The sequence below is a fragment of the Citrobacter sp. wls757 genome, assembly GCF_005280935.1.
Taxonomy (GTDB): Bacteria; Pseudomonadota; Gammaproteobacteria; order Enterobacterales; family Enterobacteriaceae; genus Citrobacter; species Citrobacter portucalensis.
Window position 1 is genome coordinate 314,008 of the sequence record NZ_SZWU01000015.1, and the last position, 57,560, is coordinate 371,567.

Genomic DNA, 57,560 nt, shown 5'->3' on the forward strand with positions numbered 1-57,560 from the left:
CGTTATACCTCCAGTGCCTTCACGCGTTTGCGGTACTCACCCGGCGTGCAGCCAAATTCCCGTAAAAAGACTTTATGGAATGACGATTCGCTGGCGTAGCCTACCGACTCGGCCACCACAACCAATGGCTGCGACCCGCGAGACAGCATCTGGGCAGCGAATTGCAGGCGTAAAGTGGTTAATACTGCGAGCGGCGTGGAGTTTGAGACTTCACGAAATAGCTGCGCGAAGCTGGCCCGCGACATATGCGCACGTTTCGCCAGTTCTTCGACGGTCCAGGCAAACGCCGGTGACTCCAGCATCATGAAGACGACAGCCCCTAGTTTGGGATGAAGCAGTAGATTTAACACGTTTTGAACGGGGGTCGCCTTGGTTAACCATTCGCGAACGGCTAAGGCGAACAGTGTGGCGCATTGTTGACTGCAGACTACACTGGAACCTGGCAGAGTACTCAAGGATTCCTGTTGCATCAACGCAATCATGGCCTTGAGCCAATAGCTGACAGGGCTATTTTCATCAGGTGCCAGAACCAATACTTCCGGTAACGCAGTTAAAAAATAGCGTGAGGAAGCGTGCAATCGAAGGCTGCCACAAACAATGTGTGTTTGTTCATCGCCAGACTGGCAGAGCCGATGTGCGGAGTTTTGCGGCAGGATCACGATAGTACCGGGCCGCAGAGTAAAAGATGTCCCATCGGGCATGTCCAGTTGGGCTGCCCCTTGTGTGACCGTATGCCAGCGGATAATGGACAATTCACCTGCTGCGTGAGGCAGTTGCCAGTCCCTGCTCAGTAGGCAGTTTTGGTCAATTGAGCCTTGTGGGTCGTTAAGCATCAGTAATCGGCTAAGGGCATCCATGGAGACTCCTGAACATTTTTTGTTGTCGTTTATTGAAACGATATTATCTCTTTATTTCATTATTATATTAATACCTTCAAAGTGTTAGTGTAATAATTCATTCTCGAAATGTTAGTCATCTTTAAGGCTAATTTAGACGATCTGACAGTTATCTGCGAGTTGTGGATACATTGTTTCGGCAGAGTTAGAGCTATATTTCAGTTCATCAAACGAACAGTGACTTGGCGGAGAGACAGCATGAATCAGTATCAGGCGATTATTATTGGATTTGGCAAAGCGGGTAAAACGCTGGCGGCAACTCTGGCCAAAACGGGTTGGCGGGTAGCGATTATTGAACAGTCAAACACCATGTATGGCGGGACATGCATCAACATCGGCTGTATCCCAACCAAAACCCTGGTACATGATGCTGAGCTTCAGCATGACTTTGCCGAAGCAATGCAACGCAAGGCCTCTGTTGTCAGTTTTCTGCGCGATAAAAATTTCCATAATCTTGCCGATCTGGAAAACGTGGATGTGATTGAAGGTCGTGCTGAATTCGTTGATAACCATACTGTGCGAGTCGTGCAGTCAACAGGCGAGATTGAGCTGAGCGGCGAGAAAATCTTTATTAATACTGGCGCCCAGTCAACGATTCCAAACGTTGAGGGATTAACCACGACACCTGGCGTATTTGACAGCACCGGGCTGTTGAATTTGACGCAACGTCCAGAGCGTCTGGGCATTTTGGGCGGTGGGTATATCGGCGTTGAATTCGCATCGATGTTTGCCAACTTTGGTAGCAAAGTCACTATTTATGAAGCAGCTCCGCAGTTTTTGCCTCGTGAGGACCGGGATATTGCTGACGCTATCGCCAACATTTTACGCGACAAAGGCGTCGAGCTGATCCTCAATGCCAACGTGCAGTCGGTCTCCTCTCATGATGGTGCAGTACAGCTGCACATGCCGGAGGGTGCCCAGACGGTGGATGCGCTGTTGGTAGCATCAGGTCGCAAACCGGCGACAGAAAACCTGCAATTGCAGAAAGCGGGTGTGGATGTAAACGATCGTGGTGCTATTGTTGTGAATAAATATTTGCGTACATCGGCAGATAACATTTGGGCAATGGGCGATGTCACTGGTGGATTACAATTTACCTATATCTCACTGGATGACTTCCGTATTGTGCGTGACAACCTGCTGGGCGAGGGGTTACGTAACACGGGCGATCGCCAAAACGTACCGTATTCCGTCTTTATGACGCCGCCGCTTTCCCGCGTCGGAATGACTGAAGAACAGGCTCGCGCCAGCGGTGCGGCGGTGCAAGTCGTGACGTTGCCGGTAGCGGCTATCCCGCGTGCACGTGTGATGAATGATACGCGTGGTGTTCTTAAAGCGGTGGTGGATAGCGAAACGAAACAAATATTAGGCGTGTCGCTGCTGTGCGTGGATTCTCATGAAATGATTAATATCATCAAGACGGTTATGGATGCGGGGTTACCTTATACCACATTGCGTGACCAGATATTTACCCATCCAAGTATGAGCGAATCATTAAACGATCTCTTTTCTCTCATAAAATGATAATAGCGTAGTCTGCATATTTGCCCCACCCGTGTGGGGCTTTTTTTTATTTATTTTTTATATTCCTGATACTAATTGACAGTTATTCTGGCGTTGCGGATGAAATAAAATAAAGTGACATGTTTTATTATATTCCCACTGAAATAACTCGTTAATGGAAATAGAAATGAACATGTTTAAGTCTACGTTACTAATGACTGCGTTACTGACTGCTCCGGTGACATTTTCCGCGTTAGCGCAAACAGAGGTTGCCCACGTTAGCGTATCAGCCGTGTCTGGCTCTCCTTCCGTGGTGGAAGATGCTATTGCGAAACTGGCGCAGGAAAAGAATGCGACTTCCTGGAAAATTACCTCAATGCGCATTGATAGCAGTACTCACGCAACGGCAATTTTGTACAAGTAAGGAGAGCCGGGATGGAAAAGTATCTTCGTATATTGGGCAAAGGCGATAGAGTTGGATTAACCTTGATTCGCCTGAGTATCGCGATTGTTTTTATCTGGATTGGTTTATTAAAATTTGTACCTTACGAAGCCGACAGCATTACGCCGTTTGTCGCCAATAGTCCGGTAATGTCATTTTTTTATGAGCATCCAGAAGAATACAAACAACATTTAACCCACGAAGGTGAATTCAAACCACAGGCTCGTGAATGGCAGACAGCGAATAACACGTATACGTTCTCAAATGGCCTGGGCGTAGTCGAAGTTCTTATCGCTTTGCTGGTGCTGGCTAATCCTGTTAGCCGTTGGTTGGGATTAATTGGCGGCGTTCTGGCATTTGCCACACCAATTGTTACCTTATCATTTTTAATAACCACTCCAGAAGCATGGGTAATGCCGCTGGGTGATTTACACCACGGATTTCCGTACTTGTCAGGCGCCGGGCGGTTGGTGTTAAAAGATACGTTAATGTTGGCGGGAGCAGTGATGATTATCGCAGATTCATCCCGATCAATAATTAAGCAGCGGTATTGAATTTTTAACGTTGTGCCCTCTGTAAGATAGCAAGCCACTATAGTTCGATTCGGTACTTACCGGGCCAGCAGGATGCTGGCTTTTTTTCTGACTTAAGGTAAATTTATTAAGCATATATAAATTGCAATTATTCAATTTAGAAGCATAACGAGTCAGGGCTATATTTTAGTTAATGATAGAGTGCAGTAAACATCTTCTCTTATCCCCCGCGATAGCACGCCAACCCGCATGTTGCGTAGCCCCTCCATCATGATTGCTTTATTTTTTTCTGTACAATTCTTGCTATTTGTTATCTCAAAACCTCATTTTAAAAATTTTGTTATTCGCTTTTGTTATAGCCAGTACGCAAGTTCGCGTGGTTTTAGGCCTGGCTTGAGCTAGAATTAATCCTGATTAAATGTTTTTACGTATCAATAACTGACTAAAGATAGTTAAAAACTTAATTTTTAACCAACTGTTTGACATGGAATCCACTATGGTAATTAAGCACCAGGGGTGGATGCTGATCTCGCGTTTTGTGAGTAACCAAAGGCGGGACATATCTTAAATATGGAAATAAGGGTTTTAGAATGAGCTTTGGCTTAGCAAAGGAAGACAAGTTTGAAATCATCGCTATCCTTCGTGAAGAGCTTCATAAGAAAACGAAACTGGAAATCCTGTGTGGAGACAGTAGCGTTATCACGCAGTTAGAGAAGATTGATTTCGAACGGTTTGTCATCTCCGGACACGGAGACATTGTTCCTGAAAAGGTCCAATACTTTATCCTGCACAGTGAAAGCGGGATTGTAAAGTTTACTGCCAGGTTCGAACAAACCTCGTCAGCAGGTGCGGAAGCAGGATTATCCTACTTCATCCCGGATATGATTTTCTTTGCCCAGCAGAGACAAAATCAGCGTTTTTCATTCCTGAAGGGTTATGACTTTTTCTGTTTTGGTCGTTACAAAAATGGAGAAAACTACTCTCTCAAGATTAAAAATATCTCGCAGGGTGGTTGTGCGTTAATCGTTAAAGATGTAAACGCCCGTTTTCTTTATAAAGATGCGGTGATTAAAAATGCATCTCTGGATTTCGATACCTTTGGCAGTTTACAACTGGACTTAAAAGTGATCGATGTCGTCCCGATCAATGAATTTGATGAGGATAACCAGTTGTATTCCTGTCATCAGATCTCATGTGAGTTCGACTTTAAAAATCGTCGTGAAGAGACTGAAGTCGAGAAAATCATTATTAAATTTTTAATGAGTAACAAGATTAGAAGCTTATAAGGAACGGTGAACAGGATGTTGATGTGTGGCAGTGATAATTTTGTGGGCAATGGTATGTTTGCCTACCTGACCAGCAAACATGTACCGATACAAACATTCCAGTTTGAGGATATGTTGCATCAGTCATCATTATGCCAGCATCAAACCATGGTTTTTAATATCATTGATAATGAACAAGCGTGTTCAGACATTGTTCAGTTTTTGAATAAAAACCGATTCAAATTTTATAATAACGTCGTGGTGATTGTTGCTGATAGTTTGGTGGCGAAATTATGCGTAGAGTTATTATATGTCGAAAAAACAATAGTTTTGACTGAAAAATCTTCACTGCGCGATTTTGGTCAATTGGCGAAATTATCAGTCGGGAAATGGAACCCCCGACTGTATCGTTCGCAGAAGAGATTAACCGAAAGAGAACAGCAGATCCTGAACTTACTGGTAAGTGGTTATACAGCCAAAGAAATTTCTGAGTTAGTTAGCCTGAACTATAAAACGATTCAGGCACATAAGATGAGAGTCGTCGCCAAGCTTGGCCTGACCAATACCTCTGATTTAAATAAGTTAATTGTCAGATTTACCCATCGTATGTCTTTTTTACCCTAACCTGACCATTCTTTTCTGATGTAATACACCTAATAGTAGATACAATTTGGGAGTGATTTTGACTGGTTTTTAATTTTATGATTTGTAGAGGGAGAGGGGAATGTTTAATTCCAATGAGGTGCTAACTGCGCTTGAAAAGGCTTTGAATACCAGTCAACTTTATATGGTTTATCAGCCTATTTTCAATTTGCATGCCCAGCGTATAAGCGGATTTGAAGCATTAATGCGTTGGAATAGTCCTCAGATGGGTATGATCTCTCCCGATGTTTTTATTACCTTACTGGAAGATAGCGGCAATATTATTTCCATTGAAGATATGGTTACTCACTCTCCGTGGGATGTTGCAACTTCCTGGCCTGACCCCATTGTATTATCCGTCAATATTTCCGCGCTTGAATTCTGCGATCCTCTGCTACCCCAACGCGTCAGACAAAATCTTGCCACTTCCGGATTGCCGGTCCATCGATGCCAAATAGAGGTCACGGAAACGTCACCGCTGTGCGACAGTCAGATTGCGGCTAAAAATATGACGGAATTAAAGGCGATAGGGGTCAAGCTTGCACTTGATGATTTTGGAACCGGCCATGCTAATCTTAATTACCTGTTGAAATATCCTTTTGACACTTTAAAAATTGATAAGGAATTTGTCACCGGTATTGAGCCCGACACCCGATCAACGAAGATTGTTGAGGGTATTATTTCACTGGCGCATAATTTTGGTATTGAAGTTCTTGCCGAAGGGGTGGAAACCCAGTCCCAGTTGGAGCGGTTGATGCAGATTGGTTGTGACAAAATTCAAGGCTTTTTCATTTCTCCCCCAGTGCTGGCAGAAGAGATCCCTTCACTCTTAGCACAATATAATCGTTAATCCCTCCTTTTCACGTTTCCCAACCCCTTGGTTGTTCCGCGTTGCTGTTAAGTCTGTAGGCCTGATAAGCGTAGCGCATCAGGCGACTTTGAACGGCAAAAAAAAGCCCCCTGCAGAAAAGGGGGCTGGTGAGTTTATGTCAGCTTAGAACGATTTCTTAAAGCCGATAGAGGCATTGACCGGCGCTTCTACCTGCGACTTACTGCCGCCGTTGCTGAATTGCGTACCCAGCTCACCGTAGACCTGCAGGTTTCTGTCGATGGACCATGACAGGCCGGCTGCAACTTCAGTGCTGGAGTACTGCTGTGAAGATTCCAGCGTGGTGGTGGCTACCGCATTGGTAAAGTGCGTTTTGTCTTTTGAACCCAGACCCTGCCAGACGTTTACCCTGCCATACGGCTGGAATTTGCCATGGTTGGTGTCATAGTCAGCGACCAGACGCACGCCCAGACGCGCGGTAAAGGAATCCGCAGTATCCATTTTCACTTTCGTTGGGGTCACACCATCCAGCGTGCTGTTATCAAAGTCGCTGTACTGGTAGATCAACTGAGCCTGAGGTTCCAGACTCCATGCGCTGGCACCTAAACGGAACGATTTACCTACCTCTGTCGACGCCGTCAGCGTGTTGCCTCTGACCGTATACGAGCCGTTGTTACCGGTCGCCTCCAGGCGGGATTTATGGTTACCGTACTGCAGGACGTTATCAACATACATACCGTCACCCGAGAACCAGGTAGCATAGCCGCCGACGTAAAATGCGTTGTCGTCGATGTTACCGCCTTTGCCATCGCTGCCTGTCTTCGTGCCTTTCACGTTGCTGTCGATATCAAGGATGCTGGTATACATCCCGGCTTTCCAGCTTTCGTTAGCATACATATCAACGCCGACCTGAATGCCCATGGTATGGGAGCTGGTTTGCGTACCGGCCGCGTCATCCAGTTTGGTTTTACCGGAGTAGCCAATCATTCTTGCCCAGGCGCGATTGTCTTCATCAATGCCCGGTTTAACCTCGTCACCCATACGTTGGTGCATGTTACCCAACAGGCTAAGATCACCCTGACGTACGACGCTGGCGAGGCCAGAATACAGCATGGTTTCTGGACGGTATTCACTTCTCAGATACCAGTTTTCACCCTGGCCCTGAGCATTACCCGCATGCAGTTGGTACTCAAACGCACCTGCAGCCATACGATCGGCGGCAAGATGGAAGGCATCCCGCGACGTTTGTGCGGTGGTGGTTGCGCCATTGAGCGCTGTCACCACTTCGATACCATCCCCAATGGTCGGCGCGCCGAGACCAGAACCATCGACATCCAGCAGCGTGCTACCGCTGGCTTTACCGCCATCGATAATCAGACGGTCGGCAATGCCTGAGCCGCTACCATTCTGGATAGCCGCCATGTTGATAGTCCCTTTTTCGCCGGTGTAATCCCCTTTGACGGTTAAGGTTGTGCCAGTCTGCTGACCGATGAGCGAGACATCGCCACCGTTGCTCAGGCCCGCTACCGTTTGGTTGTAACCCTGAGTGTTCAACGTGGTGTCTGCGACCACATAGTGGTGCGATGCGCTACTCAGGGTGTTGGCATTACCCGCTTGCAACACGCCGTTGGCGATCAACGTCGCGCCGCTGTAGCTGTTTTCGCCTTGCAGCTCGGTAATGCCGCTACCGGTCTGATGCAACTGGCCTTTACCACTGATATTGCCGGTCAGCGCCAGGGTATCGCCACGATTGACGTTGAGTACGCCGTTATCAACGACATCCCCCTGAATGCTGCCGATATCACCGCCGTTACCCAGCTGTAAAACGCCTTGTTCGATGGTGGTGCCACCGGTGTAGGTGTTATCCAGCGTCAGGGTGAGGGAGCCTTTACCGGTTTTGGTCAGTTGACCGTTACCTTCGACTTCAGTCAGCAGAGAAACGTCATGCCCGTTGGTGTCGAATGTCCCGCCGCCGGATTCCAGCGTCACCTGACGGGCAGTATCAAACGCTTCGCCATACTTCAGCGTACCGCCATTAAAGGTAATTCCCGTATCTGCCGCACCCAGGTTGGTATCGCCCGCTACCTGCAGCGTCCCGGAGGTGATGGTCGTTCCACCGCTGTAGGTGTTGTCGCCTGTGAGGATGAGGGTACCGAGATCGCCTTTATTCAGGCCGCCGGTACCGCGGATAACGCTGTCGATAGTCGCGGTGTAGTTGGCGCCGTCTACTGTGCCATCGCCAACGCGAATCAGGGTGTTGGCCGTATTGGTGGTAATGGCTTCGCCGCCCACGCGATAACCATCGGTGGCGAACTGCGCGCCGCTGATGATGACGTCGCCTTTGCTGTTATCGACGGTCACGTTGCCTGCTTCACCCTGGAAGACGGCAAACGCGGCATCGGTAAACGGTGCGTTCAGCGCGCCTTCCGGCGTTGATTCATCGGTAGTCCAGTTGTCGTTACCCTTGCTGGATTGCCAGATACCGTCGCCGCCGTTGATGACGCCGTTGTTTTTCAGCTCGCCATTTTCACCACCGGTGCCGTCCCAGAAGCGCAGCGTTAGTCCTGCGTGGTTGACCAGGTTGACCTGATTTTTCACCGATGTCTGCACGTACAGGCTGTCAGCCGCTTCCGGCGCGTTAGCAATATCCATCACATTGTTGGTCAATGTGCCGGTGTAGTTGATGACGCGATAGACGCCGACATCAAAGCTGCCGCCCGGTGAGGTTTCAATGTTGAGCTTACCGTCGAGCGTCAGATCGCCATTTACATCAATCAAGTCGTTGAAAGCACCGCCCGGGGTGTAAGCCTGACCAAACTGATAATCCAGCTGTGCGTTATCACTGAGCGTCAGCGAACCGGTAGTCAGTTTACCCACGCTGTTGATAGCTGCACCCGCGGTAATATGCGCGTCGTCCAGCACATCAACCGCGCCGCCAATAATTCCGTTTCCGCCGAGCGTTGCCCCGGATTTTACCGTCACCTGGCCGGTAGCCGCAGACTGATTACCGTTGACCAGCAGTACGCCTTCATTGACGTCCGTGGTGCCGGTGTATGTGTTGTCGCCGGTCAGCGTTAACGTGCCGTCACCGATTTTCACCAGGCTGCCGTCGTTGCCGCTGATAATGCCGCTGATGGTGTCATCAAGATGCAGATTACCCAGCGACAGCTCTTTATTACCCAGTTCGACATTACCTGCGCCGGACAACGAGCCGATAGATGTTGCGCTGTCGACTGCGCTGATATCGACCTTACCGCCCGCCAGGTTTTTAACGACGGTATTTTCTGCCATCGCCAGGTCAGCAAAGGTCATCAGTCCGCTGTTGTTCACGGTGGCATTGCCGCCGCTGGCGTCTTCTTCCAGCGCCAGAGTACTGTCTTTTGACACGTTAACCGTCGCGTTGCCCGCGGTGGCGTTGTTGGTTAACACCGCTTTCGCCGTGCCCGTCAGGTTCAGCATTGCGCTCGCTGCGGTGACGTTATCTGCCAGCGTTAACAGGCTGTCGGCGATGTTCATAGTCAGGGATTTCAGGCTGGTATCTGTCCCGCTGACATTGAGCGTCGCGCCCTTATTGACATTCACGGTGCTGCTTTCGTTACTGCCAAAGGCTCCGGTTTTGCTGACGTTGACCGTCACATTGTTGGCGTTTCCGGTACCGGCAATTTCTGTGTCGCCTTTGTAGCTGTTTGCGCGGTCGAGCGACAAGGTGCTGCCCGCATCGCTAGAGCTGCTGGTGACTTTCAGTTTACCGTCGCCAGTAATCTCACCGGTTGGCGTGAAGTGGTGCGAATTGAGATCGAACACCGCTGCGTTCTCATTCGCTCCCAGCTCGATGGTGCGATTGCTGGTCAGGTCCGCGCCCAGTTGCAGCGTTGAACCGTTATTGATTGCCAGGTCAGTTCCGCTCTGGCCGAGATTGCTGTCGGAGGAGATCTGCAACGTGCCGCCATCAATGCGCGTGCCGCCGCGATACTCGTTATCGCCGCTGAGGATCAGACGGCCAAGGTCGGTTTTCACCAGCGTCAGCTTGTCAGCAGTACTGGCTTCGCGGATAACAGACTCAATGGTCGCGGTATAGTTTTGCCCCGCGCCACCGGCGCCAACGCGCAGCAGCAGTTCGCCTGTTCCCGGCGTCTGGCCTGCGTGGGTCGCGTTTTCAGTGGTGGCATACGCGTTAAGCGCATCGCCTTTAACGACATAGCCATCGGCATCAAACTGTGCCCCGGAGAAGTTAACTTCTCCCGCGGCGTTGTCCACGGTAACTGTACCGCCTTTGGTGGTGAAGACGGCGAAGGACTTCTGTGCCCAAGGGGCGTTACCTTCACCGGTTGCGGTGGTCCAGTTGTTATCACCCTGGCTGCCGATTGCCATCCATTTGCCATCGCCACCGTCAATTTTGCTGTCGCCTTCAATACCCGACGCGCCGTGGCTCTGATTGACGGTTGCGCCGTCCCAGAACTGCAGGGTAACGCCGTTGGCGTTCACCAGGTTGACCTGTTTGTCGATGGAGGTCTGGACAAAAATATTGCTCTTATCCTGACTGTCCGGTATTGCGCCTAATTCCAGCGTCTGGTTATCCAGCGTGCCGCCGTAGTTATAGATACGGTACACGCCCGGTCCGAAGTTACCGCCCTGTGAAGTGGTGACATCCAGAGTCCCGTCCAGTTGCAGATCGCCCGCGACGTTAATCAGATCGTTTAGCGCGCCGCCTGGCGTATAGGCCTGACCCAGTTCGAAAGCGGAAGTCGTTTTGCTACCAAGCTGCAGATTACCTTTAATGGATAACGTACCCGCACCACCGTCACCGGCGCTGAGGGTCGTGGCATCGTTCATCAGCACGTTGCCGCCGATAGTGCCATTACCGCCAAGTGTGGACGTGCCGCTAACGGTGGTGGCACCGCGCGCCGCGCTTTGATCGCCATTCACCAGCAGCGTGCCGTTGGTAACGGTGGTGTCGCCGGTATAGGTGTTATTGCCGTTCAGACGGGTAATGCCGCCACCGATTTGCTGCAGCGCGCCAATACCGGAGATCACGCCGTTGAGCCAAACTTTATCAGCTCGATTAACGATGAGTACGCCGTCATCGAGAATATTCGACACGGCGCTGACTTCGCCTGTATTTCCGCCGTCACCCAACTGCAGCGTACCGGTTTGAGCGATAGTGGTAGAGCCGGTGTAGGTATTGTTAGCGGTGAAGATCGTGGTACCGCCCGCCGCACGTTCGAACTTCCCGTCACCGCTGATGATACCGCGATAAATTTGCGCCGCTGAAGCATCACCCAGGGTATCGAAGATAACCCGGCTGCCTGTGCCCTGGGTCGTAACATTGTAATCGCCAATGCTTGCGGCAGTACTGGTCGGCTCGACGTGGTCGCCGGTGCTCAGGGTTGCGCCATTGTTTACGGCAATGGTTTTGCTTGCCAGCGTCAGGTTTTCTACGACCCGGACATCTGCGTTTGAGCCGCTGATGGTCAGCGAATCCCAGCCGGTGCCGATGTTGGTGCCAGTGGTCAGGTTGTCGCTAGCCAGCGTACCAATCTTCGCACCTTTTGTATCGGTGAAGGTGAGGGCGTTGCCGCTACCTGCTTCAGTAGTGATGTGGCGTGTTTTATCCAGCGTCACATTGCCGATGTTGGCTTTATTGTTACCGCCAGTACCGGCGAAATTCACTTCACCCGCATAGGAGCCACTACGCCAGTTAAAGATGTCCGCACCTTCGCCGGTATTGATTACGCCGCTGGTTACACCGCCGCTGATATCAATGGTGTCATTGCCTTTGCCGGACTGAATGGCCACGGCCGTGTCGTTGATGGCCTGCAGGGTTCCCGTGTTGGTAATGGTTTTACTGCTGTCGCCGCTGGCGTCAATAACCGGTGAGGTGGTGCTGGCAGAGATAATCTTGCCGCTGTTGGTCAAGGCGCTGACGTTTTTCGCGATGATCGCCGAACCGCCTGCGTCGTTATGCACGTTAATGTCGGCATTGGTGGTGACATTACCGTTGGTATTAGCGCGGATACCGCTGCCTTCGCTGTTCAGCACCTCAATGGTGTAGCCTTTGCCGATGGTCAGATCGCCCGATACCGAGCTGCCATCGCGTTTTTCAAAGGCAAAGCCGGTACCTTTCCCGTTGACGTTGAGGATATTTCCAGCGCTGTCTTTATCGGTCATGGTCAACGCCACGCTGGTGCGGATGCCTGCGCCATCGTTGGAGTTTATGGTGACGTTTCGTAACAGGATATTGTTATTGTTAGCATCGTTTTGAATGCCAGCACCGTCACCCTTTGCACTGATCTCCACATTTTGCGCGGACAGAGCGCCAGCGCCTTCGGCCAGACGAATACCGTCAGCGGTGCCATCGGTAGTAATACTGTCGCCAGAAATACCGTTAATTAGCAGGCTGGCTCCTTGGGTGAGCAGAACCCCGGCAGTACCATTATCAACCTGAACTTTGCCCAGTGTATTGATTTGTGCGCTGGCACCTGAAGCTCTAACACCGATGCCGTTGCTGACATGCAGAGCGCTGGAAGAGTTATTGGTTAAGCTCCCGCCTTGTTGAACATCAACACCGATGCTGTCGACGCTGGCCAGATCAATAATCGAGTTGGTATCCAGGATCAGGTTGCCCTGATTCCTCGCCACATAGGCGATAACCTCATTGCCGCTAGCTTCAGAGGTAATCTTCGCGTTCGAGGTGAGGGTGGTGCTAGTCGGATTACCCTGCGTGTCACCATTCAACTGGTGAGCCTGACCATCCACAACCCCGGCAACGGTTCTTTCGCCGGTTAAATTGATGGTGGTTTTATCACTGATGGTCCCTTTCGCGCCGCCTTCGATTACCAGTGCCGCTGAGTCGCTGCCCTTAACGGCAAACGTAGCTTCACCGGTATCTACGCTACTGCCAGCGCCGGTGGCGAGAACGCCCACGGAATTCTTACCGCTGAGGGTAAGATCAAGGTTGGAGCCAGCCTGACCATTCGGCGGCGTGGTATTCCCGGCCAGCAATGCGCCATTGGCGATACGGAAAATGGTGGTGCGATCCTGACCATTGTCATTCATCACCGCCTGACCAATGTTGGCGGTAGCGCCTTTACCAAACAGGTAATAACCAATCTGATCGGTGCTGTTAAATATCGGGCTACTCAGACTGTCAACGTTAGCGATGGCGTTATCACGTACATGCACACCGATGTTACCGGCTTTATCCAGCGTAATGTTGGAGTAGACGTTGACCACAGCCTGGCCGTTAGCGCCGCCTTCTGCCCAGATAGCGTAGTTACGGTTACCGACACCGCCTTCACCGTCCACCACGATAGAGCCTGAAGCGCTGGTGGTGACTTCGGCATTTTTGTTATTGGCGCTAACGTGGATCCCCACGTTGTTGGTGCCATTTACGTTAATCTTGCCGTCGTTGCGGATTTCCTGATTATTTTCCGCGCCGCTGTCGCGTACGGAGATGCCGTAGTTTTTACTGCTGCCCCCGTCAGAACCTCCATTGATCACGATATTGCCGGTATTGAGAACGTTGCCTGTGGCATTCCCGACCAGAATTCCCGCGGCGTTGCGTATCCCGGTTCCCAGCGTGATCAGACCGTTGTTAATCACCTCTTTGGCACTTTTGGTCATGATCCCGGCGCTCAGACTAGAGCCGCCAGCCATCGTGACATCTTTAGACGGATCGCTTGCGTCGCGACCAAGATAAATTGAGGCATCCTGAGCGTTAGTGAAAGTGGCATTCCCGGCGACTTCTACGCCATAAGCCGTGCCTTTGGCAAAGGATGCACCGTTTTTGCGCCCGTCCACGACGTTGATATCGCCGTTGTTGACGCCTTGCGATTCGTCAGACAGTTGCATGCCAATAGCCAGCGTCAGCGAAGAATCTGGCTCATCCTTACTCCAGGGATCGGCTGCCGACGCGGTACCAAAGTTATCGGTGGTGATCGCCTGGTTAATGGTGCCGTTGTTTGCTATCTGGCTGGCGCCTTGCCCCTGCATGCCAAATGCGCCATAGCTGTTGACGTTTTGATTGCCGTCTTTGTCGATAAACAGCCCGGAGTTGATGATCCCGTTGTTGGTTGCCGTTGCGTCTTTTGCCAGCATGCCAATCGCCAGACTCTGCCCGGTAGACGTGCGTAATGCGTTCAGCTCGCCAAGGTTAGTGATAACCCCGCCATTAAGGGATTTCATGACACCGTTAATACTGCCGTCAACGGCAATAATCGCATCTTTGTTCAGGGTGCCGGAGGTGCCTGCACCGTTGGCGTAAATAGCATGCAGCTCACCGCGGCCAGCGGTCGCGTTATTGCTATGCGACAAGCCGTCGGTCCAGACGTCGTAATCCCAGGTAAGCACGTCTGAAGACTTGCTGGAGTTGATCAAGCCATCAATCAGCTCCGCGTATTTTGTCTGCGCGGCGGTGACGGTTGTGATATCACCGTTTTCAACATCCAGCCACAACTGCAGTTGACTGACCTTTTGCCCTTCAGGGTTTTCTGCTGCGTCGCTGCTTTTACCCAACAGCCAGTCGTTAAAATCGGCCAGCTCCTGCGTGCTGGTAATGTTAAATGTGCGCGTACCCGTTTCGACTACTTTACCGTCTGCATCATAGCCGTAGGACATGAGTGTTACATCATCGCCAAACACGGAGGTTTGTGCTGAACCGGCGAACGTTTTTTCAGGGATAACTGGGGCGGCGTTAAATTTTATATAGTTATCGGATTGCCAGTTAACCTGGCTACCTGCGTCCTGAGCCTCCAGCAAGGAGGAGTCTTTAGCCAGCAACTCGATAGTATTGGCTTTGTCACGGACATTGAGCGTGTCGTTGCCAATATCCAGATTGGCTATGGAGCCATTTGTCGCCAGCGCGATGCCAAATTGTTTATAGATTTTAGACAACGTTGGATCGTAGGTGTTTAATACCGAATCGCCGATCTGTGATTCGGTAAGAAAGCTACTTAACTCCTGGGTATCAAAGACTTTAATTGATGCTGGCTCACCAGGAAATGCCGGGTCGTTAATAGAGAATTCTGTGCTCTGTGAAGGCGTCGACGACCGGTTGTACGTCAGGTATTCCGCCAGCTCTTCAGCATTAGTAATCGTTTTTACGCTCTGGTCAGGGCTGGTGGCCTTAAGAGTGATTTTGTTTGTTTGCAGCAGCTCTCTGATGGTCGTTGATTCAACAACGCCACTTTGACCCGGACTGATCGTTGGGATCGCACCGCTGATATTGAGCGCCTGACCAGCAGTGATATCTTTATATAAGAATCCGTAGTCGTGGATACCCGCATAATCCCCAACGGAAATACCTGCCTGGTAGTCGGTGAAAATATTGTGATCACCGATATCGATAATCGGATCAGCGGAAACCTGCATTGAAGCAGCGCTTAATGCACCCGCTGCTAATACCGCAACAGTTTTGCGCGAGCTGCTTTTTTTCTTTCCTTTGGTTAATTCAGAAACGACCACCCAGATACCGAGCGCCGCGTTCCAAATAATGCTGTAAACTTTGTTCATATATAACCCTCGTCTACATTCCTGTTATGCATGTGTTAATACATTGAGTTGTTGGCTATGGTTGGCACGCGGATGTGCTACCCGGTAATAGATTTTTGGGAATAGGGTTTCCTTCCGTGCGATGCGGAATTAAAAAGCGAGTCGAAAGAAAACTTTTTTAAATAATAACCGTGATAATTGTCCTTAAATAAGTCAGTTACGGCTGGCTATAGTGAGAAATGGTGTACTTGAGCCGGGTGTTATTTTTGCCGAGTTTTCTGGCAATATTGCTTTTGTACGCCCCGATGGTTTTTTCACTTTTTTGTGATGCCCCGGCGATTTGTGTCAGTGACCATCCTCGTGCAAGCATCATCATTACGTTGAATTCGTTTGCTGTGATCTTGTTGTGTAATGCTTTGATATTTTGTTGGTTATTGTTTTTTGTGATACGTGTAACGGCATGGTGTAGCCGATCAAGACTGGCATCTTGATCAAGAAACAGCATGTTCTTCCCACAAACGGTTTGAAAAAGAGTAAAAGTAGCTTCATCTGCCAAAACAATAATTTTGGTGACAGGTCGTAAAGCCATGTTGCGGATAATCCTGGCATATTTTAAAAAATCTGATTTGTCAGGATTAATGATGATGCAATCCGTTTCATAAGGAAGCATTTTGACAGCAGAGAGCGTCTGGGAGGAGTAATACGCGATATCAATATATAATGATGAGCCACGTAGGATTTCTCGCATGCCTAGCCAAGGGTAAATTGAGTCACCCAAAAAAATAGCCTTTGACATAACGATCTCCTTGAAATTTTGGTGCAAGCAGCCGCCTCTTTTTGTAGGTTAAAAAAGAGTTTCTTGCGACGCGTGAAATGTTAATTAAATCTCGTATTACGTTCTGTGCTGTGAACGTATCCTTATTAATTCCAGATTAAACAGATATTCTCTGTATTTATTAGAATCATTAACTATTCTTAAAGTAGATATTACACTTTGTTAAAATTTAAGATAAATCGTTTATTTCAGCTCTGCGTAAATGATTGATAGATTTCGCTTATGAATCGCATGAATAATGATTGAGTGGTTTCTATAAAGACAGGGTATTCCTATCTGTTTTGGAGGGGATTTATATGAAAAACATTATATTTCAGATGGATACCCGTTTTTCTTAATGGGCTTACTGGTTGGTAGGAGAATTCTTAATCAAGACCAGGACAAAGAGAAGGGGCGTCGAGGGGAAGAGAGAAATATCGCTAAATTTGCAGTTATCGACCTGAAACTCGAGTATCCAGGTTGATAATTCTTAGAGTTGTGATGTTTTTAGGGAATTATCCTATTTTTAGCTTTTTGTGCTTAATTTTAAAAACTCACTTGAAGAGGTTATTTTTTCTGATTGCTATTGCTGATAGGGCTTAGCCTGCCAACAGTTCCTGTTCAACCTGATGTACCTGCTGTTCCAGCGTATTGCGGATTTCCGTAAGCGCCCGTTGTTGATCGGAGAAGTAGGCTTCTTTATCAGTCACGGAGGTGGCAAGCCGCCAGGCGTTTTCGGCTTCCAGTTCGGTAATCTCTTTGAGCAGCGCGTTAATTTGTTCTCTGAGCTGCTGTATTTTGCTGCGTAAATGCTGCAAATCGTTCAATCGGTCACTGGCCATCATCGGTTCGAGGCCGCTTTGCAATTGAGTCAGTAGCGCCCGGACGGTGGCAAGATCGGCATTTTGGCGCGCCTGGTTAAGCTGCACCATCATCTGATGCGCTTTCTCTTTCAGATCATCGGCTACCACGTCCGGGTGGCAAAGACGGCTTGCCTGACGCCACAGGCGTTTTAACTCATTACGTTCATCAGAGGAAAGCCGCTGGTCACGGCTAAAACGATGCTGTGCATCCTGCTGCTGCTCCTGATATTCATCATATTCATGGCTGGCCTCTTCCTGTGCCTGACGGGTTGCGCTGTCATCCTGGCGAGAAAAGTCGTTTTCCAGCTCACGAATCTCAGCCAGCAGGGCGGTAATCAGTTCAGTTTGCTGCTGAATACGTTGGCGTGTTTCCACCGATTCGCGCGAATCTGAATTCTGGTTCATCCAGTGCTGCTTGAGCCTGGCCAGTTGATCAACAGCCTGGGAAATATAGTGCTGACAGGATTGATAGTCTTTTTCCCGGCGTTTTCGCTCCGCTTCCTGTTTGCGCTGGGCACTGGCGGCGAGCTGTTTACGCAGTTCGAGAATGCGGCTCATCAGCGGTCCAAGACGAAGGTGATACAGATCGTTGAAATCATCGAGGATTTGAATGCGCGTGTTACGCTTATCGATCAGGTCACGCAACTGTGTTTCGAGTGCTTTGAGTTCCAGCTTACTGGCGGCAATGGCGGGATCCTGCCACGTAGAGACTGCCCGTTGAGATTGCAGCCAGGCCGAGATTTCACGCAGGGCATCACCAAAGCGTCGTTCTTCGATCGCCTGCACAATGGTGCCTGGTACGACTGACAAAGGCTCATTTTTAAGATGCGCCACCTGCTGGAAAATAATCTCCTCATCTTCCAGTTCAATAGCGCTTTTGACGATTTCCAGTCGTTTGATGATCTTATTCATGACAGTCGTTGCCTGGCCTGGCTAAAAAACGAGTGGCTGAAGTACAACAGGTTCACCCGTTTGAAAATGTTAGAAAAACAGTAAAGCGCATTCTGTGGCCTGCGATGCCTTTTCGTCCAGAATAATTCACTGTAATTATGAAAAACCGGAAGTCGCGCGCACCTGTCTGCATCTTCAAACCTCTGTTTCATGTTTTTTACTCTCGGGTAATTATTCTTGATTCAGTAAAGATAATGCGTATAGTTCTCATTCTCTTTTGTTATTAACTCCCTGTATTACTTCTGGTAAGGATCCCGACAATGAAAAAAACAACATCCGCGCTGGCATTGCTGATTACTGCGGCGTTAAGCGGTTGTGCGGCGCATACCACGCCAGCCAGCAACGCCAGCGTTACGGAAAAAACAGCGCAACCTGCCGTCAGTGATGTGCAACAACGCGCGCTGGCGGATGGGTTATATGAAATGGCGCTTAGCCCGGCAGGGGATGCGTTGTACGTTGCCAGCGCCGAAGGATTTAAAGATGTGCAGGGCGGCGTGGTTTACAAGCTGGATCCAAAAACGCTTAAAACGCTCGGCTTGAGTCATACCGATATGAAAAACTTTGGTATGGCTATCTCGCCGGACGGTAAAACAGTGTATGTCACCAACTCACTGGATGGTGGCCTGAGCGCGCTGAATACCGCTGACGGCAAAGTGAAAAATCGCGTACTGTTCCCGGAACGTAACCCAGAAGGTTTCCCGTATGGTGCGCGCCAGGTGCTGCTGCATAACGGTTTGCTCTATATTGGTGCCGTGGCGGATCCGGCGGTGATTTGGGTGGTTGACGCTGAAACCCTGAAGCTAAAAACCCGCATTAAAAATACGGGTAAATGGATGACCGGACTGCATTATTCAGAAGTGACGCAGCGAATTTATGCAGCTAACGGCGGCGGTGAAATTCTTGTTATCAACCCGCGTAATCAGCGCGTAGAAAAACGCTGGCAACCGCTGGGAGAACAACCTGCGCTGTTGCTGAATATGACGGAGGACGCACAAACGGGTCGCCTGTTTGTCACCGACAACTCGAAAGCGAAGACTACCCTGGTGCTGGATATCCATACTGGTAAGCTGCTGAAAAAATTGGATGTGGGTGATTCGCTGGCGGTGAAATTTAACGCAAAACGCAACGAAATCTATATTACCCAGCGTGATTCAGGGAAATTGCTCAGCCTGAATGCGACCGATTACAGCGTGAAGAAAAGCTGGGATTTACCACCAAACCCTAACAGCTTGCTGCTCTCGGCGGATGGGCAAACCCTGTTTGTCACCGTGAAACAGAAATTTAATAAAGACCACTCTACGTCTGCGCCAGATAACGTGGTACGTATTGACCTGAATAAACAATAACAACTCGCCTTCTTTCTATTGTTTTTCTCCCGAGCCTCGGTGCGTTGGGCAAGGAAGCCCGGCGTATCCAATCGATTGCGCCTTGCGACAACCAGGTTGAAATGTTAAAAGAAGCCCCTTCAATAAAAACCACACAGGGGAAGGGCGTGAAAAACGCGTCAACTGCATCTGACACCAGCGTGTCTGATGCCGCGTCGACGAACGAGCCGACGCTTCAACGAGGGTTGCAAAACCGCCATATTCAGTTAATTGCGCTGGGCGGCGCAATTGGTACCGGCCTGTTTTTGGGCATTGGCCCGGCTATTCAGATGGCGGGACCTGCGGTGTTACTGGGTTACGGCGTTGCCGGGATCATCGCTTTTTTGATTATGCGTCAACTGGGCGAAATGGTGGTCGAAGAACCCGTTTCCGGATCGTTTGCCCATTTTGCCTATAAATACTGGGGACCGTTCGCGGGTTTTCTGTCCGGCTGGAACTACTGGGTGATGTTTGTGCTGGTCGGCATGGCAGAACTGACAGCGGCAGGGATCTACATGCAGTACTGGTTGCCCGATGTTCCAACCTGGATTTGGGCCGCGGCATTCTTCGTGATCATCAACGCCGTCAATCTGGTCAACGTACGTCTGTATGGCGAAACGGAATTCTGGTTTGCGCTGATTAAAGTACTGGCCATTATCGGCATGATTGGTTTTGGCGTGTGGATGCTGTTTTCCGGTAACGGCGGGGAACATGCAAGCATCGATAACCTGTGGCGTTACAACGGCTTTTTTGCTACCGGCTGGAACGGATTAATTCTGTCGCTGGCAGTGATTATGTTCTCCTTTGGTGGGCTGGAGCTTATCGGGATTACTGCCGCGGAAGCGCAGGATCCGCAGAAAAGCATTCCAAAGGCGGTAAACCAGGTGGTGTACCGTATTCTGCTGTTTTATATCGGTTCTCTGGTGGTGCTGTTGGCGCTGTACCCGTGGGTGGAAGTGAAATCCAACAGCAGCCCGTTCGTAATGATTTTCCATAATCTCGACAGCAACGTAGTGGCTTCTGCGCTGAACTTTGTCATCCTGGTGGCTTCGCTGTCGGTGTATAACAGTGGCGTCTACTCTAACAGCCGCATGCTGTTTGGTCTTTCGGTTCAGGGTAACGCGCCGAAGTTCTTAACCCGCGTCAGCCGTCGCGGCGTACCGGTGAACTCACTGATCCTTTCCGGTGCTATTACGTCGCTGGTGGTACTCATCAACTATGTGCTGCCGCAAAAGGCCTTTAGCCTGCTGATGGCGCTGGTGGTGGCGACGCTGCTGCTGAACTGGATTATGATCTGCCTGGCACATCTGCGATTCCGGGCGGCGATGCGTCGTAAGGGACGTGACACGCAGTTTAAAGCGCTGCTGTATCCGGCAGGGAACTACCTGTGTATTGCTTTCCTTGGCATGATTCTGGTGCTGATGTGTACGATGGATGAGATGCGCCTGTCAGCTATCCTGCTGCCAGTCTGGATCCTGTTCCTGTTTGTTGCCTTCAAACTGCTGCGTCGTAAGTCCCGCTAAGTTTCTACCGATCTTGTTATTACCGATCCCATCGTCAGGATGGGATCGGATCCTCACTCAACGTTTATCGTGACCGTTCTCGCAATTTTGCTGCTGCTGACAGGATCTTTATTTTGTAATCGATTACTTTTCTATTGAATCTAATTTGTAATCGATTACTTTTTAAGGGTGGGGCAAAAAATGGTGTCAACAACCGAAAGTAGTGGAAAACAGAGCGTACAGTACCGGCTGCTGGTGCCCCGGCTGTCGCTAATGATGTTCTTACAGTTCTTTATCTGGGGAAGTTGGTCCGTCACGCTGGGGCTGGTGATGAGCCAGCACAACATGTCGCTGTTGATTGGCGATGCGTTTTCAGCCGGGCCCATTGCCTCTATTCTGTCGCCATTCGTCTTAGGGATGCTGGTAGACCGCTTTTTTGCCTCGCAAAAGGTGATGGCGGTGATGCACCTTGCTGGCGCGGCAATCCTGTGGTTTGTTCCGCAGGCATTGGTGGCGCAAAACGGTGCACTGTTGATTGGTCTGCTGTTTGGCTACACGTTGTGCTACATGCCTACGCTGGCGCTTACCAACAATATTGCTTTTCATAGTCTGTCGGATAAGGACAAAACCTTCCCGGTGGTGCGGGTGTTTGGCACCATTGGCTGGATTGTCGCGGGGATCTTTATCGGTGTAACCGGAATTTCGGACACCACCGGCATCTTTACGCTGGCGGCGATTATCTCTGTGATTCTGGCGCTCTACAGCCTGACGCTGCCCAACACGCCAGCACCGGCGAAAGGACTGCCGGTGAAAGTTCGTGATCTGTTTTGTGCGGATGCTTTTGCCTTACTCAAGGTCCGTCACTTTTTTGTCTTCTCGCTCTGCGCGACGCTTATCTCTGTACCGTTGGGAACCTATTACGCGTATACCGCGTCGTTTCTTGCTGATGCGGGCGTCGGCGACGTCAGTACGGCGATGTCGTTTGGTCAGATGTCTGAAATATTCTTCATGCTGGTGATCCCGTTCCTGTTCAGACGTTTGGGCGTGAAATACATGCTGTTAATCGGGATGTGCGCCTGGTTCGTGCGTTATGCCTTCTTTGCCCTCGGCATCAGCGAAGAGGGCCGATTCCTGCTGTATCTCGGCATTCTGCTGCACGGCGTGTGCTACGACTTTTTCTTCGTGGTCGGCTTTATTTACACCGATCGTATCGCCGGGGAAAAAGTAAAAGGTCAGGCGCAAAGCATGATCGTTATGTTTACCTATGGGATCGGTATGTTGCTGGGTTCGCAAATTTCAGGCGCACTGTACAACCGGCTGGTGGCGGGGCAAACCGTGCCTCAGGCGTGGACCACATTCTGGTGGATCCCGGCAGTCGCTGCCGCAGTGATTGCCGTGATTTTCCTTTTCTCTTTCAAGTATGACGACAAAGAGCAGGCGTAATTTTCAGGAGGGGTTATGAAAACCATCAAGGGGCCTGGCATTTTTCTGGCGCAATTTATCGGGGAGCATCCGCCATTTAACACCCTGGAAGGCGTGGCAAAATGGGCGGCGGAGCTTGGCTATAAGGCATTACAAATCCCGTGTAATCACAAGTCGCTGTTTGATGTCGAACAAGCTGCTGTAAGTCAGGCCTATTGTGATGATATTCGGGGGATGCTGGCCGGATATGGGTTAGTGATTAGCGAATTATCTACCCATCTTGAAGGTCAACTGGTTGCCGTCCATCCGGCTTACGATGACGCTTTTGACGGATTTGCTCCGCCGTCTGTACGCGCTAATCCGCAGGCCAGACAGGCGTGGGCCATCGAAACCTTACACCAGGCCGCTGCGGCTTCGCAAAGACTGGGGCTGACGGCACATGCCACGTTTTCAGGTTCGCTTGCCTGGCCTTTCTTTTATCCGTGGCCACCGCATAATCGTCAGCGCTTTGAAGAGGCTTTTCTGGAGCTGGCGCGCCGCTGGAGACCGATACTCGATCGCTTTGATCACCATGGGGTGGATGTTTGCTTTGAGATCCATCCCGGCGAAGATCTGCACGATGGCGTGACGTTCGAGCGTTTTCTTGCGCTGGTTGATAATCATCCTCGCTGCAACATTCTCTATGACCCAAGCCATCTGTTATTGCAGCAGATGGATTATCTTGGGTTTATCGATGTCTATCACTCGCGTATTAAAGCGTTCCACGTCAAGGACGCTGAGTACCATGCCAGTAGCCGCAGCGGTGTCTATGGCGGTTATCAGCCATGGCTCGATCGCGCCGGGCGCTTCCGTTCTTTGGGGGACGGGCAGGTCGATTTCAAAACGATCTTCAGCAAGCTCACACAATATGATTTCCCTGGCTGGGCGGTGCTGGAATGGGAGTGTTGCCTGAAAGACGCGCAAACCGGGGCGCGTGAGGGGAGTGATTTTATACGCCGCCATATTATTCCGGTTTCTGCACGTGCATTTGATGATTTCGCCGCTGGCGATGAGGTACGCAAATGATACAGGTTGGCATTATTGGCAGCGGATTTATTGGGCCTGCACATATTGAGGCGTTGCGTCGACTCGGCGGTGTGAACGTGGTGGCGCTCTGTGATAGCTCGCTGGCGGTTGCCCTGGAACGCGCAGATGCTCTTCATATTCCTCATGTGTACGGCAGCGTTGAAGCGCTGCTGGCGCATCCAGGACTACAGGTAGTGCATAACTGTACGCCGAATCATCTGCATGCCGACATCAATCGGCAGATTTTACGCGCGGGTCTGCACGTGTTTTCAGAAAAGCCGCTATGTATGACGCCGGATGAGGCTCGTGAACTGGAAACGCTGGCACAGCAGGCTGGAGTGGTGCACGGCGTGAGCTTTGTCTATCGCCAGTTTGCAATGGTGCAGCAGGCGGCCAGTATGGTCAGAAGCGGCAGCGTGGGTAGTCTGTTTGCCGTACAGGGGAGCTACCTGCAGGACTGGATGCTGCTGGAGACTGACTACAACTGGCGGGTCGATGCTGCACAGGGCGGCGATTCACGGGCGGTAGCGGATATCGGTTCGCACTGGTGCGATACGGTGCAATTCGTGACTGGAAAACGTATTGTCGAGGTGATGGCCGATTTAGCTATCGTCTGGCCGGTACGTAAAGCCAGCATTGCCAGTAACGCCACGTTTGGCCAGCAAACGGCTGATGTACAATTTGAGGATAAAGCGGTTACGACGGAAGATCGTGGGTCGGTGCTGGTACGTTTTGATGATGGCAGCAAAGGCTGCTTTAGCGTTTCGCAGGTGAGTGCCGGGCGCAAGAATCACCTGAGCTTTGAAATTAACGGTAGCCACTGTTCACTGCACTGGGATCAGGAAACGCCGCAACAGCTTTGGGTTGGGCATCGTCAGCAGGCGAACCAGATCCTGACGGACGACCCAGGATTGATGAATGCGGATGTTGCTGCCAGTGCGCACTTTCCGGGCGGGCATATTGAGGGCTGGCCGGATGCGTTCAAGAATATGATGCAGCAGTTTTATCAGGCGGTGTTGGCAGGCAAAATGCCCGCGACGGCGGAGCGTCGATTTGCGTCTTTTTCTGACGGTGCGGATGTGATGTATATTATTGATGCAATTATAAAAAGCCATCAGCAGCAGCGTTGGATATCAGTACAGCGCTAAACACGCATCCGGTTCGCCAGTCGGCGATTTTATGGTAGCCTCAACGCAAAGCGTAAACCGCAGGATGTGTCGTCGTTATGTCTATTCAAAAAATCGCCCAGCTTGCCGGTGTGTCGGTGGCGACGGTATCGCGTGTGCTGAATCACAGTGATACCGTCAAAGCCAAAAATCGTGAGCGCGTGCTACAGGCTATTAAAGAAAGCAATTATCAGCCCAACCTGCTGGCGCGTCAGTTGCGTACGGCACGTAGTTCGATGATTCTGGTGATGGTTTCCAACATCGCCAATCCTTTTTGTGCAGAGGTTGTTAAAGGCATTGAAGAGGAGGCGGAGAAGAATGGCTATCGCATTTTACTGTGTAATTCCGGCTCGGATACAGCCCGCTCAAAATCAGCGTTGAAGCTCCTGTCGGGGAAAATCGTCGATGGCATTATCACCATGGATGCATTCTCCAAATTACCGGAACTGACTACGCTGATTGGCGATGCGCCCTGGGTTCAGTGCGCGGAATATGCTGACAAAGGCGCGGTTTCCTGCGTGGGGATTAACGATGTTGACGCCGCACAGTCGGTAATATCTCACCTGGTGGATAAGGGCTACCGACGAATTGCCTTAATCAATCATGACCTGAGTTATAAATATGCTCGTTTGCGCGAACGCGGCTATAAAGCGGCGCTGCATGCGCTGTCGCTTGAATATCAGGCTGTGGAATATGCCAGTGAATTAAGTTCCAGTGCAGGAATTGCGGCGATGAAAACACTACTTGCCGCAGAGGTGAAACCCGACGCGGTGTTTGCCGTATCGGACACGCTAGCCGCTGGTGCGATGCGCGCTATTTTCGATGCCGGATTACAGATCCCGCAGGATATCGCCGTTGTTGGTTTCGACGGTACGGAACTGGCAGAAATGGTTTCTCCACAGCTTTCGACCATTGAGCAGCCCTCACGGGATATAGGCCGCAAAGCGGTAGGATTATTGCTGAATAAAATAGAAAATCCTGACGCGCAGACGGAAAGGGTGATGATGGACTGGCGCTATATTTCACGCGCCAGTACCTGAGCTTTATCGCTGAAACGCGCCAGACAGCGCACGAATATCGTTTCCGGTAGGCGACTGATGAATGCGCAAGCCAAACTCTTCGACTACGGCAAATATATGGTCGAAGATATCAGCCTGAATACTTTCATATTCCAGCCAGACCACCGTATTGGTAAAGGCATAAATTTCGATCGGTAAACCATGATCGTCCGGCGCAAGCTGGCGCACCATTAACGTCATATCTTTGCGAATACGCGGATGATGACGCAAATACTCGTTCAGATAAGCGCGGAAGGTGCCAATATTGGTCATCCGGCGGTGATTCAACACCGATTCAGGCGCATCTAACTGCTGATTCCACTCGTCAATTTCCTGGTGACGTGTTGTTAAATACGGTTTCAGCAGGTGGGCTTTATGCAGACGCTGGCGCTCATCCTCATCAAGAAAATGGATGCTGGTGGCATCGATGCTGATGCTGCGTTTTATTCTCCGCCCACCGGAAGCCGACATTCCACTCCAGTTTTTAAAAGAGTCTGAGACCAGTGACCAGGTTGGGATAGTGGTGATGGTGTTATCCCAGTTGCGCACTTTCACGGTGGTTAAGCCAATATCGATAACCGCGCCATCTGCACCATATTTCGGCATTTCCAGCCAGTCACCCAACTTCAACATATCGTTGGCTGAAAGTTGTATTCCGGCAACCAGTCCGAGGATTGGATCTTTAAACACCAGCATTAACACGGCGGCCATGGCGCCCAGACCGCTTATCAGTATTGCCGGTGACTGACCAATCAGCAGGGAAATCATCAATATTCCGACGAGAATTGCGCTGATGAGTTTGATGCCCTGGAATATGCCTTTTAGCGGTAATTGCGATGCGGCAGGGAGTTTTTGCGACAGATTGAGAATAACGTCCAGCAGGGAAAACAGGGACAGCAGGGCGTACATCATGATCCACAACTGTGCGCAGGTCACTAATATTTCTGCTGCTTCGCTGCCTTTCTGTAGCCAGAGTGCGGCCTGTATATTGACAATGATACCCTGTAGGGTGAATGCCAGCCGGTGAAATAACTTGTTCTGCGTGATGATTTGTAGCCACAGGCGGGAGCTGGCGCTGGCGCGCTTTTCAAATGCGCGTAATACCACCCAGTGCAAAATAACGTGAACAATAATGGCGGTGATAAAAATAATGCCAAAAATCATCACCAATGAGGTGGTGTGATTTATTTCAATGCCGAGTTCTTCTACCTGAGATATCAATTCCTGCATAACGTCTCCTTAATAAACAGCGGTCTATGATGACCGCTGTGCGGAGCTTATGCAAATGCGGAGGATTAGACTTCCGTCAGCGTCGTTTCCAACGGCAGACGAGATTTCGGCAGCGCGGCGTTGAAATCTTCTACGCTGTGATGACCCACAGGAACCACCACTACGCTGGTGAAACCTTTTTCTTTCAGGCCAAATTCTGCATCCATGACAGCTGAATCAAAGCCTTCGATCGGCACAGCATCCAGGCCCATCGCCGCAACGCCCAGCAGGAAGTTACCGACGTTCAGGTACACCTGTTTTGCCATCCAGTGGTTGTCATCTTTCAGTTCTTTGCGATGCATGTCGGCAAAGAAGGTGCGGCCTTTGTGGTTTGCGGCTTTCGCTTCAGGCGTGGCGAAACGACCATCGCTTTCTTCTTGATCCACCACGCGTTCCAGCCACGCATCGTCCATCGCCGTTTTGGCGCAGAACACCACGACGTGGGAAGCATCCAGCATTTTACGTTCGTTGAATACAAAGCCGCCGGCTGCGGATTTAGCCACACGCGCCTTACCTTCGTCAGTGCTGGCGACAATAAAGTGCCATGGCTGAGAGTTGGTGCTGGACGGGCTAAACTGCAGCAGCGTTTTTAATTTTTCGGCCTGCTCAGCGGTCAGTTTTTTATTCGGATCGAATGCCTTAGTGGAGTAACGTTTTAAGGCGACAGAAACAATATCCATAACTACTCCTGGTGATTTTCCATACCCTGCGGGTGCGTTTTGTTTCAGCAGGGTACAGGGTTAGCAGGAAAAAGATAAGACAGGAAAATGCAAAAACACTTATCGGGGTTAGCGATAAATCAACCTGGACGCAGGCGTTTTTGATCCCGTTTCGGCAAGCCGTCGACGACGCGGTGCCAGGAATCATTCACCAGCTCTGCCAGTAATGACTCGGTAATATCGTCACCAGGATAGACCGAGATCCAGTGCTTTTTATTCATGTGATAGCCGGGCTTAATGCTGGGGTAGATCTGCTGGTTTAACAGTGATTTTTGCGGATCGGATTTCAGGTTAATAAGCGGCCGTCCGCGAAGCTCCGTGACCAGCATAAAAATTTTACCGCCAACCTTGAAGACATCGTATTCCGGGCCGAAAGGCCAGCAGTGTTCGGTAAAAGGTAGTTCGAGCGCAAGGCGTTTCGCACAGGCAGGAAGGGTCTGGCCGTCCATTATTGTTCCTCGCGGGTCAGGGCGCGCCACATGGCTTCAAACCCCATCGAAATATATTCATTTGCGCGGGCAGCGTCGCGGGCGGCGAACTCCATGGTGGTTTCTGCCAGAGAAAGGAATAGCCCGTCGCCAAAGGCGCGATATTCGTCAGACATAAACTCGGGTCGTACGGAACGATGACAAAGATCGCGCAGTTCCGGGAACATATCGTCAGCCTGTTGTTCGGTTTCCTTGCTTATTTTCTCGCTGACGGCCAACTGACGAATCGTGCGATGCCCGCAGGTGTGGTTCAGGCCCCAGCTAATGTAGCTGTTCCAGATGTAGTGAGTCATGGTTTTGGCATCGGTCACTGAACGATCCAGGTTTGCCATCATCGACTGACAAAGGTCTTGCTTCAAAAAGAGGTAAAGCTCGTTGATCAAATCATCTTTGGTCGCGAAATAGCGAAACAACGTTCCCTCCGCAACCCCTGCATTACGGGCTATCACGGCGGTCGAAGCCGCAACACCTGATTGTGCAAATGCTGTGGTTGCAGCTTCCAGTAATGCCAGTTTTTTGTCTTCACTCTTCGGACGAGCCACTACACTTTACCCTTAAGTCTGTAAAAAACATGATTGAATCACGGCGTTTGCTGCGCCGCAACGGCGAATGTCAAAGATTGAAAATCATCTTGACGGAGAACTTTCGATTTCTATAATGAGTGCTTACTCACTCATAATCAAGAGTCAGTCGCGCAAACCAGCGGAAAGGGGGCGCGTTTAAGGTCAGGATATGAAGCGTCTCACAGTTTGTGTGGTTGTTATTATGCTTATTGCTGCAGCTGCAAGTTTACCGTTTGTACTCAATGCCGGGTTTGGTCAGGCGCCGCAAGGGGCACAACTGAGTCAGGTTGAACAGTCACCGCACTATCGTGATGGACAGTTTCATAACCAGGTGCCGACACCGGGCTATACCGGCAACAAAGGCATGCTGGCGGCCTGGTGGGAGTTTCTGGTCGCTAAGCGTGAAAATGCACGACCAGCACAACCGTTACCTATGGTCGCGACCGATCTCGCCGGGCTTTCGCCGCAGCAGGATACCCTGGTCTGGCTGGGCCATTCTTCGTGGTATTTACAGCTGGCGGGTCAACGTATCCTGATTGATCCGGTTTTCAGCAATTATGCCGCACCGTTCTCGTTCCTGAACAAGGCCTTTGCCGGTGATTATCCGTGGACCGCACAGACGATGCCGGAGATAGACCTGCTCATCATCTCGCACGATCACTATGACCATCTGGATCTCGCCACTATCAAGGCGCTAATGCCGAAAATTAAGCGGGTGATTACGCCGCTTGGCGTCGGGTCGCATCTGCGTTACTGGGGGATGCGCAGCGAGATAATCGAAGAACGGGACTGGAATCAGTCCGTCAGAGTGACGGATTCGCTGATCGTTCATGTGCTGCCCGCCCGTCATTTCTCGGGGCGCGGTATCAAACGCAACCAAACGCTATGGGCGAGCTTCATGTTCGAAACGCCGGAGCAGAACGTTTATTACAGCGGCGATTCCGGCTATGGACCGCATTTTAAAGCCATCGGCGAGCAGTTTGGCTCTGTCGATTTGGCGATTATGGAGAACGGTCAGTATGACCAGGACTGGAAGTTTATTCACATGATGCCGGAAGAAACGGCGCAGGCTGCGGCAGATCTGCATGCGAAAGCCGTGTTGCCAGGGCATGCCGGCCGTTTCGTTCTGGCGAAACATACCTGGGATGATCCTTACAAACGACTGGCGCTTGCCAGTCGTCATCAGGATTACCGACTGCTGACGCCAATGCTGGGTGAACCGGTAATACTGTCCGAACCGGACCAACCGTTTACGGCCTGGTGGCAACAGGTGACTCAATGAATACAGGGGAGAGCATGATGACGATTTCTGCTCAGGTAATTGATACGATTGTTGAATGGATTGATGATAATTTGAATCAGCCATTGCGCATTGATGATATTGCACGCCATGCGGGATATTCCAAATGGCACCTGCAGCGTCTTTTTATGCAGTACAAAGGCGAAAGTCTCGGGCGTTACATCCGCGAACGTAAGCTGCTGCTGGCGGCGCGCGATCTACGCGATACCGACCAGAAAGTGTACGACATATGTTTAAAATACGGATTCGATTCGCAGCAGACCTTTACGCGTATTTTCACCCGTACGTTCAGCCAGCCGCCGGGAGCTTATCGCAAAGAAAATCATAGCCGAACGCATTAACAGCAGAGGGTTCTCGCGGGCCTAATCCGCCAGCGAGAACCAGCGCCGCCAGATGAAGCGCAGCACCAAATATTCAATCACGCCCAGCAGTAAAAACCACAGGCAAAACAGCAAAGTATAAAACTGATTGAGATCCATCAGATGAAAAATGGCGACGAGTTTTTGCGCCAGCACCAGGCCAAGTGAGGGGGCGGGTAGCAGCAGGCAAGACAAAAAAGCCAGTAGCAGGATCCCTGCGACAGTCATCAGTGATTCAAGCGGGTGTTTCATGACATTGTTAAACTTGAGTTAAAAAGCTATTGTCCGGGATCTCAGCGGGCAACGCAAATACCCACGCTTACAACCCCGCCCAAATCTCACAATGTTTTTTCACCAGTCCACTCAGTGACCCGCCTTCGGCGACAAAGTCACGCATGTTTTGTGCTTCATCATGACCATTTTTAACCTGCAGATGTATAGCTTCAATCGCGCTGGTTGCCCCTACTTTATCTGCAGAGGTAGCGATATTCTCCAGGAGTCGCAATGTGTCTTCTGACAGGCGGCAACCGTCGCCGGTATTGACGTCGGTGACGATTCCCGCCATACCAAAGCGACAGGCCTGAAAACGATTGAATTTATACAACAGGTAATCACGCTCCTGGTGCTTGAATGGACGTTTGGTGAGTAACCAGTGGGCGGTAGCCTGAATAAGTCCTGCCATATTGACCGCATGATCAAGGGTCAGCGGCGTATCCATTACCCGAACCTCTACCGTGCCAAAGTGCGGGCTGGGGCGGATATCCCAGTGTAAATCTTTAATGCTATCAATCATGCTGGTGTAAGCCAGTCGACGGAATAGCCCCTCGAATTCCTGCCAGTTATTCACCCATGGCATCGGACCATTATCGGGAAATCCGGAGAAAATATTCAGGCGCGCGCAGGCAAACCGCGTGTCGGACGTCTGCATATAAGGTGAGGTGGCCGAGAGCGCAATAAAATGGGGAACAAATCGCGACAGGCCGTGTAGCAGGTAAATGGCATCATCGCCGTTTGCGCAGCCGATATGCACATGCTGGCCAAACACCGTCGCCTGCTGGATAAGATAGCCAAAATTTTCCAGGTTGCGCCGATAGCGTTCGTCATCGCAGACTTCCTGACGTTGCCATTTTTGAAATGGATGTGTGCCACCGCCACAAATGGCGAGGTGATGCTCTGCAGCAACTCGCATAATTATCTGCTGCATAGCGGACAATTCAGCATCAGCCTGGTCGATATTGCGGCAAACTCCGGTCGCCATCTCCAGCATACTTTCGGTGATATCGTGCTTCACTTCTCCGGCGGTGAGCTGCGGTTTTACGGCGTCAATCAGCCGGGAAGAATCCTGACTCAGGTCGTAACCTGGCGGATTGACCACCTGCATTTCCAGTTCAATGCCTAACGTAAAAGGGTCGGAAACATGAAAATCAGGTAGTGGCATAAGGCTCTCTTCCGCGTTGATTTTTAATCAGTATAGAAGGACTGCTGATTTTCTGTTCGTCGTCAAAATCACCCTTGCGACGCTTTGAAGGTGTAATGGCCAGTGTTATAACTATTTTTTACTTCGCTACTGGGGTTGAATCGTGCCGGAAATAAATCTTTATGGGCAGACCGTCGGCGATGTCGTGCCGGACTGGAATGGCGCTGCCGTACTGCCACGGGAAACGCTGATAGGGCAATATTGTCGACTGGTTCCCCTGGATGCCGACAGCCATGCCGCCGATCTGTTTGATGCCTATGCGCAGGCGCCGGACGATCGCGACTGGACCTGGCTTGCAAGCTCTCGCCCCACAAGCGTCGAGGCCGCAGTTTGCTGGGTGCAGGGGAAAGTTACTGATGCATCTCTGGTTCCCTATGCCGTCATTGAACAGCGTTCAGGACGAGCTGTCGGACTGGTGTGCTTTATGGCGATTGAACGAGAGCACGGTTCGGTCGAAATTGGTCATGTGACCTGGTCACCGCGTATGAAAAATACGGTTCTCGGCACCGAAAGCATCTGGCTGCTGTTACGCCAGGCATTTGCGTTGGGCTATCGTCGCGTGGAGTGGAAATGCGATTCTCTGAACACCGCTTCTCGACGGGCAGCGGAACGCCTTGGGTTTATCTTCGAAGGTCGCTTTCGCCAGAAGATTGTGCGCAAGGGGCGTAATCGCGACAGCGACTGGTTATCAATGATTGATAGCGAATGGCCCCAGTGTGACGCCGTGTTACAGCGCTGGTTGGCCACGGAGAACTTTGATGAAAACGGTCGGCAACGCCAGTCAATGGCAGAGTGCTTTTCCTGTGAGACAGCCAACGTTGAGACTGTGCAGACGCAACAGCAAGATTATCAACAGCGCTGGCAACAGGAACATGGCTCGCTGACGCAAACACCGCCTGCGCTTCTGGCTGATTTACTCGCAGCACAACCTCGCAATCCCAACCTTTGCTACGACACGCTCTGCTCAAGAGCAGGGTTAGCAGCACTGACAAAAGCAAATGTGTCCACCTCAGAACCGATGGCGGCGATTATCAATACGGAAGTGGATACCGGAGAGCGTCGCATCCCGGTACGGATTTATCGACCGGCACTGACCGGAGAGCCGAAGGTGGTGGTGTTTATCCATGGCGGTGGGCATCTGAGCGGTTCGGTGGAAGTGTATGACCCGGTTGCCCGTCATCTGGCGATGGCGACAGGAAATATCGTTGTGTCGGTTGATTATCGACTTGCGCCAGAAAACCCGTATCCGGCTGGTCTTTCCGATGCTAAAGCCGTAATAGAAAACGTCTGGTCGCTGCTCGAAAGTCAGCATTTTCCTTACACTCGCCAACTCACGCTTATCGGCGACAGCGGTGGCGGCGCATTTAGCGCGACGCTGGCGGCCTACTTTTCCCGCGAGCAGCCAGGATTTATTCATCGCCTGGTGCTGATTTATCCGAGCCTGGACTACACGCTGAACTGGCCATCGGTGCAGGAGAACGGTACCGGAAAGCTACTGGATGAAAGCAAAATACGCTGGTATTTTCAGCAATATTTCCGCAATGAAGAAGATCGTAAACAGACGTCTCCGCTTTACCTGCCGTTGAGCCAGGATTTTCCACCCACTCTGGTGTTCAGTGGCGGGCTGGATCCTTTACGGGATGAGAATTTTGCTTTTGTCGCCAGACTGCAAGCTGCGGGGATACCCGTACAGCATGTTCACTTTCCTGGGATGACGCATGCTTATCTGATGCTGGAGGACAAAGTCCTGCAGGAAGCAAAAGCCACCTATCTGGCGATTGGTGACTTTGTTCGCGATTAGCGCCCGCACTCAGTCGTGGCTGCGGGCGGATTTATCATGATTGCTGACTCGCTAAGGTGTTTGCCAGCGCGTACGCTCAACGGCGCTTTGCCACTCGTGCCAGCGTTTTTGCAATCGACCGTGACGCTCTGCGTTTGGCTGAAATGATATGTGGTCGGGCAAAAAATGGCGTAGCTGAGCGGTTTCTGTACCGAGCAGCGCCTTGCGTGCCAGCAGCCCGGCGCCAATGGCTGAAAGCTCGGGAATGTCGCTGCGCATTACCGGGCAACCCAGCAGATCGGACTGGTACTGCATCAGCCAATCATTTTTTGTTGGCCCGCCATCAACCATCAGCGCGCTGAGGCTGAAACCGCTGTGCTGGTGCATCGCTTGCACCACATCGGCAATTTGATAGGTAATAGACTCCAGCGCGGCGCGCACCAGATGCGCGCGTTTCACGCCGCGGCTGAGGCCATGAATTAACCCCCGGGCGCTTTCATCCCACCAGGGTGCGCCCAGCCCGGTAAGTGCCGGAACAAAATAGACGCCCAGCGTCGAGTCGACCGTGGCGGGCAGAGTATTGAGTGCATGTAACAGTTGCTCCTCCGGCAGTTCGCTTAAGCCGGTACTGTCGGCCATCCAGGCCACAGCATCGCCGGTATGGGGAATATTGCCTTCCAGACCATAGACCCGGGTATCGCCATCATGCCAGGCAATAGTTGTTGCCAGCGCATTCACCGCAGACTGCGTTGAAGATACCGGAGCCATCACCGATGAGCCGGTGCCATAGGTCGCTTTAACACAACCTTCAGCACCTAGCCCGTGGGCAAAGAGCGCGGCATGAGAATCGCCAATCATCGCCAGAATGGGGATCCCATCGGGGATGGTCGCCAGACCTTTCGTCACGCCAAAATGATGACTGGAAGGGCAAACTTCTGGCAGCGCCTGTTGCGGGATACCAAACAGCGCCAGCATCTCGCTATCCCATTGGCCGCTATGTAGATTGAGTAACTGCGTGCGCGAAGCGTTGGAGGCGTCACAACGAAACGCCGCACCGCCGGTAAGATTCCACAGTAACCAGCTATCGATAGTGCCGAGGCAAATTTCGCCTTGCTGCGCGAGCGCCATGCCGTTGGGGACGGACTCCAGAAGCCAGCGCATTTTAGAGGCAGAAAAGAGCGGGGCGACGGGCAATCCGGTGGTGGATTTTATTTTCGCCTCATGACCTTGCTCGCGCAAAGCCCGGCAAAAGTCAGCCGTGCGCGAGCATTGCCAGGTAATGGCGGGGCCGAGCGGACGCCCGCTTGCGCGATACCAGCCGATTGCCGTTTCTCGCTGATTACTGATCGCCAGCGCCGCCACCCGCTGCGTACCTACGGCGGCAACTGCTTGCGCCATTACAGCCAGAGAGGCCTCCAGCAGCGCGTCGCCGGACTGTTCAACCCAGCCTTCGCGAGGCGTGTGGATCGCCAGCGCGCGGGAGAACTTCGCGACCACATTTCCCTGACCGTCCAGCGCAACGGCTTTGGCATTGGTGGTGCCTTCATCAAGCGCAATAATAATGTCTTTCGTTGCTGACATCGTTTTCTCCAGCCTCTCTGTTTCCCTGAGTATTAGCGATGGAACAACGTATCCACCCCGAGATAGCGGGTGAAGGCTTCATGCAGCACCTCGGCGCTGGCGGAATGGTTCATTGCCACGTGATGTTCAAAACCGTTACGACAGATCCACGCCAGTAAATTCTCCAGATGCGGCACCTGGATTACTGCACGACAGCCAACCGTATCCAGCGGATCGTCTACCGATTGGCCTTCTCCGACATACGCTTTGATTTCACCGGTTAAATCGTCGGTGCTCAGGCGGAAATAGGTCAGTGTGCCGCTTTTCATGCGTCCATGTACTGCACCGCAGGTGTTCTCTTTCCCAACGGTGGTACCGATGATGTCCGCTGTGCCCATTTTGGGGCTCTCCAAACTGGCTGATGCAAAGTTTCCGCAGTGAAAAAGCACACATTTATCACGATCGTCGCCGAAATTGTTATTCCAGTCGGCAATGGAAGCCGGGCTTAAATTACTGCTGGCGAGGGCGTACATTGACAGCGCGCCCATCACATCGACTTCGCATGCGCTGGGCATTAACTGCCCGGACATCACGCTCATGATTGAGCATACGTTGATGCCTAAATTTTCCTGCAGCGAAGTCCAGCACTGGATCGCAGTGGTATCTATATCGTTAGCGATGACCCATTCGCTGATGACGACAAACAGTTTTGCCATTGTGACGAGTTTGTCGGCGGGAATGGCGCTGGCATCGGCGTTATCCAGCAGCAGACGACGTTTTTCATCCACGCGGATATCGTCATCGCGCAGACATTTGATGCGGGTAAAGACTTCAGACAGATCCAGCGTTTCAACGGCGATACCCAGTCTTTCGAGTAATTTTTCGCTGTAGCGAACGGTATTGAATCCAGCCGGGCGAGCACCGATAGCGCCGACGCGTACGCCACGCATACTGCTGACAACACGGCAAATCTGTTCGAAACGTTTCAGATCTTGAGCAAAAACCTCACCGGCCAGATCGCAGACATGCTGGGTGGTGAGCGTAAATGGAATGCCGTACTGACGCAGGTTATTGCACAGGGAGATTTTTCCACAGAAGCTGTCACGGCGGGTGGCAAGCCCCATTTTATCAAGGTTATCTTCCTGCGCCTGAACCAGTACCGGGACATTCAGGCCAGACAGGCGCAGCGTTTCCGCTATTGCTTTTTCATCGCCAAAGTTCGGCAACAGCACGACCACGCCGTGAATGTCGTCGCGGTGAGCGCGGAAAAGTTCGGCGCACACTTTCGCATCCTGGCGGGTTTCTACCCCACCGAGTTCCGTTTGCGTATCGTCGAGCATAATGGTTTTAATGCCCAGTCGCGCAAAGAGTACGCTGGCTTGTTCGCGGGCTTCAGCAACCAGATAGCTTGGGAAAAATCCCCGATTGCCAATAATCACCGCCATGGTCAACTGTTGAGGAATTCGTGACATCGCTTTCTCCAGTAAGTGTTCTGTTGTTATTGTTTTATCGTGTGTTGCTGCAACAGCGCGGCGGCGTTTTTCACGACGCCAGCGGCGTCAATTTCGTGGCGGGCACGCGTTGCCGCGCGATCGGCCGCGATAGCATATTGACCATCGCCAATGCCGAGTCGGCGCAGCGGAATGGCACAGCCAGCTTCTGCCAGTACCTCGGCCACCAGGCTTCCCACGCCGCCATTAATGTTATGCTCTTCCACACTGACCACGGCCTTGCAGTGGGCTAATGCCGCCAACAGTTGTTGGGTATTGCAGGGACGAATTGACGGTACACTGATTACGCTTGCATCAATACCCGCCTGTTTCAGCACTGTGGCAGCCTCGACAATTTCATGGACGGTTGAGCCCATCGCGACCAGAGCGACATCTTTTCCTTTCCGCAGAATATCGATATTACCCGGAGTGAACTGGTAATTTTCGTCGTGTAGTTCCGGTAAGGCTTTTCCGTCGAGGCGAACATAAACCGGGCCGACGTGGCTTAAGGCATAGTCGATAATCTGCCGGCATTCCACTGGGCAGGACGGGGCGTAAATTTCAATATTGCCAAAACCGCGCAGAACGGAAATGTCATCAATACTGTGATGTGTGCTGGCGAGGGGGCCGTAGCTGGCGCCCGCGTTCAGGCCGATCAGCTTCACGTTGGTGTTGTTGTAGCAAATGTCGACTTTGATTTGCTCATTGGCCCGCGAAATAAGGAACGGAGCGGCATTACATGTGACAGCGATTTTGCCCCCCAGCGCCAGGCCGGCGGCGGCGCCAACCAGCGTCTGTTCGGCGATACCCACGTTGACCAGACGACCGGGAAATTCCTTCATAAACGGGGCGATTTTCGCCGTAGACGTTGAGTCAGCAACGACGGGTACAACGTCCATTCCGCGCTCGACCGCGGCAATTAAGGTATTCACCATCACGGTGGCGAGGTGTTCACTATTACGCATCTTTCAGTTCCTCCAGCGCCAGTTCAACTTCTTCCCCTTTTGGCACGCGGTGGTGCCATTCCGGGCGGCCTTGAATAAAGGAGATCCCGGCCCCTTTGGTGGTGTGGGCAATGACGACGTGCGGTTTACCTTCCGGGGTTAACCCTTCCAGCGTGCGCACCACATCACTCATATCATTACCGCGGCACTCTGTGACCTGCATACCGAAGGCGCGCCATTTCTCATCCAGTGGATCGGTGTTCATGATCTCTTTGGTTGCGCCGGCAAGTTGGAGGTTATTTTTGTCGTTGATGATAATCAGGTTATCCAGCTTGTAGTGGGCGGCGACCAGTGCGGCTTCCCAGTTGCTTCCTTCTGCCAGTTCACCATCACCGGTAACGACAAACACCCGGCGCTTGCTGTTGTTACGTTTAGCTGCCAGCGCAATGCCCACGGCGACCGGCAGACCGTGACCGAGCGCTCCGGTATTCAGTTCGATCCCTGGCGTTTTGTGTTTCACCGGATGGCCCGGCAGGTGTGAATCGGCGTGCTGATAGGTCGCCAGCCAGTCCACGGGAATAAAACCAGCCTCAGCCAGCACGCAGTAGTAACCGCCCACTGCATGACCTTTCGACTGGATGTAGATGTCGCGCTCATCGCTTGCTATAAGCTCTGGTGAGCAATTCAGGATGCGAAAATAGAGTGCTGTCAGCAGTTCGACCTGCGACAGGTCAGCGCCGGTATGTCCCCCCGCCGGGCTTTCTGCATTCAACACGATAATGCGACGACGTACCGCACGTGCTTTCTTGACTAGCTCTGGTATTGAGAGCGAAAACGGATTCATAAGACACCTCTTGAATGTTTAATCCTTAGTGAATAAATATTCCATGTGGGTGCAGTAGTGCAACTGTCTCGCTATCCACTGCGTAATATGCAGCTAAAACAGTTGGTCGTTATCGGTTAGAATAAATATTCACTACTGATTTATTATTCATGATTAAAGATATGCCTTGTCTGAGGGTTTGTCTACGCCTTATAGCAGCAAATTTTGGCGAAAAGAGAAAAGGATCACACTAACGCGATAACCGGAAAGGCGCAGACGACTTGTTATCTATTCAGGTATGAATAAAAATAACAGGCAGTTTACCAGGGGGAATGTTATGTCAAAGCAGGATGAACAGCGGTTGCTGGTTAAGATTGCCACACTTTACTACGCCGAAAATAAAAAACAGTCTGAAATCGCCACGCTGCTGCATTTGTCGCAGTCCTTTGTCTCCCGTGCCTTGACGCGTTGTCAGAAAGAAGGGCTGGTGAAAATCACCGTCGTACAGCCGACTAATATCTTTGTCGAGCTGGAAAAAGCCATTGAAGAGCGGTTTGGTCTGCGCCAGGCGATTGTCGTGGATGTTGGCGACAGCCCCAGTAGTACGCAAATTAAGCATGCCATTGGCAGTGCGGCGGCACATTACGTTGAAACTCGTCTGCGTGCCGAAGACCTGGTCGGTATTTCCTCCTGGAGTAGTACCATTCGCTGCATGGTTGATGAAATGCACCCGCAAAATATCCGGGCGGCAGGCGTGATCCAATTACTGGGTGGCGTGGGGCCAAACGGCAACGTGCAGGCCACGATTCTGACGCAACAACTGGCGGCACACCTCGGCTGCCCGGCCTGGCTGTTGCCTTCGCAAAGTATTGAGCATTCGGTGGAAGAACGTTCTCGGCTGGTTAACAGCCCGGACGTGGCGGCGGTCGTCGAAAAATTTGCTGAAGTGGATGTGGCGATTGTCGGCATCGGGGAGCTGGAACCTTCTCAATTGCTGAAAAATTCAGGCAACTATTACAACGAAGAGATGCTGCGACTGCTGGCCGAACGCGGCGCGGTCGGGGATATCTGTCTGCATTATTACGACGCGGCGGGCAATCCGGTACTCAGCCATGAGGAAGACCCGGTTATCGGCATGGAGCTGGCGCAGATCCGCGACTGCAACCATGTGATAGCGTTGGCGGGCGGGGTAGAAAAACAGAATGCGATCCGTGGCGCGCTGCAGGGGAATTATATCGACGTACTGATCACCGACTACCCGACAGCGCGCAATCTGGTCAAAGGGTGACGCCGCGGTGAGTCAAGTTATCGCCAGCCCCTGGGGCTGGCTGTAGTTATCAGAGTTTTATTAAGCGTAGAGCAATCCATGGCTTAGCCGGTAGATCCAGCTTGTCACCGTGTTGGATAACCCCCGCAACCGGCGTGATCGTCATGGCCCAGGTATCAATAATATCGACCTTCCACGCCGTATTCTCCGGCAACATAGTCATCATCTTGTAGGCAGGGCAATGATCGCCAAAATAGAACAGTCCCCAGTTGCCCTCGCAGCTTATCCCCATCGACGTATCCCAGTGGCTACCCCACGGGAGCGGTGTCAGGCGTTTGGCTTGTCCTTCCTCAAGGATGTTGCGCAAAAAAGCGATGCGCGGGATGCTTGTTCCTTTGAGCGTGCCGCCATGTGACCACCAAATAATCTCATCTTCATTCAGGTATGTTTCGCCGTGAGTGACATAGCCGCCGAGTATTACGCCATGCCAGAACAATGCAGTCATTTTTTCTCCGGTGATATTGCCCCAGCCGAGATCGACATTGCCTTCATAGCAGCATTCGTCAATGACAATGGGTTTGGCAAATGTCTGCCGCCATTCCGGGACAAAGTGCATATCGTGGTGCTGGATGCTGGCGTGGGTGAGCGCGGGATTGTGATGATCGTACCAGTGCGCATTTGAGCGGTAGTGGATCGGCGGGTTGTGCCAGTTATGAATGGAGATCATGTGCGAAGAGGGATCCTCGCGTTTGATTTGCGCTATGGCGGCATCCCAGAATGACATCGGTTTTTCTTTCAGCAGGTCGAACTCATTGGCCAGCGACCACCAAATATTTTTAAACGATGCGAGGCGTGCCACCACGTAGCGGAGATAGCGGCGATCGGTCTCCTGCGACATGGCGGAAAATCCCCAGCGGTCGTACGGATGAAAGAGGATCAAATCCACCTCAATATTCAGTTCATCCAGCTTTTGTATTTGACTCTCCAACTGGGCAAAAAAGGTGGTATCGAAGCGGGTAAAATCAAATCCCTGGTCGAGGGTACCCGGAAAGGGGAAGCGCATCGGTTCCTGCAGATTGTAGCGATAGTGTTTAGGAAATACGCACATGCGGATTTTATTGAACGGACTCGCCGCCAGCGATGCCAGCGTTTGTTGCTGTATATCGTCCGGTTGGTAGTTCCAGACGTAGGCCGTGGTGCCAAAAGGATAAAACGCGTTGCCATTGGCATAGCGGAAGTGCCCGTCGCCATCACGCTGTACCGGGCCGGTTAACTGTGTTTCAGGGACGCAGGTAAACGTTCCTTCGACAGGGGACTGCGAAGGAATATTTGAGCTGATGCGATAGTGCCAGACGCCGGGGATATCCGGCATAAAGCGCAGTATGAACTGACCGTTACCGTTGTAAAAGCCCCAAACCGTGCGGGATTCTTCGCCGCAGGTAAAGGTGGCTGATAGCTCGGTGTCGGTAAAATGGCGAGGATCGTCAACGTCCGTGACTTGATACTCAAACCGCCCCCACAGGGCAATACTTTGTTCGCTCATAGCACCTCTCCTTTGGAATATATATTCCATTGTGATTTTATATTCACGATGAGAGTAAGGGAGGTTACCGTTAACATTCCACTGTCAAGGCGAAAAAATGAGCATGTGATCACAAAAACGCCGCCATTTCTGCTGATTACTGTGAGGTTTTTACTGTGAGACTGAAAGGAGTAAGCGTTATCTGAATGACGAGAGAAACGGCCAGCCAGCATAAACGTCTTGTTTATTAATAAGATGACATTTCGCCACTAGATGACGGCGCGCTTAGGAGCAAAAGAATGAGGTTAATTGTGATACTGGTAACAATGTCACGACTAACCACTTGCCAGCGCTAAATTCGTGGGCTTAACCTTTGTGTGAATAGTAATTCGATAATGAATATATATTCATAAAGAGGGTTTCTCATGAAGCAACAGCATAAATTGAGTATCAAAGAGAAGATCTGTTATGGGTTAGGTGATTCGTCAGCGAACATTTTTCTTGGGATGACGATGATGTTTTTGCCCTATTTTTATACCGATGTTTTAGGGATTTCGGCAGCGGCGATGGGGATATTGTTTATTGTTGCCCGTCTGGTTGATGCCTTCTATGATCCATTTATCGGTAATATCTCCGATCGCACGCGGACAAAGCACGGCTCGTATCGTCCTTTTTTGCTCTGGTTGGCGATCCCTTACGGTATTTCCTGTTTTTTAGTCTTTCTGGCGCCGGACTTTTCACCCACTGGAAAGCTAGTCTATGCAGTGATTACCTATCTATTTCTGATCCTGATGTATGCCTCCACGGTGGTGCCGTATGTGGCGTTGTTGACGACACTCACCGCCGATCCCATGGATCGTTTAAGCGCCAACTCCTGGCGTTTCCCACTGGCTAAAATGGCCTTTCTTATCTGCTCAATGGTAGTGCCGATTTTCGTCGCCTGGTATGGAAAAACCGATGAAGCACGCGCCTACATGATGGCGATGAGCTTTATTGCCGTGCTGGCCACGGCGTTTATGCTGCTCTGTTTCTGGGGAACAAAGGAGCGATATCAGGTTAGCGTGGAGACCGATAAAGTCCCGTTTACCAAACAACTGGGAATTATGCTGAAAGCGAAACCGGTGGTTGTTTTCTATCTGTTCAAAATTACCAGCTCCATTGCTTTTGTAATTAAAGGCAGTGTGACTATTTATTTTGTGAAGTATTTCCTGAATCGTGGGGATGGCTTTGTTTCTGGTCTGCTTTCGGCCACAGCGATTGCGGGGATCATTGCGCCGATGATTGCTATTCAACTGATTAAGCGCAACAAGCTCTCGAAATTAGGTACGCTGAAGGTGGCGCAACTGGGCGGTGGCGTGGCGGCATTATGTCTCTATTTCGTTAACCCTGAACAAATCTCACTGGCATGTGTTCTACTGGTGCTGTCGGTATTGATGGCTGAACTTGGCTCGATTACTGCCTGGGCGCTGCCTTCTGATTGTGCCGACTATTGTGAAGACAAATCCGGCGTCAGAATGTCTGGGGCTGTCGCTGCCGGTACGCTCTTTTCGATGAAGGTTGGTCTGGCACTGGCGGGTGGGATGGTTGGGCTAGTGCTCTCCCTTAGCGGTTACAAAGCGGGTGAGGCGGTGTCATCGGAAACGATGACGGCGATTATGTTCTTAATTGCCGGGATTCCTGCCATTTTCCATGCCATTAGTTTGGGGTTGCTGATGATGTTTAAACTGGATGATAAGGTTTCGGCAGGGCAGGCTGAAGCCGTCATGAAATAAAATTTCCCCACTGCCGGATGGCGGTGCATTATCAGGCCCATATGTCATACACGACCTACGCCTGATAAGCGCAGCGCCATCAGGCGTAATTTCAGGGCTACTGACTTTCCATCGCCGCCTTTTGCGCAACCACTGCGGCTTTTTGCTGCATCCGGTTTTGCATCTGGTCGATAATGACCGCGACAATAATCACGATGCCCTTAATCACCATTTGCCAGAATTCGCTGACGCCCATCATCACCAGACCATCGGCCAGAAAACCGATAACGAAAGCACCAATCAACGTGCCTAAGATGGTGCCTCGACCACCGGCCAGCGACGTACCACCAAGTACAACGGCGGCAATGGCGTTCATCTCAAATGCTGTACCATTGGCCGGATGACTGGCGGAAAGTTGTGCTGAAACAACTATTCCGGCAATTGCAGCACATAGTCCGGACAGGGTGTACACCCAGATTTTTACCTGCCTCACTTTTACCCCGGACAGTTCAGCAGCGCGTTCGTTATCGCCGATGGCGTACACGTGGCGGCCAAAGGGCAGACGGCGGGCAACGTAGGCAATAACCAGCGCCAGCACAATCATCATCCAGATGGCCCACGGAATACCAAACAGAGTTCCCGCGCCAATTTCATCAAAACCGGTGTTACCCAACTGTGGATTGCCGGAAAGCCCGGGGAATGTTTGTCCGTCAGAGGTCAGCATCGCCGCGCCGCGCAATACGTACATGGTGCCCAGCGTACAAATAAAAGGTGCGACGTTATAGCGCGTAATAATCCAGCCATTTGCTGCGCCAATCAATCCGCCAATCAGCAGTACGACAGGTACAATCACCCAGACGCTGGGGAAGATAGCGATGCCAAACATGGGTAATACAATGCCTTTGGTGATCAGCCATCCGGCAATCATGCCGCACAGTCCAAGCGTAGCGCCAATTGAGAGATCAATGCCGGCAGTAATAATGACGAAAGTGATTCCCAACGCCAGAAACGCGTTAATGGCGATGTGCTTGATCATAATGACCATGCTGCCGCCAGAGAGGAAACCGGGGACGGTGAAGGCAAAAAATCCGACGATCAGAAACAGCGCAATAAAGGTACGTAATTTCAGGATCAGCAGCAGGATATTTTCCCGCGAGAAGGTGACACCGGCTCGCGGTGCGACGACGGCAGATTGTAGTGTTTTCATGTCAGAACCCCTGAGCACTTGCGGTGACCAGCGCCGATTCTTCGGCACGATCGCGAGTAATATCGGCCGTGAGCTTGCCGCCAGACATCACCAGAATGCGGTCAGAGACCGCCATAATTTCTTTTAAATCCGAGGTGGAGAAGACAACGGCAATACCTTGTTGTGAGAGCTGTACCATCATGCGAAACACATCGGCCTTCGCGCCAACGTCAATGCCGCGTGTGGGCTCATCAAGGAACAGAATTTTGGGATTGGTAAGTAGGGAGCGACCAATCACCACTTTCTGCTGGTTACCCCCGCTCAGAGCCTGGATTTCAACATCCGGTGAGGACACTTTGATCGACAGATTACCAATTGTGCTGGCGACGACGGCCTCCTCATCTTTGCGGGCGATGGCAAAACCGCGCTGCAGGCGACGCCACAGGCTGGCAATAGTCAGATTGCTGGCAACCGAAGAAATGGGAAAAATGCCTGTGCGCTTGCGATCTTCCGGTACCAGACTCATTCCCATACGAATGCGGTCGGCGGTGGTTAAGCGCTGTGGAACTGGCTTGCTGTCGAGCCACAGTTTACCGAGGTAGTTGCGCTCAGTACCCAGCAAGCACTCGAACAATTCGGTTCGTCCGGCCCCCATCAGTCCATAGATACCGACAATTTCGCCCGCGTGGACGTTAAAGGTGACGTCGTTGACCACCGCATTGCCAGCGGCATTGACGCAGGTAATATGTTCCGCCTCGAGAACCGGCGCGCCGAACGTGCGGCCTGGCTCAAGAAAATTACTCACCGGGTCGCTGCCCAGCATTTCACGCACAATCCACGGCACATCGATATCGCTAACTCTGGCTTCGGCCTGGAATTTGCCATCGCGTAAAATGGTGATCACATCGCCAATCGCCATCAATTCTTCGAGTCGATGAGAGATGTAGATTATCGAAACGCCCTGGCGAGTCAGTTCGCGAATCACGCGAAACAGGATCTCGACTTCGGTTTTACTCAGCGCCGAGGTGGGTTCGTCGAGGATTAGAATGTCAGCGTCCTCCGCCAACGCTTTGGCGATTTCAACCAACTGTTGCTGTCCAACCTTGAGATTGCCGACCAGATCGCGGGGTGAAATGGGCTGATCGAGCCGGGTTAGCAGCTCCGCAGTACGCTTCTCCTGTTCGGCCTCATCAATGGGGGTCATGCCTTTTTGGATCTCCCGGCCAAGGAAAATATTTTCCGCGACGGTGAGATTCTCAAACAGGTTAAGTTCCTGATGCACCATACCAATCCCGTGCGCCGCGGCGTCCCGGGTATTGGCGAAGCGAACAGGGTTGCCATTGAGCGTCATCTCGCCGCTGCTGGGCTGCTGAACACCGGCGAGGATCTTCATCAGCGTGGATTTCCCCGCACCGTTTTCGCCAATAATCACGTTGACCTTACCGCGCCACACCTGATAATCCACGCTGTCCAGCGCAATCGTGCCGGGAAATAGCATTGAGATGGCATGTGTGCGCAGAATGATGTCATCTGCTGAGGAATTATTCATCAGTGTGCCTCCTGTTCCAGCGCTAACGCTGCCGCGTTTTCCGCTTTTCCTGCATTCAGCGTTACGGCGAACAGTACCGTGGCACGCTTCCCTTGCCAGCTTTCGTCCACTGCGGGCAAGTGTTTTACCGCTTCGCGGTTATACGCCCGGGAAAGCTGGGCAAACTGAACCTGGTTAGTGAAGTCTTCAAACTTGAACCCACTCGCATCGCGAATGGCATTGCCGCGCATCACCGGGCCTATTTGGATGGTGACAGGGGCGTCATTGACCCTCATCACAATGCTTTTCTCGCGCGCATTGGTGGTATCGACGTTCTCAATCTGACTGGTCAGGCGCACAAATACGCTCTCGGCGGTAGGTGAGGGCGTCTTCAGGCGTGCGCTCAGCGCTGACGCATCCAGAGCATGTTGCTTTGCCGCATCCAGGACGCGGGATTGCCAGGTTTGTTGCGCGATCTGCTCGGGTGTTTGATTGTCGAAACTGGCTTTGGCCTGTGGGTCGGCCGGGATGATGGGGTTGCCGTTTTCGTCGAGGTCAACTACCGTGCAGGCCGTCAGCAACAGGGTGGCGCACCCAACCAGTGCAGCACCCCATTGTGTTAACGACATAGTGCCTCCGCTTAGTGGCTCAGGTTGAATTTACTCAGCTTGCTGGCATTGTTTTCATCAATCAGCACGCAATCCATGAGCTGTTTTTCTTCTTTCTGCGCTTTGCCGTTTTTCAGGTAGTAATCAGCCTGCTCAACCGCCATTTGTGCCTGCTGCCAGCCGGGCTGAAGGACGGTCGCTTTAATGTTGCTCTTGTTGATGATGGAATCTCGGGTGTAGTCGCTGCCGTCAAAACCCACCACGATGACATTGTTTTTCCCAGCAGCCTTCAGGGCAGCTTCTGCGCCCAGCGCCATGGTGTCGTTGCCGGAAATGACGCCGACGATATCAGGGTTGGTTTGTAAAATAGCTTCCATACGGGTAAACGCTTCAGTTTGGCTCCAGTTCGCCGTTTGCTGGGCGACCATTTTCATATCCGGATAGTCGTCGAGCACATCGTGATATCCCTGTGAGCGCACATGCGCGTTGGTGTCGGACTGGCGTCCCAGCAGCTCAACGTACTTGCCTTTTCCATCCAGTAGTTTGGCGAATTTCTCTGCGCCGAGCTGCGCGCCCTGGTAGTTGTTCGACACGATTTGCGCGACTGCGATGCCGGTCTTATTAATTTCACGATCGATGAGGAATGCAGGCACGCCCGCCGCTTTGGCTTTTTCCAGTGGACCAACGGTGGCATCGGCGCCCGCGTTATCGAGAATGATGGCTTTCGCTTTTCGGGCTATGGCGGTCTCAATCAGTTGGTTTTGTTTATTGACATCATCATCATGAGAGGCGACCAGCGTGGTATATCCCAGCTCTTTCGCTTTGGCGACCGCGCCGTCGGCTTCGGCTTTAAAGAACGGGTTGTCGTGTGAAGGGGTGATAATCGCAATCAGTCCGTTGTCGGCAGCATACAGCGAACCCGATGCGGTAAGGATCGAGGCCAGTAATACGGATTTAATCAGGGTCTTGTTCATCTTTTTCTCCACTTTGAATATTTATTCAAATATGATTTATTATTCAAGTTAACGATAAGTCGAGATAATCGAACTGTCTACGATTTGCGCAGCTAATTTCTTAAAAGGAGAAAAGGATCACGATCCTGACAGCGTGGGTGCACACAGGGTAATGATGTTTTTATCGCGTTGAAACCAATGCACGTTAATTTCCTGATTGGCGAGGTTAGGCGAAAATGATGGCATGATTTGCAATGTTAATTGCTGATTCGTGAGTGCGGTAATTTTTGCGCTGGTGAAACCTGGTAACCCGGATGCCTGAGTGGAAAACGCCTTATACAGGCTCTCCTTGGCGCTGAATGCCAGAGTTAAGGCGAGTGGAAAGGGCAATTCAGAATGATGCAAAATCGGTCGTTCGTGGTTATCGATAATACCGTCAGCCAGCTCAACTGCGGTTTGTTGCGTAAAAATAGCTTCTATATCCAGCCCAACGGGATGCGTCGATACTACCGCCAGCGCAGTTAATGCACTGTGGCTGATGCTGCCAAACAACTTTTGTGGCCACAGCGGTTGTCGCTGCCTGCCGATGCCAGGTACAGTTTTGATACCGTATTCACGTAATGCATGTACTGCGGCAATACGCCCTGCTAAGTGCTCAGCTTTACGCTTACGTCCACCGGATTGAAGCTGAGAGTGGTGGGGGAGCCATAGCAGGTCGCGCTCATGGAAGCTGTCGGGATCGAACTCGACCATGTGCAGCGTGTGGTCTGCGAAAGTGAGCGGTGTGTGCGTGGTGTGCATGATAGTTATAATTTCCCTCTCCCCGCAGCGAGGAGAGGGAAAGCGTTATCAGAAGTGGGTGTTTACGCTCATGAACCACGTCCGGCCCGGTTCGTTATAGGTGTACGCGCCAGCGCCCGCCATATAATAGCCAGTCTTGTTGTCGCTGGTGGTCTGGGCATTACCTTCACGCCACAGACGTTTGTCGAAGACGTTATCCACGCCGCCGGTCAGGCTGACGTTTTTCGTCACATCCCAGGTCGCGCTCAGGCCGACGATGCTGTACGGACTAACTTCCTGGGCTGAACTGCCGGTTACTGGTTTACCCTGGTAATCATATTTCTTCGGCTGCTGTTTGCCGTACCAGGTAAAGGTGGATTGCAGTGACAAATCTTCACGCGCCTGCCAGCTCAGCGTTGAGTTCAGGGTATATTCAGGAATAATCGACAAGCGTTCGCCGGTCTCTTTATTCTTACTTTGCAGCATGTAAGTGATGTTGTTGGTCCAGGTAACGGTTTCGCTAACCGGTACGTTCAACGTCCCTTCCAGGCCTTCTACCACAGCTTTAGGTACGTTTTCCCACTGATAGATATCGGTGTAGGTTGTTGTTTCTTTACCCGTAGTCGGGTTTTTCTGGGTAATTGACGTTCTGCTTAGCGGTACAGTCCCCGCTTCGATCTTGTTACGGTAATCGTTGCGGAACCAGGTTACGCCGGCCAGCCAACCGTCACGTTTGAACTCCAGACCAATCTCTTTGTTGATACTGGTTTCGGCCTTCAGGTCATCGTTGCCCATCATGTAGCAACCAATGCCCGTCGCAGAACCGGTGGCATAGCAACCCTGGCCTTTGCTGTACAGAATATAGTTCGGGTTAGTCTGGTACAGGCTAGGTGCTTTATAGGCCCGTGCGATACCCATTTTCAGCGTAAAGTCGTCGCCCAGACCTTGGGACAGGTTCAGGGACGGGCTCCAGTTGTCGCCAACGACGCTGTGGTGGTCGAAGCGCAGACCCGGCGTCAACATGGTGCTGTCGGTCAGCTCCATGTTATTTTCAGCAAACAGGGAGAAAATTTCAGCCTGTGAATATGGGCTACGATCGGTGCTGCTGGCACCAGGTATGTTCCCGCCCATAAAGGTCTGGGTATTGGAACTCATGTCTTTCATACGCTGCTGGTTCCATTCGGTACCGAGCGTCAGGTTCTGGTTAACTAACAGGTCGAATGGAATGCTAATTTCGCTGTGCAGGGTGACATCCGCCAGGTCAGTGTCGGTAAATTGATTACTGTTAAATAACCCTTCAAGGCCACCTGCAAGACCTTCACCCAAACGGGAGTTACGGGTGTGTTCGTATTGCGCCCAGTTGCTGGTGGTAATGCCGTTGTCCCAGCCGCCGTTCCACGTCAGCGCATAGTTCTGGCGGTACATACGGTTGGTTTCTTTACCGTAGTATTTTTTCACCAGTCCGTTGGTTTTGTTATCGTTGTTGGTGTTTTGAGTGTCACCCGCATACAGGTTGCCCTGACGGCTGTAGCCGGCTTCAAACTCCAGCGATTGCATTGGGGCAAAATCCCAACGCAGCAGGCCGTTGATATCTTTGTTTTTAACCCCTTCACGACCCGCAGGCATCGTATCTGCGTAATCGCCCGTACGTGTTGACTGGTGACCGTCGTTAATGTCCCAGGCATCGGCCTGGGTTTTGTCGAGGTTACCGTTCAGGCGGAAGCTGAAATCTCCGCCCAGCGGTCCATTCAGACTAAAGTTGGTACGCTTGGTTGAACCTTCTTCTTTGTGTTCCGGGGCGTTGAAATAGGTATTCCAGGAACCATGCCACTCATCGCCGCCTTTCTTGGTGATGATGTTCACCACACCGCCAGCTGCGCCATTGCCATAGCGTGCTGCGGCAGGACCGCGCAGCACTTCAATACGTTCAATCATTTCCGGAGCAACCCAGGCGGTATCGCCACGAGTATCACGCTCGCCGCGCCAGCCCTGACGCACGGAGTTACGGCTGGTAACCGGTTTACCGTCGATCAAAATCAGGGTGTTTTCTGGCCCCATGCCGCGAATATCGATCTGGCGGTTGTTGCCGCGCTGACCGCTGGTTGAGTTACCGGTCAGGTTAACGCCAGGCATGGTACGGATGATTTCCGACACATCGCGAGCGGGAGGGTTCTTACGAATTTCATCAGCGGTAATGGTTGAAACGCCCGGCGCCTGCAGGTTCTGCTGGGCGGCGGTAACGACGATGGTGTCTTCATGAGAGACAGCGACGCTATCGGTTTGATCTTCTGCCATTGCTGGCAGGGCTACCCCGTAAATCCCTAAATTGACCAATAAGGCCAGTGAATGAATCTTGTTGTTCATTGTATGTCCTGCTGTTCTTTTAGCCACGAGTACCAATGTGCCGTGGTGCGGCATTTGGCCTGATGTCGCCCGCATCTGCGTAAACTATCCATTCCAGAAAAAGTACGCAGCGCCAGGTCGGTTTATAAGTGGTGAAAAACTGTACGCGCTTCCCACAGCGCGACAATACGCTATTGCAAATGCAAATAGTTATCAATAATATTATCAATATATTTCACGATAGATCATAAAATTTCACAATAAACATGGGGTTATGGCTGTGACGACGTTAAAGATGGGAAGCGAGGCGTGGTGGCAGTCGAAAAAAGGCCCGGAGTGGGAGCGTGAAGATAACGGAAATTATCGGGTAACCTTCTGGTGGCGTGACCCGCAGGGAACGGAAAATGAGTCAGCCATTCATCGCGTTTGGGTTTATATCACCGGCGTCACCGACCACCATCAAAATGCCACCCCTCAGTCGATGCGACGCATTGATGGAACAAATGTTTGGTGCTGGAGTGTTTCCCTCAGCGCCAACTGGCGTGGCAGTTACTGTTTTATCCCAACAGAGCGCAACGATATCTTTTCCTCGCTTGTGGCAGGCGAAGCGCCTGACCGAAACGTGCTGCGTGAAGGCTGGCGGCAATTGCTGCCACAGGCCATTGCTGATCCCCTTAATCCGCAGAGCTGGCGGGGCGGTCGTGGCCACGCGGTGTCTGCGCTGGAAATGCCGGAGGCACCCGTACAGCCAGGATGGGATCGACCTGACCCCCCCAAATCCCCCGCAGTGTGCCTGCAATGGCATAGCGCCAGGCTCGGCAATACGCGTCGCGTATGGGTGTTTACCGCCGGTGATGCTCAACCCGAAACGCGTCCGTTGGCTATCCTGCTGGACGGACAGTTTTGGGCACAGAGTATGCCGGTCTGGCCTGCGTTGACTTCACTCACGCATCGCGGACACCTTCCTTCTGCCGTTTATCTCCTGATTGATGCCATTGATACGGCTCACCGCAGCCATGAGCTACCGTGTAATGCGGATTTTTGGTTGGCGGTGCAGGAGGAGCTATTACCACTGGTGAAGACAACGACCGCGTTTAGTGACGATCCGCAGCGCACCGTGGTGGCTGGGCAAAGTTTTGGCGGGTTGTCATCGCTGTATGCCGGGCTGAACTGGCCCGCGCGCTTTGGCTGTGTGCTTAGCCAGTCTGGCTCTTACTGGTGGCCGCATCGTGGTGGTCATCAGGACGGGGCGATCGTCGAGCAACTGAAGACCGGGACCGTCAGCGCTCAGGGGCTGCGTATTGTCCTGGAAGCGGGGATCCGCGAGCCCATTATTTATCGCGCTAATCAGGCGCTATATGCCCAGTTACCTTCTGCACCACAGTCTATTTTCTGGCGTCAGGTTGATGGCGGACACGATGCGCTTTGCTGGCGCGGCGGTCTGATGCAAGGGCTAATGACGCTCTGGCAACCGCTTACCGACACGATTTAACCGGACGATGTTCCACGACAGGAGTTGAGTATGGAATTCAGTAACCCCTTCGATAATCCGCAGGGCCAGTTTTACATTCTGCAAAATCACCAACGTCAGTTTAGCCTTTGGCCGCAGCAGTGCTCGCTTCCTGCTGGCTGGCAAATTGCTTGCGAACCCCAATCCCAGGAAGCCTGCCAGCAATGGCTGGAAACAAACTGGACCACGCTTACGACCGCGAACTACGTCGATGTGCAGGAGGCTCCATGACTCAGCGTTTACCGTTAGTGGCGGCTCAGCCGGGGATCTGGATGGCCGAAAAACTCTCCACATTGCCCTCGGCGTGGAGCGTGGCGCACTACGTAGAGTTAACTGGCGAACTGGACGCGTCGTTGCTGGCGAAAGCCGTTGTGGCGGGCCTGGAGCAGGCCGATACACTGCGGATGCGGTTTAGCGAAGATAACGGTGAGATCTGGCAATGGGTGGATTCTGCGCTCGCCTTTGCGCAACCTGAAATTATCGACCTGCGCGCAAAATCCAATCCACATGAGGCGGCGCGTGCGTTGATGCAGGCAGACCTGCAGCAGGACATACGTGCTGATGGCAATAAACCGCTGGTTTTTCACCTGCTTATACAGGTGGGAGAAAAGCGTTGGTATTGGTATCAGCGTTACCATCATTTGCTGGTCGATGGCTTCAGTTTTCCGGCCATTACCCGCCAGATAGCCGCAATTTATCGCGCATGGCTACACGGCGAGCCTACGCCAGACTCGCCTTTTACGCCGTTCGCCGAGGTGGTGGAAGAGTATCAACAGTACCGTCAAAGCGATGCCTGGCAACGCGACGGCGCTTTCTGGAGCGAGCAGCGAAAGCAACTTCCACCTCCTGCTTCGCTGTCGAACAATCCGTTGCCGGGACGATCGGCCAGCGCGGATATTATTCGTATGAAGTTAACCGCGCCTGAAGGGGCGTTTCGTCGGCTTGCGGCACGTATGCCTGACGTTCAGCGTGCGGATCTGGCCCTCGCGCTGGTGGCATTGTGGCTGGGACGTTTATGCAGCCGAATGGATTATGCCGCCGGGTTTATCTTTATGCGGCGCATGGGGTCGGCGGCGTTGACCTCCACTGGACCGGTTTTAAACGTACTGCCATTTGGTGTGAGGCTGGATGCGGCAGAAAGCTTGCCTGCGCTTGCACAACGACTGGCCGGACAGTTGAAGAAAATGCGTCGGCATCAACGTTATGATGCCGAACAAATCGTTCGCGACAGCGGGCGTGCAGCCGGTGCCGAGCCGCTGTTTGGCCCGGTGCTGAACGTGAAAATATTCGACTATCAGTTGAATATTCCCGGCGTTCAGGCGCAAACCCACACGTTGGCGACAGGGCCGGTGAACGATCTTGAACTGGCGTTATTCCCGGATGAAAACGGTGGGCTGAGTATTGAAATTCTGGCCAATAAACAGCGCTACGATGCAGAAACGCTGGCGCAGCATGCCTCGCGTTTAATCGGGCTTATCGAGCAGTTTGCCGACAATCCGGCGCTATGCTGCGGCGACGCCGGGATGCTGTTGCCAACAGAACATGAGCGGCTGGCGAAGATTAATGACACCACCGTCGAGATCCCGTCCACTACGCTGAGCGCGCTGGTGGCACAGCAGGCCGATAAAACGCCGGATGCCCCGGCGTTGGCCGATGCCCGCTATCAGTTTAGCTATCGCGAAATGCGCCAGCAGGTCGTGGCGCTGGCGAGCCTTTTGCGTGCACGCGGCGTCAAGCCTGGCGACAGCGTCGCCGTGGCATTACCGCGTTCCGTGTTCCTGACGCTGGCGCTGCACGGTATCGTTGAAGCCGGTGCAGCCTGGCTGCCGTTGGATACCGGATACCCGGACGATCGCCTGCGGATGATGCTTGAAGACGCGAAGCCAAAATTGTTGATCGCGACCAATGAGCAACTGGCGCGCTTTAGCGATATTCCTGGGCTGGAAAGTCTGTGCTATGACTCGCCCCTGCCAGCAGAAGATGCTGCTCCGCTGGCACTATCTCAGCCCAATCATACTGCCTATATCATTTTTACTTCCGGTTCTACCGGTAGACCAAAAGGGGTGATGGTTGGGCAAACCGCCATCGTTAACCGTCTGCTGTGGATGCAAAATCACTATCCGCTGACCGCGGATGATGTGGTGGCGCAGAAAACACCGTGCAGTTTTGACGTCTCGGTATGGGAGTTTTTCTGGCCGTTTATTGCCGGGGCAAAGCTGGTAATGGCAGAGCCTGAGGCGCACCGCGATCCGCTGGCGATGCAGCAGTTCTTTGCCCAATATGGGGTGACGACCACGCACTTTGTTCCCTCTATGTTGGCCGCTTTTGTCGCTTCACTGACGCCGGAAACCGCGCGGGAGAGTTGTGCCTCTCTGAAACGGGTATTTTGCAGCGGCGAAGCCTTGCCAGCAGATTTATGCCGTGAGTGGGAACAGTTAACTCATGCGCCACTGCACAATTTGTACGGACCAACGGAAGCGGCGGTTGATGTGAGCTGGTATCCGGCCTGGGGGGAAGACCTTGCTGCTGTAACCGGCAACAGCGTGCCGATTGGCTATCCGGTATGGAATACCGGTTTACGTATTCTGGATGCCATGATGCGCCCGGTGCCTTTCGGCGTGGCTGGTGACTTATATCTGACGGGGATCCAACTGGCGCAAGGTTATCTGGGCCGTCCGGATCTGACCGCAAGCCGCTTTATCGCCGATCCGTTTAACGCTGGCGAACGCATGTATCGTACCGGAGATGTGGCGCGCTGGCTGGAAAATGGCGCGGTGGAGTACCTTGGACGCAGCGATGACCAACTTAAAATTCGCGGACAACGCATTGAGCTCGGCGAGATTGACCGGGTGATGCAGCAGTTGCCTGATGTCGAGCATGCCGTTGCCCACGCCTGCGTATTCAACCAGGCGGCGGCGACAGGCGGCGATGCGCGTCAACTGGTGGGGTATCTGGTGTCACAATCGGGTTTACCGCTGGATACGTCCGCGTTGCGGGAAAAGCTGCGTGAAAAACTGCCTGCGCATATGGTGCCGACGGTATTGTTGCAGCTGGCGGAGCTGCCGCTTAGCGCGAACGGTAAACTGGATCGTAAAGCGCTGCCGATGCCTCAGTTGACGTCGCGTGTTTCCGGGCGCGCACCGCGAGCAGGGACTGAAACCACCATCGCGCAGTCTTTTGCGGCTTTGCTGAATTGCGAGGTGAATGACGTGGCGGCAGACTTCTTTGCGCTTGGCGGACATTCGTTGCTGGCGATGAAGCTGGCGGCACAGTTGAGCCGGGTTTTTGAGCGTCAGGTGACGCCGGGGCAGATTATGGTGGCCTCTACCGTTGAACAACTGAGTGCTCTGTTGGAGAGCACTGATGATGAGCAGTCGCAGCTTCTGGGATTTGAGGCACTGCTGCCGCTGCGTGAAAGTCACGGCCCAACGCTGTTCTGTTTCCATCCGGCGTCGGGTTTTGCCTGGCAGTTTAGCGTGCTGTCGCGATATCTCAGCCCGCAGTGGTCGATTGTAGGTCTTCAGTCGCCACGACCGGATGGGCCTATGCAGACGGCGGAAAATCTTGATGCGGTATGCGAACATCACCTGGCAACGTTGCTCAGTCAACAGCCTCACGGACCTTACTATTTATTAGGTTATTCGCTGGGTGGGACGCTGGCACAGGGGATCGCCGCGCGCTTACATGCCAGAGGAGAGACGGTTGCATTCCTCGGACTGTTGGATACCTGGCCGCCGGAAACGCAAAACTGGCAAGAAAAAGAGGCCAATGGGTTGGATCCAGCGGTACTGGCGGAGATCGAGCGTGAACGTGAAGCGTTTCTGTCGGCGCAGCAGGGGAATGCGTCAGAGGCTTTATTTAACGCAATCGAAGGCAACTATGCCGATGCGGTTCGCCTGCTCACCACGGCACACAGCGTGCCGTTTGCAGGTCACGCTACGCTGTTCGTTGCTGAGCGCACGTTAGTACCGGGTGTCAGTCCTGAACGCAGCTGGTTACCGTGGATATCCAGTCTGGATGTTTACCGCCAGGATTGCGCGCATGTTGATATTATTTCCCCTGCCTCATTTGAGGCGATAGGGCCTGTAATAAATGCACTGATTAATAAATCTGTGTAACAAGACGAATATTGCTATCGCGGTGATCGAACAATTCCATAATGTAAATAATATGTTATGGAATTGTTCTTTTTTATGCAATGCAAGGTGATGAAAGGGGTGAATAAATTCCGAATATAATTTTTGGTAGGGCGACAAGCACAAAGATTGTTTCGGATAATTCTGACTAGCTGGTAGACTTCTCCCACAGGAATGTTTTTCTTTTAGGAAAGTTTTCAGGTCACGCAACATGTCATCATTAAATATAAAGCAAGATAACGTTTCGGAATTTACTGGGTATCCTCAGCCAACGGCAAACGCAAATGAAATCGATTTAGTGAATCTAATCGAAATCTTATGGCGTGCAAGAACGAAAATTATAGCGACCGTTTTCGCCTTTGCTTGTGTGGGTATTCTGGTCTCTTTTCTGCTGCCACAAAAATGGACCAGTCAGGCCATCGTGACGCCGGCGGAAGCGGTTCAATGGCAGGGATTAGAGAATACGCTGACCAAATTGCGCGTGCTGGATATGGATATTAGCGTTAGCCGTGGTGATGTGTTTAACCTGTTTATCAAAAAATTCCAGTCGCCGTCATTGTTAGAAGAATATCTGCGCTCTTCGCCTTACGTAATGGATCAATTGAAAGGTGCTGATATCGACGAAATGGAGTTGCATCAGGCAATTGTCAGGCTCAGTGAGAAAATGAAAGCGGTTGATACTAACCTGGGTAAGAAGAACGAAACTTCGCTGTATACCTCATGGACACTGAGTTTTACCGCACCTCAGGCCGAAGAAGCCCAGTCAGTGCTGAAGGGATATATCCAGTATATTTCTGCCCTTGTGGTGAAAGAAACGCTGGAAGATATTCGCAATAAATTGTCCATCAAAACCAGTTATGAAAAAGAGAGACTGGAGATGGATCGCGTCAGGCTCAAAAACCAGCTGGAAGCAAATATCCAGCGACTGAACTACTCGCTGGAGATCGCCAATGCAGCCGGGATTAAAAAGCCGGTCTACAGTAATGGCCAGGCCGTGAAGGATGACCCCGATTTCTCTATTTCACTGGGTGCTGATGGCATCGAACGTAAATTAGAAATAGAAAAATCAGTAACGGATGTTGCTGAAATTAACGGTGAATTACGTAATCGCCAGTATCACGTTGAGCAACTGTTAGCGATGAATGTGGGTGACGTAACATTTACGCCGTTTAAATATCAACTTTCACCTTCGCTGCCGGTGAAAAAAGACGGTCCGGCTAAATCAATGATCGTTATTCTGGCCGCATTACTGGGGGGAATAGTGGCGTGTGGTGGCGTTCTGCTGAACTATGCCATGGTGTCGCGTAAGCAAAAAATGACGTTTATTGATCAGCAACTGGTGTGATGAATTGTCGTATGGCGGCAAGCTGGCCGCCATACTGTAACGCGTGTTATTTGTT

General features: G+C 51.8%; 41 protein-coding genes and 2 pseudogenes. 22 read left to right on the forward strand and 21 right to left on the reverse strand.

Annotated features, from left to right (window positions below):
- Nucleotides 1-2 precede the first annotated feature (2 nt).
- Nucleotides 3-857, reverse strand: coding sequence for a reactive chlorine-specific transcriptional regulator RclR (gene rclR / locus FDW94_RS03305; RefSeq protein ID WP_137377130.1), 855 nt, complete (start codon nt 855-857; stop codon nt 3-5).
- Nucleotides 858-1,094: 237 nt separating this feature from the next.
- On the opposite strand from rclR, the gene rclA reads away from it, so the two are divergent.
- From rclA to FDW94_RS03335, 6 genes are all read left to right on the forward strand, one after another.
- Nucleotides 1,095-2,420, forward strand: a complete 1,326-nt coding sequence (gene rclA, locus FDW94_RS03310) for a reactive chlorine resistance oxidoreductase RclA (protein ID WP_137377131.1) — start codon at nt 1,095-1,097, stop codon at nt 2,418-2,420.
- 172 nt (nt 2,421-2,592) lie between these two features.
- Nucleotides 2,593-2,823, forward strand: coding sequence for a reactive chlorine resistance periplasmic protein RclB (gene rclB, locus FDW94_RS03315; RefSeq protein WP_032941888.1), 231 nt, complete (start codon nt 2,593-2,595; stop codon nt 2,821-2,823).
- Between the two features lie 11 nt (nt 2,824-2,834).
- Nucleotides 2,835-3,395 carry a reactive chlorine resistance membrane protein RclC gene (gene rclC / locus FDW94_RS03320; RefSeq protein WP_008784029.1) on the forward strand — a complete coding sequence of 187 codons (561 nt, stop codon included), beginning with the start codon at nt 2,835-2,837 and terminating at the stop codon, nt 3,393-3,395.
- Nucleotides 3,396-3,964: 569 nt separating this feature from the next.
- Entirely contained in the window at nt 3,965-4,660 is a 696-nt protein-coding gene (locus FDW94_RS03325) for a pilus assembly protein PilZ (RefSeq protein WP_103015057.1), read from the forward strand.
- A 21-nt stretch (nt 4,661-4,681) separates the two neighbouring features.
- A complete protein-coding gene (locus FDW94_RS03330) occupies nt 4,682-5,263 on the forward strand; it encodes a LuxR family transcriptional regulator (protein ID WP_003831148.1) in 582 nt (193 codons plus the stop codon).
- Nucleotides 5,264-5,363: 100 nt separating this feature from the next.
- The gene (locus FDW94_RS03335; RefSeq protein ID WP_003831149.1) at nt 5,364-6,131 is read left to right on the forward strand and encodes an EAL domain-containing protein; all 768 of its coding nucleotides are present in this window, start codon (nt 5,364-5,366) and stop codon (nt 6,129-6,131) included.
- Between the two features lie 144 nt (nt 6,132-6,275).
- Here the strand turns inward: FDW94_RS03335 and FDW94_RS03340 are convergent, their stop codons facing one another.
- The 3 genes from FDW94_RS03340 to FDW94_RS03350 form a co-directional block, all read right to left on the reverse strand.
- Nucleotides 6,276-15,620 carry an autotransporter outer membrane beta-barrel domain-containing protein gene (locus tag FDW94_RS03340; RefSeq protein WP_137377132.1) on the reverse strand — a complete coding sequence of 3,115 codons (9,345 nt, stop codon included), beginning with the start codon at nt 15,618-15,620 and terminating at the stop codon, nt 6,276-6,278.
- A gap of 196 nt (nt 15,621-15,816) precedes the next feature.
- On the reverse strand, nt 15,817-16,395 hold the full coding sequence (locus FDW94_RS03345; protein ID WP_008784033.1) for a LuxR C-terminal-related transcriptional regulator: 579 nt from the start codon (nt 16,393-16,395) through the stop codon (nt 15,817-15,819).
- Between the two features lie 617 nt (nt 16,396-17,012).
- The gene (locus tag FDW94_RS03350) at nt 17,013-18,188 is read right to left on the reverse strand and encodes a DnaJ family molecular chaperone (protein ID WP_008784034.1); all 1,176 of its coding nucleotides are present in this window, start codon (nt 18,186-18,188) and stop codon (nt 17,013-17,015) included.
- Between the two features lie 299 nt (nt 18,189-18,487).
- Here FDW94_RS03350 and FDW94_RS03355 point away from each other — a divergent pair, with 299 nt between their 5' ends.
- The 6 genes from FDW94_RS03355 to FDW94_RS03380 all read left to right on the forward strand — a co-directional run bounded on the left by FDW94_RS03355 (nt 18,488) and on the right by FDW94_RS03380 (nt 25,786).
- Nucleotides 18,488-19,573 carry a YncE family protein gene (locus FDW94_RS03355; RefSeq protein WP_137377133.1) on the forward strand — a complete coding sequence of 362 codons (1,086 nt, stop codon included), beginning with the start codon at nt 18,488-18,490 and terminating at the stop codon, nt 19,571-19,573.
- Nucleotides 19,574-19,719: 146 nt separating this feature from the next.
- Nucleotides 19,720-21,114, forward strand: a complete 1,395-nt coding sequence (gene pheP, locus FDW94_RS03360) for a phenylalanine transporter (RefSeq protein ID WP_008784036.1) — start codon at nt 19,720-19,722, stop codon at nt 21,112-21,114.
- 180 nt (nt 21,115-21,294) lie between these two features.
- Nucleotides 21,295-22,536: an MFS transporter gene (locus tag FDW94_RS03365; RefSeq protein ID WP_003835691.1), complete on the forward strand. Its 1,242-nt coding sequence runs from the start codon at nt 21,295-21,297 to the stop codon at nt 22,534-22,536.
- 15 nt (nt 22,537-22,551) lie between these two features.
- Entirely contained in the window at nt 22,552-23,580 is a 1,029-nt protein-coding gene (locus FDW94_RS03370) for a sugar phosphate isomerase/epimerase family protein (protein ID WP_137377134.1), read from the forward strand.
- The gene (locus FDW94_RS03375; protein WP_137377135.1) at nt 23,577-24,728 is read left to right on the forward strand and encodes a Gfo/Idh/MocA family oxidoreductase; all 1,152 of its coding nucleotides are present in this window, start codon (nt 23,577-23,579) and stop codon (nt 24,726-24,728) included. Before FDW94_RS03370 ends, FDW94_RS03375 begins: the two co-directional genes overlap by 4 nt.
- Before the next feature lie 77 nt (nt 24,729-24,805).
- Nucleotides 24,806-25,786, forward strand: coding sequence for a LacI family DNA-binding transcriptional regulator (locus FDW94_RS03380; RefSeq protein ID WP_003831159.1), 981 nt, complete (start codon nt 24,806-24,808; stop codon nt 25,784-25,786).
- A gap of 3 nt (nt 25,787-25,789) precedes the next feature.
- Here the strand turns inward: FDW94_RS03380 and FDW94_RS03385 are convergent, their stop codons facing one another.
- The 4 genes from FDW94_RS03385 to FDW94_RS03400 all read right to left on the reverse strand — a co-directional run bounded on the left by FDW94_RS03385 (nt 25,790) and on the right by FDW94_RS03400 (nt 28,822).
- Nucleotides 25,790-27,034 (reverse strand): mechanosensitive ion channel family protein, encoded by a 1,245-nt coding sequence (locus FDW94_RS03385; protein WP_048235920.1) that lies wholly within the window; start codon nt 27,032-27,034, stop codon nt 25,790-25,792.
- A 65-nt stretch (nt 27,035-27,099) separates the two neighbouring features.
- Entirely contained in the window at nt 27,100-27,753 is a 654-nt protein-coding gene (gene nfsB, locus FDW94_RS03390; protein WP_003831162.1) for an oxygen-insensitive NAD(P)H nitroreductase, read from the reverse strand.
- 119 nt (nt 27,754-27,872) lie between these two features.
- On the reverse strand, nt 27,873-28,241 hold the full coding sequence (locus FDW94_RS03395) for an MmcQ/YjbR family DNA-binding protein (RefSeq protein WP_008784040.1): 369 nt from the start codon (nt 28,239-28,241) through the stop codon (nt 27,873-27,875).
- The gene (locus FDW94_RS03400) at nt 28,241-28,822 is read right to left on the reverse strand and encodes a TetR/AcrR family transcriptional regulator (protein ID WP_071445801.1); all 582 of its coding nucleotides are present in this window, start codon (nt 28,820-28,822) and stop codon (nt 28,241-28,243) included. The genes FDW94_RS03395 and FDW94_RS03400 overlap by 1 nt, the downstream gene beginning before the upstream one ends.
- Nucleotides 28,823-29,012: 190 nt before the next feature.
- Between FDW94_RS03400 and FDW94_RS03405 the strand changes: the two genes are divergently transcribed.
- Together FDW94_RS03405 and FDW94_RS03410 are read left to right on the forward strand one after the other, a co-directional pair.
- The gene (locus FDW94_RS03405) at nt 29,013-30,125 is read left to right on the forward strand and encodes an MBL fold metallo-hydrolase (protein WP_008784042.1); all 1,113 of its coding nucleotides are present in this window, start codon (nt 29,013-29,015) and stop codon (nt 30,123-30,125) included.
- 17 nt (nt 30,126-30,142) lie between these two features.
- The gene (locus FDW94_RS03410; protein ID WP_003021996.1) at nt 30,143-30,484 is read left to right on the forward strand and encodes a RamA family antibiotic efflux transcriptional regulator; all 342 of its coding nucleotides are present in this window, start codon (nt 30,143-30,145) and stop codon (nt 30,482-30,484) included.
- Between the two features lie 21 nt (nt 30,485-30,505).
- Here FDW94_RS03410 and FDW94_RS03415 read toward each other — a convergent pair whose 3' ends face one another.
- Together FDW94_RS03415 and FDW94_RS03420 are read right to left on the reverse strand one after the other, a co-directional pair.
- Nucleotides 30,506-30,754, reverse strand: coding sequence for a DUF1158 domain-containing protein (locus FDW94_RS03415; protein WP_008784044.1), 249 nt, complete (start codon nt 30,752-30,754; stop codon nt 30,506-30,508).
- Between the two features lie 67 nt (nt 30,755-30,821).
- Entirely contained in the window at nt 30,822-31,940 is a 1,119-nt protein-coding gene (locus tag FDW94_RS03420) for a YbdK family carboxylate-amine ligase (RefSeq protein WP_057066480.1), read from the reverse strand.
- A 142-nt stretch (nt 31,941-32,082) separates the two neighbouring features.
- Here FDW94_RS03420 and FDW94_RS23815 point away from each other — a divergent pair.
- Both FDW94_RS23815 and FDW94_RS23820 read left to right on the forward strand, forming a co-directional pair.
- A pseudogene (locus tag FDW94_RS23815) lies at nt 32,083-32,787 on the forward strand (GNAT family protein); the annotation flags it as partial.
- Between the two features lie 279 nt (nt 32,788-33,066).
- Nucleotides 33,067-33,780 (forward strand): annotated as a pseudogene (locus FDW94_RS23820) (alpha/beta hydrolase); the annotation flags it as partial.
- 51 nt (nt 33,781-33,831) lie between these two features.
- On the opposite strand, the gene FDW94_RS03430 reads toward FDW94_RS23820, so the two are convergent.
- Genes FDW94_RS03430 through FDW94_RS03445 form a run of 4 tightly spaced genes read right to left on the reverse strand, consistent with a single transcriptional unit; the run spans nt 33,832 to nt 38,597 of the window.
- The gene (locus FDW94_RS03430) at nt 33,832-35,340 is read right to left on the reverse strand and encodes an FGGY-family carbohydrate kinase (RefSeq protein WP_137377136.1); all 1,509 of its coding nucleotides are present in this window, start codon (nt 35,338-35,340) and stop codon (nt 33,832-33,834) included.
- A 32-nt stretch (nt 35,341-35,372) separates the two neighbouring features.
- Nucleotides 35,373-36,791, reverse strand: coding sequence for an L-fucose/L-arabinose isomerase family protein (locus tag FDW94_RS03435; RefSeq protein WP_032942637.1), 1,419 nt, complete (start codon nt 36,789-36,791; stop codon nt 35,373-35,375).
- Between the two features lie 26 nt (nt 36,792-36,817).
- The gene (locus FDW94_RS03440) at nt 36,818-37,774 is read right to left on the reverse strand and encodes a transketolase C-terminal domain-containing protein (protein ID WP_079934805.1); all 957 of its coding nucleotides are present in this window, start codon (nt 37,772-37,774) and stop codon (nt 36,818-36,820) included.
- The gene (locus tag FDW94_RS03445; RefSeq protein WP_032942640.1) at nt 37,767-38,597 is read right to left on the reverse strand and encodes a transketolase; all 831 of its coding nucleotides are present in this window, start codon (nt 38,595-38,597) and stop codon (nt 37,767-37,769) included. The genes FDW94_RS03440 and FDW94_RS03445 overlap by 8 nt, the downstream gene beginning before the upstream one ends.
- A gap of 316 nt (nt 38,598-38,913) precedes the next feature.
- Between FDW94_RS03445 and FDW94_RS03450 the strand changes: the two genes are divergently transcribed.
- The gene (locus FDW94_RS03450; protein WP_079934804.1) at nt 38,914-39,864 is read left to right on the forward strand and encodes a sugar-binding transcriptional regulator; all 951 of its coding nucleotides are present in this window, start codon (nt 38,914-38,916) and stop codon (nt 39,862-39,864) included.
- 49 nt (nt 39,865-39,913) lie between these two features.
- On the opposite strand, the gene FDW94_RS03455 is transcribed toward FDW94_RS03450, so the two are convergent.
- On the reverse strand, nt 39,914-41,386 hold the full coding sequence (locus tag FDW94_RS03455; protein WP_170974214.1) for a DUF4038 domain-containing protein: 1,473 nt from the start codon (nt 41,384-41,386) through the stop codon (nt 39,914-39,916).
- A gap of 404 nt (nt 41,387-41,790) precedes the next feature.
- Between FDW94_RS03455 and FDW94_RS03460 the strand changes: the two genes are divergently transcribed.
- The gene (locus tag FDW94_RS03460) at nt 41,791-43,137 is read left to right on the forward strand and encodes an MFS transporter (protein ID WP_063940731.1); all 1,347 of its coding nucleotides are present in this window, start codon (nt 41,791-41,793) and stop codon (nt 43,135-43,137) included.
- A gap of 97 nt (nt 43,138-43,234) precedes the next feature.
- On the opposite strand, the gene FDW94_RS03465 is transcribed toward FDW94_RS03460, so the two are convergent.
- From FDW94_RS03465 to FDW94_RS03490, 6 genes are all read right to left on the reverse strand, one after another.
- Nucleotides 43,235-44,323, reverse strand: coding sequence for an ABC transporter permease (locus tag FDW94_RS03465; protein WP_048214725.1), 1,089 nt, complete (start codon nt 44,321-44,323; stop codon nt 43,235-43,237).
- Nucleotide 44,324: 1 nt separating this feature from the next.
- Nucleotides 44,325-45,851 (reverse strand): sugar ABC transporter ATP-binding protein, encoded by a 1,527-nt coding sequence (locus FDW94_RS03470; RefSeq protein WP_170974215.1) that lies wholly within the window; start codon nt 45,849-45,851, stop codon nt 44,325-44,327.
- The gene (locus tag FDW94_RS03475) at nt 45,851-46,459 is read right to left on the reverse strand and encodes a DUF2291 family protein (protein ID WP_032942646.1); all 609 of its coding nucleotides are present in this window, start codon (nt 46,457-46,459) and stop codon (nt 45,851-45,853) included. The genes FDW94_RS03470 and FDW94_RS03475 overlap by 1 nt, the downstream gene beginning before the upstream one ends.
- An 11-nt stretch (nt 46,460-46,470) precedes the next feature.
- The gene (locus tag FDW94_RS03480) at nt 46,471-47,412 is read right to left on the reverse strand and encodes a D-ribose ABC transporter substrate-binding protein (RefSeq protein WP_079934800.1); all 942 of its coding nucleotides are present in this window, start codon (nt 47,410-47,412) and stop codon (nt 46,471-46,473) included.
- Nucleotides 47,413-47,529: 117 nt separating this feature from the next.
- Nucleotides 47,530-48,192, reverse strand: a complete 663-nt coding sequence (entD, locus tag FDW94_RS03485) for an enterobactin synthase subunit EntD (RefSeq protein WP_079934799.1) — start codon at nt 48,190-48,192, stop codon at nt 47,530-47,532.
- Nucleotides 48,193-48,240: 48 nt separating this feature from the next.
- A complete protein-coding gene (locus FDW94_RS03490) occupies nt 48,241-50,535 on the reverse strand; it encodes a TonB-dependent siderophore receptor (RefSeq protein ID WP_079934798.1) in 2,295 nt (764 codons plus the stop codon).
- A 253-nt stretch (nt 50,536-50,788) separates the two neighbouring features.
- On the opposite strand from FDW94_RS03490, the gene fes reads away from it, so the two are divergent.
- The 4 genes from fes to wzz(fepE) all read left to right on the forward strand — a co-directional run bounded on the left by fes (nt 50,789) and on the right by wzz(fepE) (nt 57,505).
- On the forward strand, nt 50,789-52,006 hold the full coding sequence (gene fes, locus FDW94_RS03495) for an enterochelin esterase (protein WP_137377138.1): 1,218 nt from the start codon (nt 50,789-50,791) through the stop codon (nt 52,004-52,006).
- 30 nt (nt 52,007-52,036) lie between these two features.
- On the forward strand, nt 52,037-52,255 hold the full coding sequence (locus FDW94_RS03500) for an MbtH family protein (RefSeq protein ID WP_137377139.1): 219 nt from the start codon (nt 52,037-52,039) through the stop codon (nt 52,253-52,255).
- Nucleotides 52,252-56,142, forward strand: coding sequence for an enterobactin non-ribosomal peptide synthetase EntF (gene entF, locus FDW94_RS03505; RefSeq protein WP_137377140.1), 3,891 nt, complete (start codon nt 52,252-52,254; stop codon nt 56,140-56,142). Before FDW94_RS03500 ends, entF begins: the two co-directional genes overlap by 4 nt.
- 229 nt (nt 56,143-56,371) lie before the next feature.
- Nucleotides 56,372-57,505 carry an LPS O-antigen length regulator Wzz(fepE) gene (gene wzz(fepE) / locus FDW94_RS03510; protein WP_128611418.1) on the forward strand — a complete coding sequence of 378 codons (1,134 nt, stop codon included), beginning with the start codon at nt 56,372-56,374 and terminating at the stop codon, nt 57,503-57,505.
- The last annotated feature ends 55 nt before the right edge of the window (nt 57,506-57,560 follow it).

What these genes read in the sequence shown, in the direction of transcription:
- rclR (WP_137377130.1), bottom strand. Translation starts at nt 857, where the DNA reads ATGGATGCCCTTAGCCGATTACTGATGCTTAACGACCCACAAGGCTCA.
- rclA (WP_137377131.1), top strand. Translation starts at nt 1,095, where the DNA reads ATGAATCAGTATCAGGCGATTATTATTGGATTTGGCAAAGCGGGTAAA.
- rclB (WP_032941888.1), top strand. Translation starts at nt 2,593, where the DNA reads ATGTTTAAGTCTACGTTACTAATGACTGCGTTACTGACTGCTCCGGTG.
- rclC (WP_008784029.1), top strand. Translation starts at nt 2,835, where the DNA reads ATGGAAAAGTATCTTCGTATATTGGGCAAAGGCGATAGAGTTGGATTA.
- FDW94_RS03325 (WP_103015057.1), top strand. Translation starts at nt 3,965, where the DNA reads ATGAGCTTTGGCTTAGCAAAGGAAGACAAGTTTGAAATCATCGCTATC.
- FDW94_RS03330 (WP_003831148.1), top strand. Translation starts at nt 4,682, where the DNA reads ATGTGTGGCAGTGATAATTTTGTGGGCAATGGTATGTTTGCCTACCTG.
- FDW94_RS03335 (WP_003831149.1), top strand. Translation starts at nt 5,364, where the DNA reads ATGTTTAATTCCAATGAGGTGCTAACTGCGCTTGAAAAGGCTTTGAAT.
- FDW94_RS03340 (WP_137377132.1), bottom strand. Translation starts at nt 15,620, where the DNA reads ATGAACAAAGTTTACAGCATTATTTGGAACGCGGCGCTCGGTATCTGG.
- FDW94_RS03345 (WP_008784033.1), bottom strand. Translation starts at nt 16,395, where the DNA reads ATGTCAAAGGCTATTTTTTTGGGTGACTCAATTTACCCTTGGCTAGGC.
- FDW94_RS03350 (WP_008784034.1), bottom strand. Translation starts at nt 18,188, where the DNA reads ATGAATAAGATCATCAAACGACTGGAAATCGTCAAAAGCGCTATTGAA.
- FDW94_RS03355 (WP_137377133.1), top strand. Translation starts at nt 18,488, where the DNA reads ATGAAAAAAACAACATCCGCGCTGGCATTGCTGATTACTGCGGCGTTA.
- FDW94_RS03365 (WP_003835691.1), top strand. Translation starts at nt 21,295, where the DNA reads ATGGTGTCAACAACCGAAAGTAGTGGAAAACAGAGCGTACAGTACCGG.
- FDW94_RS03370 (WP_137377134.1), top strand. Translation starts at nt 22,552, where the DNA reads ATGAAAACCATCAAGGGGCCTGGCATTTTTCTGGCGCAATTTATCGGG.
- FDW94_RS03375 (WP_137377135.1), top strand. Translation starts at nt 23,577, where the DNA reads ATGATACAGGTTGGCATTATTGGCAGCGGATTTATTGGGCCTGCACAT.
- FDW94_RS03380 (WP_003831159.1), top strand. Translation starts at nt 24,806, where the DNA reads ATGTCTATTCAAAAAATCGCCCAGCTTGCCGGTGTGTCGGTGGCGACG.
- FDW94_RS03385 (WP_048235920.1), bottom strand. Translation starts at nt 27,034, where the DNA reads ATGCAGGAATTGATATCTCAGGTAGAAGAACTCGGCATTGAAATAAAT.
- nfsB (WP_003831162.1), bottom strand. Translation starts at nt 27,753, where the DNA reads ATGGATATTGTTTCTGTCGCCTTAAAACGTTACTCCACTAAGGCATTC.
- FDW94_RS03395 (WP_008784040.1), bottom strand. Translation starts at nt 28,241, where the DNA reads ATGGACGGCCAGACCCTTCCTGCCTGTGCGAAACGCCTTGCGCTCGAA.
- FDW94_RS03405 (WP_008784042.1), top strand. Translation starts at nt 29,013, where the DNA reads ATGAAGCGTCTCACAGTTTGTGTGGTTGTTATTATGCTTATTGCTGCA.
- FDW94_RS03410 (WP_003021996.1), top strand. Translation starts at nt 30,143, where the DNA reads ATGACGATTTCTGCTCAGGTAATTGATACGATTGTTGAATGGATTGAT.
- FDW94_RS03415 (WP_008784044.1), bottom strand. Translation starts at nt 30,754, where the DNA reads ATGAAACACCCGCTTGAATCACTGATGACTGTCGCAGGGATCCTGCTA.
- FDW94_RS03420 (WP_057066480.1), bottom strand. Translation starts at nt 31,940, where the DNA reads ATGCCACTACCTGATTTTCATGTTTCCGACCCTTTTACGTTAGGCATT.
- FDW94_RS03430 (WP_137377136.1), bottom strand. Translation starts at nt 35,340, where the DNA reads ATGTCAGCAACGAAAGACATTATTATTGCGCTTGATGAAGGCACCACC.
- FDW94_RS03435 (WP_032942637.1), bottom strand. Translation starts at nt 36,791, where the DNA reads ATGTCACGAATTCCTCAACAGTTGACCATGGCGGTGATTATTGGCAAT.
- FDW94_RS03440 (WP_079934805.1), bottom strand. Translation starts at nt 37,774, where the DNA reads ATGCGTAATAGTGAACACCTCGCCACCGTGATGGTGAATACCTTAATT.
- FDW94_RS03445 (WP_032942640.1), bottom strand. Translation starts at nt 38,597, where the DNA reads ATGAATCCGTTTTCGCTCTCAATACCAGAGCTAGTCAAGAAAGCACGT.
- FDW94_RS03450 (WP_079934804.1), top strand. Translation starts at nt 38,914, where the DNA reads ATGTCAAAGCAGGATGAACAGCGGTTGCTGGTTAAGATTGCCACACTT.
- FDW94_RS03455 (WP_170974214.1), bottom strand. Translation starts at nt 41,386, where the DNA reads ATGAGCGAACAAAGTATTGCCCTGTGGGGGCGGTTTGAGTATCAAGTC.
- FDW94_RS03460 (WP_063940731.1), top strand. Translation starts at nt 41,791, where the DNA reads ATGAAGCAACAGCATAAATTGAGTATCAAAGAGAAGATCTGTTATGGG.
- FDW94_RS03465 (WP_048214725.1), bottom strand. Translation starts at nt 44,323, where the DNA reads ATGAAAACACTACAATCTGCCGTCGTCGCACCGCGAGCCGGTGTCACC.
- FDW94_RS03470 (WP_170974215.1), bottom strand. Translation starts at nt 45,851, where the DNA reads ATGAATAATTCCTCAGCAGATGACATCATTCTGCGCACACATGCCATC.
- FDW94_RS03475 (WP_032942646.1), bottom strand. Translation starts at nt 46,459, where the DNA reads ATGTCGTTAACACAATGGGGTGCTGCACTGGTTGGGTGCGCCACCCTG.
- FDW94_RS03480 (WP_079934800.1), bottom strand. Translation starts at nt 47,412, where the DNA reads ATGAACAAGACCCTGATTAAATCCGTATTACTGGCCTCGATCCTTACC.
- entD (WP_079934799.1), bottom strand. Translation starts at nt 48,192, where the DNA reads ATGCACACCACGCACACACCGCTCACTTTCGCAGACCACACGCTGCAC.
- FDW94_RS03490 (WP_079934798.1), bottom strand. Translation starts at nt 50,535, where the DNA reads ATGAACAACAAGATTCATTCACTGGCCTTATTGGTCAATTTAGGGATT.
- fes (WP_137377138.1), top strand. Translation starts at nt 50,789, where the DNA reads ATGGCTGTGACGACGTTAAAGATGGGAAGCGAGGCGTGGTGGCAGTCG.
- FDW94_RS03500 (WP_137377139.1), top strand. Translation starts at nt 52,037, where the DNA reads ATGGAATTCAGTAACCCCTTCGATAATCCGCAGGGCCAGTTTTACATT.
- entF (WP_137377140.1), top strand. Translation starts at nt 52,252, where the DNA reads ATGACTCAGCGTTTACCGTTAGTGGCGGCTCAGCCGGGGATCTGGATG.